This window comes from Candidatus Epulonipiscium viviparus (assembly GCF_000171335.1).
GTDB classification, from domain to species: Bacteria; Bacillota; Clostridia; order Lachnospirales; family Cellulosilyticaceae; genus Epulonipiscioides; species Epulonipiscioides viviparus.
On record NZ_ABEQ01000002.3, the window covers coordinates 1 to 50,000 of the forward strand.

The window sequence follows — 50,000 nt, forward strand, 5'->3', positions numbered from 1 at the left end:
AAGCGTGTGGTACCATTTTTTTCTTCTTCTTCATTATGCATTGGTATTTCAACCTTTTGAATCAACTCTTGCATATTACGATTTTTTATTGCTTTTTCAATATTTACTTTTACTTTATTTTCATACCCCGAATACGTATGCACTACGTACCATTTTGCTTCACTCATTTATAATCCTCCATCATTTTATATCCAGTTATGCAATAGCACTAAGCACTGCCCGAATAAAAAGTCGAAGATAGACAAAATGATCGCAACAAGGATCGAAAGTGTAATGACAGTAGAAGTCTTTGAAAAAAGCTCTTTTCGATTTGGCCAAACTATCCTTTTGCTTTCTGCAACAAAGTCCTTAAAAAAAACTCCCATAACTACCTCCCCGAACATACTTTTAGTTTGCACAAAGATTATTTTCTAGTCTCTTTATGCGGCGTATGTGTTTTACAAAATTTACAATACTTTTTTGTTTCCATTCGATCAGGATGCGTTTTTTTATTCTTGGTCATAGAATAATTTCTACGTTTACATTCCTCACAAGCTAGCGTAATTTGTACTCTCACTATTAGACACCTCCACATTTCTATAAATTTCCATAAAAAAAAAGACCTCATTTAGGCACGTGGTTAATATAGCACACTAAATTAGGCTCGTCAAGCAGTTTTGACAATTTAACTGAATTTTTTTAGTCCTCTGTATCAAAATTTATTACTTCAAAATCAGAYAACGCATCCAAAACTTCTCTTTGTCGCTCCTTACCTAACTCGATATTTGTCGTATATGCGGTCGGCGACTGCGTTACTCCCGCTATAAATGCCGCTTCTTCTAAATTTAAATCTATGGCATTCTTATTAAAATATTCTCTACTTGCCGCTTCAACTCCRTAATTTCCTTGCCCCAAATAGATTATATTACTATATAACTCCAAGATTTCTTTTTTACTAAAACTGCGCTCGATATCCATCGTCATTAACAACTCGGCAACYTTTCTAATTAATGTTTGCTGATTTGAAAAAAACAAATTTTTTGCCAGCTGCTGCGATATTGTACTTCCTCCTTGAACAATTTCTCCAGCTACCAAATTTGAAACCAATGCCCTCGCAATTCCAATTATATCAATTCCAGAATGCAACATAAATCTTCTATCTTCTATCGCCATTATTGCATTCAAAAAATATGGGCTTATTTCATCTATTTCTACATAATCTTCTCGGTTTCTAACAAGCGCTACTGTTTCTTCTAACGATCGACTTTGCTTTGCTTCGCTATAATAGCGATACCCATAGAAAAATACTATCAATCCACACCCAATCACAATAATCGTTATTATCTTCAAAATAAATTTAAATATATCAGTTTCCCCCCTATTCTTCTATACTACCAATTTCTATTCCTTGGTAGTAATGCTTAAGAATTTCATCATAGGTATATCCTCTATTTACCATGCCTCGCACACCCTCTTGACTCATCCCCACGCCATGTCCACTGCCGCCTCCATAAATATTTAAGCTTTTTATCGCACCGTCTTCGTATTCTATATCAAACGTACAAAATGCACTTGGCAACAATGCCAAATCTCTTATCTCTTGATCGTCCGCACGTTTAACGCTCACTTCTTTTGGCGACAAAATTGTTCTAATCAAGTTTTCTGTTTCCACTTCTATACTTTCATTTTCAGCTGTAATTAACATACTAATCAGGTTTCCCCCTTCACCTCTATTTAATACTTCTATATCTAAAATTTTTCCTATGTCATCTATTAATGCGTCTTGCTTTTTATTTCTATTTAAAAATGTTACCTTTTCCTTTTGGCTAGCTGTCAAATTCTGCAGCGCATTATTTATTGCTTCCGAAAGCTCTTCGGCATCAAATTCTGTTTCCCATCTAAACCAAGCAGCATGGTCGTCATAGGAACTGATATCGTCTGCTGACAATTTAAAAAATTCTTCGGCGTCTTCTTCATCTCTCAAATCATATATCTTTCCGGCATCCCAATACTGTGTTACAGCTGTTAAATAGCTAGGGGTTGCTGTGGGGAATATTTCGCTCGCCCAAACCTCTCCATAATTGGCGCTATGCCCTCCCGAGGTGCTATAAAAATTTGCYTTAACCAACCGTCCATTAAATGTCAACACCATTCCCGCTGTTGCTCTTGTTGCCTCCTTTGCGATTTCATCAACTGCCAAGTTGTTATATACCTGGCTATTTGTTGTATCATCTACGTTCGCTCCATATTTTAAGTATTTTGCTGTCGATCCTTCTTGTATTGCAAAACTCCTTGCGCAAATAGCTTGAACCTTGCATGCTTCCACTCCAAAATATGTTGGCATCTCACTATTTATCACTCTGGCTACATAATTTTCTAAATCTACTTCATTTATTAACAGGTACCCTTCCTCTTCTTTATAGATTTCTAAACTGCCCACATATTCTGGGTTAATCCCTCTTCTTGTGATGCTATTTATTTTATAGGCGCTATTATAACTTGGATKAATAACTATCTTTTCTCCTGAATATAATTTTAAACTATCGATGTCAATTATTTCACCTGCTGCATAACTAATTATCTGATTATTGTATGTAATTTGTACACTTTCTTTTGAAGTAATTTGTATATTTTTATGAAAATATTCTCCTTTTCCATCTTCCGTTATTACGACTCTCATATTTTGGGTTGGCAAATTATTAATTATAGACATCGCTGTAATTTGATTATTCTCTGTTGTACAGCTTACTGTTGTTCCTGCAGATAAATTTGTTGTGTCTACGCTCGTTCCTTCTTCTAAAAAGTGTTTTCCATTTTTTTCAAACTCTATATAGTTATCCGCTACTCTCAAAATTTTATCTGARAATTCTCGCGATTCTTTCGAAAATCCTTGCCGTATTTCTAATATCCCCACTATATCATTTCCAGATGCTATCACTTCTAAGTTGTTTCCTATTAATGGTTCTAATATAAGCCCATGATAGGCATAGACYCCGTTTGAGGTTTGCGTCGTCCAGGCCTGCAAGTTGTTGTCTTTTGTTGTCGTCTGCAATATGTCTAATCTTTTTATCTCTAGTTCTCCAGAGCGCCCCACTACATCTAGCGCCATTTTATATGCATTATAAAAATCTAACAACGAAATGCCTTGCTCCGCATCATTGGCATTTGCCAATAATTTAAATTCTTCTCCCAATATATTCTCCAATATTTTTGTCGTCTGTCCGTGCGTCATAATTTTGCTGGAATTTTTTATATCTAAAAAGTCAAATTTAGGATCCTGGCTTATCGTTCTATAATATCTGTCATACCAGCCATCGCCCTGCTCTTCTTTTGCCAGTTGATCAAACATTGTTATCGCCAAAATTTTTACTGCATTAACCTCCAAAAACGGCATCGCATATGTCTGAAYCATTTCCACTTGTACGCCATCCAAGCTACTGCTCTGGGCATTTGCTGTTGGCATTTCTGGCCAAGCATACTCTGCTGTCACATAACCTACTACTCCTGCTAACGTTAGTAATGTCAATACTTTCGGGATGTTYCTTTCGTTTTCAGACTTCCTTTTTCTCTCGTTTCTTCTCATTTTTATTTTATAGCGCTTTGGTTCATTCAAGTTATTTCCTCCCTATATATGAATTTTATCTATCCTATTCTATGCCAATATACAGTCTCTTAGTACACTAGAGCAAATAACTCCCTCTGCATACAAAACAAAAAACGTATCCCCCAACGGAATACGTTTTATTTATTTCAGCAGTCACATCTCTTTACTCTTCATCTACTATCTCATCATCTGCTGTTGCAATTGTATCTCCAGTCTCATCATCTGCTGGTGCACTTCTATCTCCTTCTTTATTATCTGCTGGCGCATCTCCTTTCTCTTTATCTGCTCTTGCATCCACATCTCTTTCCTCATCATCTGTTATTACATCTCCTTTTTTTTATTGGTGTATTACATCTTCTATCTCATCAAATTCTTCTATCTCATAAAATTCTTCTATTTCATCGAATTCCTCTATCTCCATTATCTCATCAAATTCCTCTATCTCTACAAATCCCCCTATCTCCATTGTCTCATCAAATTCCTCTATCTCCACAAATTCTTCTATCTCCATTATCTCATCAAATTCCTCTATCTCTGCAAATCCCCCTATCTCCATTATCTCATCAAATTCCTCTATCTCTGCTATCTCTGCTATCTCCGCTATCGGTGCTATCGATGCTCTCTTTACTATTGTTGTTATATCGTTTATTGTGATTGCATATCTATCAGCCTCATCCGCTATTGTCACCGAACGTTGCATTGACGGTCTCGACGTTTCCCTCTCCACTTGCTTTGATATTGTTAAGCTGTAGTTAATCGATCCGTTATCTGCTATATTAGGTTCTGTATAATTCAGATTTCCTACAACAACATCACCATCTTCGTCCGCTATTATATCTGATATAAGACTTTTTATTTGTGCCACCAAAATCTCGCCTACGTCATTTACGCCAGCATCTTCAGCTTCAAGAATTAACTCAAGCTCATCTTGCTTATGTTCAAAACGTTCCACTGCTGCCTCCACTGCTACTCTTGCATTGCTATCCCAGGTTGCTGGCTCGATTATTACACTCAACTCAGATATTTCGGCTCCATTTATTTTTGCTACAAAGGTGAATTTCCCTTCTTTCGAATTTCCCATATAATCTTGATCTTCTGCAGCTTCGTAGCTCCCCTCAGTAATTTCTATCTTATCAGCTTCGATGTATCCTTCAATTAGACCCGTTACGTATTCTATTAAATTTTGCTCGGCATCTTTATCGTTCCCTGCTTTCGCTACTGTCGATGGAACTTGAAGCTCTTCGTTGCCAAATGCTTCTTTAATTATTTGTTCAACTCTTTCCAATGGCGACTCCGCACTCTCTTTGTTTATCTCGCCAGTTGGCGCAGTTTTTAGTTTCCGCTTAGTATTTTTTACCTCTTCCACACTTCCATTTTCAGTGGTCACTCCTCCAGCAAATGTTGCGTATGCGTTATTTAATGTCGCCAACACGCTCGTATCATCTATGCCATTAGTTATGTTCGTCTCTCCGTTTGTTGAGCCCGCTGTCAGTTCGGTTGCTGTAATTCCTGGCTTATTCATCTTGCTAGCTGCCTCTAAAATTACCCAATTCATCAACTCGATATCACTCGATAACGCATAGTAGCGTCCAAATGGTACTTTCGAATTATCTGCATTTTTGAGCGCAATCGTTGCTGCTATTGTTTTGCGGATCTCTGCAATCCTAGTGTTTATCACGATTTTTGCCTCTGTCACTTCGTCTTTTTTACCATAGCCACCGTCGACTCCGGCTTCAATTATCTGAATAAATTTAGCGATCTGTTTTTCTAGTGTTGCCGCTGCCTCACTATAGTCTTCTTTTTTATTTGACATATATACTTCTCTTGCTTCGTCGTAGGCCTCTGAAATATACGCTATTGGTGTAATTTCTTCGTTATCAATTCTGATTTCTTCTACTGTTACCCATCTTATCGCACCTGCAACATCTGTTCCACTCAATGAGCTTTGTGCAACATTTTTTAATTGATACGCTTCGTTTAGCGCAGCCTCCAAAGCTGTTTTTGCCACTGTCATGTCGTCGGCATTTCCATTTTTGGCTTCTGCCTCGATCTCCTCTATCACTTTCATTAATTCATCTGCTTTAGAATCTAGCAATGCTGGCAACACCCTGCCTGTTCCCATCAAAACTTTAAACCCTTCCTGATCATATTCACCTTCTTTAAAACTACCATACGCGTTGCTCACTGTCATCTTTGCAGTATTGATCGCACTATCCAATTTTCTCTTCATATTTGTTGTGATCCATTGCTCTTCTGGTGCAACATCCATCCCATTAGTGCTCACAATATATTCGATCTCCTCAGCTTCGGCTGCTAAATTTTGAAGCTCCACCCTCTTGATTTCAAATGCTTCATTTGAGCCCTTGCCAGATTTGGTGGCAGATTTTACTATTACATCAGTGACATTTTGGAGCGTCGTCATTGCAGTCTCCAAACTTCTTGCTGTTGTCGCTGTAGTGAGCGCATTTTTGGCTTTCCATATTGCTTCGTTGTAGGTTTTATACACCAAAGTCGGTACAAAATTCATGGTCTCCGAAACTTCAATGCCAGTATTCGTGAGGCTGCGTCTAATCTCTGTAATTCCATTTGTGTTTTCTAGCTTCGCAAAGCCATCATCTGAAAAATCAGCGTAGTCGAATATGCCGCTCTCATCTTTTCCAATCAAGCTAAATGCTTCCGATACCGCAATATACAAATCTTCATAAGCGATAGATGCCGCATCAAACATTGTTTTTTCGTCTACTGCTGCCTCAAAAGTTTCTGCAGCTGCGTTCAGTGTATCTAAAGCTTCGTCTAATGCCGCTTTGGTGATATTTTTTGAACTGTTCACAACCCTCTGTGCCTGGCTTATGGCATCAACATAGTCCTCCACTGCTCCTGCATATATCCACTTGTTGCCCACGATCACATCCATTCCATTTTCTTTTGCAGTAACACGAACTCGCGATGCATCTCCATCGACCTCAACAATTTTGGCGTCTACTATCTCCACTTCAACTTTTTCATGAGTATACGCTTGACCCGCTGTTCCGTTGTATGCGGTATAAGTAGTCTCCAGAGGATTTGTACCCGGCATATACACCAAATCATTAACCGCCTCGACCGCTTTGGCGATTGTATTCTTTATCTGTACATCTGCAATACCCGATTGACCATAATGTATTTTCGACGCCATATCTACTATAGTATGGTCATTAATATCTACCGCATAGAATGTTTCGTAGGCATTTTTTAACTTGTCCCTCTCTATTTCGAGATCATTTATCGGCATTTTTACCAAATATATGTTCAAATTTACTGAATTTTCCAATATTTTTTCTGCAGTTAAAACGGCTGTTTCTATTTTATTGAAATCTGCCGCRGCAGCCCACAACTCCGTCAATGCTAGATCCATCCCTCCGTCATTGCTTATCTGAATATTTTCATATGCAACAACTGGCTCTCTATACTCTGCATTATGTCCTKCYGTACTTCCATCGTTTCTGTTRTTTCCATATTTGGAGTTGTCAATGTAAATTCGCATCTGTGCAACAACATCTTGGTAGGCTTCTTTGGTCCCATCTTGTAGAGTGGCTTCAAATGTTGTTGCGGCCGAATTCAATGCAGTGAGGGCAGCCTTCATCTTGGCCTCCGTTGCATAGCCAGATTCAAATTCTGCTTTTGCCTGAGTATATGCATTTGTGTATTCTGCCTTGGCAGCTGCAGTTGTCCATTTATTAGCAGCCTCGACGTCTGCGCCATACAAAKCGCTTATTGTAGTGTTAAGATCCGCTTCGGTTTTCTCCAGCTGAGTTCCCAACTTTCCTTTTGCCATAGCCAGAGCCGAAATTTCCTGAACTGTAGCCTTACCTATTTTAGGCTCAAACTTCATCGCTGCCTCGTTAGTTGCTATTTGGGCCACAATTGCTGTTTTCTCTACAGATTCTGTTAGATTGACATACGAAGACGCTATCGCTGCGGTCAATTTATCCATCACAGCTTTCGATACGTAAAAATTATATTCCGCAATATTCTCGCCATCCATATCGCTAACCTGAATGCGGGCATCGTTTTCATCCCAGAGCGCGCGGTTTGCCTCGATATAGCTATTGTATAATTTCACCTTTGCATTGTCGAGAGAGATATCCACCTTCTTATTCTGCTGCGCTTCAATCGCCTTCACAAGATCATGCAAATTCTCTTTATTCTTATCCTGTTCAAGCTCTGTAATTGCCTTCTCTGTRTTTGTTATTTCGTTTGTTGTTGCATATATAATATCGTCCATTAATTCTSGMTTTAGGTATYSAKTTATCTTYTCTTGATTAATCAATACATMTGCTGGTTTTTCTGTAAAGATGCCGTTTGCCTCTGGAATTACCGTACTGTCGACAATCGTATTTAACATCTCAAACGTCAACAAATCTAGCCCATCCACAACGTCGCTTTTTYGTGCCTCTKTAATTAAGCTTCTGGCTTCCTGGATTTTCGCATCTGCAATTTCGTCCACATTGGCTATTGTTTCAAAGCCAAATTTATCTGCTATTTTTATTAGCCCAGTTGCAGTCTCGAAATATYCGTTGCCATATTTTTCCACATATTTTAGTGGATACTTAATTTCTATATCAYTGACATTTTTGATATTTGCTGTTTCATTTAATATATGCAACGATTTTTGGAGCGCAGTTTCTAAGGCAGAAAGCTTAGCTTCGCTAACCCACTGGTCTCCTTCTTCTCCCTCCGTATCTAAACCTGTTCCATCGGCAGAAACAAAATATCCATCTGCAACTTCAAGATTTTCTAATGTATACTTTTTTTCATCCTCTACAGTCTCCACATTTACCGCAAAATTTAGCCCCTCATAATCTTCTACACCTGCAACAACCTCTGTCGTTTCAGGCAAAGCTACAATCTCACTTACTTTGACCGCAAGGCTGCGTATCTCTTGATCATAGGCCATTCTTAAAACATCTGCGGCATTACTCGCTGTTGCATTAAACTCCGCYACCGCAGTTTTCAATCGCTTGCTTGCATTGTCAAAATATCCTGGCACCATTTCGTTTGCTGCCAAATGCTCGGGCACTGTATTGTTTGCCATAAATCGATCCACTTCCACTAGCGCTTCTTTCAACTCCGCAAAGGCAGCATAAGATACGTACTGATGAATRCCTCCCCCTAACGGCTTTCCATTTTTATCGAGGATTCCGTTTTCTGATAGCTCAACTGCTACCGGCTTATAACTTACAACCGTTTTGTCCGCAACATTTTCGACCGCAACATTTTCGCCCGCAGCATTTAGCCCCACAACGCTATCATATTTTAATYCATCCACATCCTTTTTAAATTTRGTATACGCACTGTCCAAGCCATCTATAAATTTCTCATAGGCCACATTTAARGTTTTTAACCCCTCTACAAAGTCCTCTTCTTTGGCATATACCTTATTCTCAGATATTTGATATGGCTGTGCAGCTCGATTTAGGCATACGTCTCCAATTTTTCCATTTTTATCCACACTTCTTGTGTTTGCCAAGATATTTGTAGCTTCTAGTGCAACAGGATTTATGCTTTCTATCAATTCTTCCGCGGCATCAAGTGTAGTTTGCATTTCGATTATCGCACTTTCCTCGGCCTCTTCTTCAGCACCCGAATTCTTCCCTTTCACATTTTCCATATGCTTTGATATTTCCGTAACTTTTCTGATCAGATCTTCTGCTGCCACTTTATATGTATGCCCCGTACCCATTTCAAATTCTGCCTCCGCCAGAAACGCATCGTTTGCCGTTTTCAATCGCGCTACTGTCGCAGATATATCTGTCAATACATCCGGGTTTATTGACGATGCTCTACTCATTTCTGCGCCTCCAAACAACGACTGAACGGTCCCCTCTAGTTTTTTATACGCACTATCTGGGGTTGCATCTATGTATTTTTGATTCGGCCTACCTGCTGGTGCGGAACCTATTGCAACATTACTGCCGTTAAATTCGATTCCCCCAACTTCAGAATGATTCACTTGCAAATATCGAAGCGACCTCATTAGTTCCTCATCTAATGCGTATAGCGATTGAAATTCCTCTACACTCACAATTCCATTTTCATCGAATGAATCTTGCGTGGGTAGATGCGAGATGTCGCTATCATCTATTGCCGCAAATGTAGCTGTTGTAATCGCCGCAGTTGCCGTTGTTATTATTGCCATAGCTAGTAATTTTTGATATTTCCTCATCATAGACATAATTTTCTCCTTTATAGTTTGCTGCAACATATTTTACATGTTATATATCGCCATTTTTGCACTAAATATTAATTATTGCCTAAAAATCCCTGTACTTACCATTTATTGCAGCGTGTCCTTGACGCAGTTTCTGGATATCACTATAATATTTTTCGAAAGGGGAGAATTTTATGTATCCAAATGGAGCCACCAAAGCTGTTACATTTAGCTATGACGACGGTGTGACACAAGACAAACGCCTGGTAGAAATTTTTAATCACTATGGTCTCAAAGCCACATTTAATATCAATTCGGGGTTGACAGATGATCCGAACCGATTAACGGCGACACAAGTTCGCGAGCTCTACACAAACCACGAAATTGCTTGCCATGGGCGTGCTCACCTACGGCTTCCAGACTTAACTCTTGCAGATGCGACCGAAGAAATAGTAGAAGATAAACGCAACCTCGAGGCCCTGCTCAAGCGAGATGTTCGCGGTATGGCATACTCATTTGGACAAGTCAACGATGCCGCAATTGCCATTATGAAAGATGCCGGAATAGTCTATGGACGAGCAGTTAAAAGCACTTTTGACTTTGCGCTTCCGACAAACTGGTATCGTTGGTTGCCTACTACACACCACAAAAACGACGAACTCTTCGACCTAATCGATCAATACAAAAAGCTCAACAGCAAAGACCTCAGTCTCTTTTATATATGGGGCCACAGCTACGAATTTGACAACTGCTGGGACCGCATCGAAAAGTGTGCCGAGCTTCTTAGCAATCGCGACGATATCTGGTATTGCACTAACATCGAGCTATACGATTATATTCACCAAATATAAATTAAACCTCCCAATATAATATAGGGAGGCGAATTTTTAGTAGATTCTCAAATCACAAATTCTTGCATATGGATCTCCATAATTTTCTAACACAGTAATTTTTATTTTATCTGCAATCACATCTACATGATGCTTATTGACACGYTGATAATTGCCCTCRACTTCTGTTGAAGCCACTTTTTCGTTACCTTGAAAATACTCGATTACATAGCTTTTTACCAACTGATAGGGCATTTCCTCTACTTGCCTATCTCTATGACTTTCTGCGATACTTGTTGCAACCGTTCTATTAAAGTCTGGGTCAAATCTCAATACCAGTTCCTTTATCGGCATAAGCTTTTCAAATTCCACTTCTACAAATTGCCCATCTTCTTCTAATTTCTCAGATACCCATGCATTTTCGTCATCATAGATTCGTCGCGCAAAGTCTGAGTTTATCATTTTGGGCTCACAATTTTTCTGATAAGAAGACGCAGTAATTTTGCATGGATTGTTTGAGATCAGATCATCTTTATCTTCCGTCTTGATAGAAGGTAAATACGCATCATCTTTTATGAGTAGTTGCTGGAGCTCCTTGATATGCTCATTCACTTGTCTTGGCAATATATCGTATTTCGTCGCAATAGCAGCTGCAGTTCCTATTGCTTGCCCAATTACAGAGCAAGTGCCTATAACGCGAGTTGAGCTCATGGCCATATGCGATACGCTAAAGCAACGACCGCCAGCATAGAGGTTTTCGATGTTTCTACTATACAAGCTTCGATATGGTATTGTATAGACATCTCTTACCGGATGCCAAATCGAGCCACCTTCATCGTTTTTGTGGGCCTTTTCCCAAACCTTTGCTCGGATTCCGCCAACAATATGATCATCCATCGACCATCCACCATAGGCAACGGCATCTGCAAATCTTTCATGAGCTTGAATATCATTTTGATTTAACACATAATCTCCAATGATTCTTCTTGACTCACGCTTACCTGGAACTGCTCCAAACCAGTCTAGCATAAGGTTTTCTGCTTCTGGATATTCTCCCGAGTTTTTAATATAGTCAAAAATTCCATACGCATATTTAATAAGCTCGTCGCGGACTTCTTCGGCATCTTCAGTAGTCGAAAAGTCATCGTCTCCGCCAACTTCACACCACCAGTATCCGTTACTCAATTCATGAACCTTTCTTTTTCCAATATATTCCTTAGTCATCTTATATGCCCATTCTGGACAAGTAAATTTTACAGGTTTGCCAAGATCTCGAGTTGTAAATAGCAAAGTACTGCCCATCGTATGCTTAGTTGCTACTTCTGGAGCCAGCGATTCGTTATATGTCGAACGCGCTTCGTGACCTATAGTATAATCTGCTCCCGCCGCATATGCCAAGTTCGCGTCTCCRGTTGTGTCGCAAAACAGTTTTGCTGCCAATACAAATTCCTTTTGAGTTGTAACTTGAAATGCTGTGATAGATTTAATTTTATTGTCCTCTACAACACACCCAGTCATGCTTGTATTCAAATACAAATCGATATTCGGTTCATTCTTTATAAACTCCCAATTTATATGGTCTAATATATTAAACGAATGCCCCACATTAAACTTTTTATTTTTTAGTAAGATTTCTAAGATAATTCCGCTTTCCATTGCGTGCTGAAAATTTCCAATTCTTCCGGCTCCATTGATACTAACCTTCACTTCGCTACTAGCGTTTCCRCCCAAAACGGGTCTATTGTGTACCAATGCGGTTTTTACGCCATTTCTTGCTGCACTTATCGCAGCGCATACGCCAGACATTCCTCCGCCAACTACTATAAAATCATACTCTCTCACAATAGCATCTCCCTATCAATTTACCACTTTTTATTTTATACTTCTACACGCAATAATTGCCGCTCCATACGAAGCGTCTTTCTCGAGCGTTTTAATATTTGTTAATGTGTGTCTTTGCTTAAGTTTATTAGAGAATTTCAAATTTATTGCTTGATTCTTTACAATTACGCTTCCATCTATAACTACATCTACTGGCTTTTTCAAAAACGAYAGCTTCTTCATTGCGCTTTCCACACTAATATATAAACTATTTACTACATCGTCAACTATCATAATCGCAATAGGGTCATCGAGATCATATGCAACCTCTATCAGCTTTGCCAAATCCGCTATATGCTGTTTTGATATATTGGGCTTATAAATTTCATCTACAATATCTCTTTCGTTGTCTACCTTAAAATATTCTAATACCAATTTGGTTAAAACTGTCGCCATATCTCTTCCATCGTATGCTTTCATTACTGCATTCAATATTTTAATTGCAATATAATATGCGCTACCCTCGTCGTCAAATATGTGTCCCCAGCCACCAATTCTACAACTTTTGCCTGTACTATTTACTCCATAGCATATCGAGCCTGTTCCAGCGATCAAGAGAATACCTTCTTTTCCTCCAGTTCCTGCCATTAATGCCGTCTCCGCATCATTGGTTACGATCAGTTTTCCATCATATCCTATATCATTTTTCATAATCTTTGCAATAGCATCTTGTACAGAATGCCACGAGCCACTTGCAATTCCCATACACACCGCTCTACAATCTGATAATTTGTATCCTCTATCCAACACTCCCTCTTTTATTACTTGCACCAGCGATTCGCTTGCAACATCCACTCCACTCGCTAATACATTACTAGGCCCTGCCACCGCTTCTTCTATTACATTAATTACGCCACTATTAAATGTGCACATCGTCAGCTTCGTTTTTGTTCCACCGCCATCTATGCCTACTACATACTCCATATCTTACTTCCCTCCATACAAATTTGTATTATTTAGTAAATCTTGGTAAATATTTTTTATGCGCTTCAAACATTTCATCGAGAATTTTGATTGCATATTTCTGTGAGCTAACCAACGGATTTATCATCATTGCCAAAAGCGCTTTATTATATTCTCCTGTTATTGCCGCTTCGCAGGTTGCAACTTCAAATGACTTGATCTGATTTAGTAGACCCTTTACGCATTTTGGCATTTTGCCTACTGCAACTGGCACCGGCCCATTGCTTGTAATCATCGCACTAATCTCTACCACCTCATCATACTCAAACTCCGCCATTACTCCTCTATTTAGAGTGTTTACAATCTGAAGATCGCCTTTGTCATTATATATCGAACTAATTAAATTACAAGCCGCATCGCTGTAATATGCGCCACCACGTTGCTCTAACTGTTTTGGCTTTTCTGCAAGATCTATATCAGTGTATAGCTCAAATAATTCTGTTTCTAAACGCTTTACATTTTCGGCGCGTGTTCCGTGATTTTTAAATTTGTCCACTGCTTCTTCGAGGGATTCTTTTGCCATATAATAATATCGATGATACGGCGAAGGCAATACGCCAAGTTCTCGGACAAAAGCGTTCGACCACTCAGTTCCCGAAATGTTGTTCATGCTGTGAGTACCCCACTTGCTAATTACATATTCGGTAACATCTTTGCCATCGCACACAACTTTTGTAACGTAGCTCATGTGATTTAGTCCGCCCATAAAAATTCTTACATCAGACTTTGGACGATCCAAAATTTTTGCAATTGCAGTGTGCATATCAAACGGCACATTACAAAGCCCGATCACCTTATTTATATTGCTATACCTATTTACAGCTTCTGTTATTATTCCAGCTGGATTTGTAAAATTGATTAACCACGCATCTGGAGACAGCTCTTCTATATCTTTGCAAATATCTAATATTACAGGAATAGTTCGAAAGGCCTTAAACATTCCTCCGGCTCCGTTTGTTTCTTGGCCAAACAATCCATAACTAAGCGGAATTCGTTCATCCTTAATTCGCGCATCTAATAGCCCTACTCGCATCTGAGTTGTTACAAAGGTGGCATTTTTGAGGGCCTCTCGTCTATCTAATGTTAGATTTACTGCAATGGGTAGTCCCGACTTTTCTACCATTCGCTTTGCCAGATTTCCAACAATATCCAATTTCTCTTTGCCCTCTTCGCAATCTACTAGCCAAATCTCATCCACTGGCAGCTCTTGGTATCTCCTGATAAATCCTTCGATTAGCTCTGGGGTATAACTTGATCCCCCTCCTATTGTAACTATTTTTAACATATCGTATTCCCCCTTCGGCTTATTCTACAAAAAATATTTCTCCACCACGAAGCATTTTGGCAATCATTAAATTTAATGGGCCAAAGTAATAAAAGCTTTTTTGCACTTCATTTGGAACAGCTTCTGGCAAACTTAATGTTACGTCATACACTCGCAACGGCGCCGCTTTTTCTACCAATGGCATAAACAAACACAGCTCATTGTTCAACTGCATGAATTCATGCGTTATTGCTTGAGTTTCTTCTGGAGTCATTGCGGCAAAAAGCTCTTTTAGCATCTTCGTAACATTGTATTCTTTTTCTGTAGTAGGCGAAAATATTATACGATCCTCACCTTTAGGCACTTCCGGAAGCCCTATTCTAGGTGAGTTCAAAATATTACTAAACGCTTCCCACGGATGTGCATACGTTCCGGCACCTCCCAAAAATACGCCTCCAATGGTGTGATTTGGTCCGTTTAAATATGTCCAAACTGTACCGCTCTCCATTGGCGCATACTTAATTTTAAAGCCAAACTCTGACAACATCGTAGACATTGCTTCTGCAGTAAGCATAAAAGTTGGCCACGAGTTGATTGTTGCGATTTCTATCTCCACATGCTCGCCTTTTTCGTTTATCCATTTGCCCTTATCATCGCGGCTCCAGCCGATTGACGTTAGCATTGCCTCTGCCGCTGCTGGATTGTATGAATAATCGGTTAGCGTGCTTAAAAATTGGGGATCTGCATATGTTTCAATCATGCTTGGAGTTAGCCCTGTGTTGTACTGATCACTCAAAAAGCTTCCGGGCTCTGAAATTTGAATTAGGATATCTCTATTTGTTGCCATAGATATTGCTTTTCGTACTTCTGGAATATTCACAGGATATTTGGCCTCATTAAAGACGTAGCCAATTTGCGAAATCTCTGGTACATAAATTTTACGCAAAGTATCTCTAAATCGTTTATCCACTTGCCTCGACATATCTGGCGACAATCCTCCATTTTCGATAGTATACTGCCCTTCTAATATGGAGGTCGCAAATGCCTCTGCGCTCCCTGGACGCAGTCCTCGTATTTTGTCTATGGCAACATCAACTCTGTAATGCGGATTTTCTTCAAATATCACCTCCGCCGTTGTCGCATTAGTCATGATATATGGCCCAGACGCAATTACATCTCGAATGTTTGGTTTATATGCCAGCATCTTGTTATTTGCATCTGCAAGCAACGCGGCGCCCTCTGCCGTAAATTTGTAGTTTCCAGTTTCTGGATTTAACTCACGATAATTGAGTGCAATATCCTTATACGCTTCTGCATATTCTCCATAGACCGATGCTGGGGACATAATTGGCAAGGCAAAAGTAATATTAAGGAGCAAGGGGCTTTCAGTTACATAATCTACTTCTATAGTTCTATCATCAATTTTCTTTAGCTCCGTTGCGTAAGTCCAAAACGCGCTTCTGCCAACATTCAAATAATAGTTTGTCATCACGTCAGCTGCGGTAAGCGGAGATCCGTCACTCCATTTTAGATCTTCCTTTAATGTCATCGTYAAATGAGTCCCATCCAATTTGAAGCTCTCCAGCAAACTCGTTTTGAACATTCTCTCTGGAAATGGCGAAAATTCACAGAGATAATCATAGACTAATGGCTGAATCGACCAATTTATTCCTGCAGCATCATATGGGTTTCCATTAAAMGCTGGTGGGGGCTGAATATCTATCAATGTTGTTAACACTTTTTCCTTATTAATTGCGCCTGTTGATTCCAACTTAAACTGTGTATTTTCTAATACAACTACATCGTCTCTGTCGTCACTCGCAGCGCATCCTGATAAAATCATCATCATACTTATCAATAATGCTTTCACTTTTTTCATTTAATATCCTCCAGTTGTTTATAACTCATTGCGAATAATTCGTTTTTCTCGCTCTTGTATATTAAATGCTTCTGCGTATTTCTTTCTGGCATCAATTCCGCGAATGCGTTTCAAGTTAGAGTAATATTCTTTATATGGATATGACGGCGAATGAAGTGCAAACCAGTGGTGGTTTATTGCTTTTTCCCACAATTGATAGCCCTCTTCTGTCACTTCCACATATACATACGGCTTAAAATCGGTTGGGTCTTCCCAATTTTCTGCATAGTATGGCCCTGCCGCCCAATGTGGGGGCAACGCTCTTTCTATGGATGCTAACCCGGCATAAAACTGCGCCGCGTTTACAATTTGATGAGTTAGAGAATGATCTTTGTGCATACTATTTTTCCAATGCGTAATTAATACGTTGGGCTTATATTTACGAATCGYATCACACAGTTCCCAGCGCACTTCTTCATTATCTGGCAACTCGCCGTCGGTATATTTAAATATTACAGCTTCTCCACCCAACTCTTTTGCAAACTGATTTGCCTCTTCTATTTTTTGAGTTCTATATTCTGATACTGTTTTATCTGGCGGATTTCCTCTTTCTCCACCAGTTAAAGCCACTGTTACAATTTTGTCTCCTCTTACAGCCGCGCTAGCAAGTACGCCGCCTGCAGTTAGTTCCATATCACCAACATGTCCGCCAATAGCCATTATAGTTCTCATCGCATTTCCCTCTCTCGCATCTCTTTGCGCATTACTTGCCAATTTTTTACAATTTTAAATTCGGCCGATTCATAAATGTTTCTAGCAGGATTGTTATCGCCCGTAAACAATGACATAAACGTTGCACCTTCATCTTTTAGGCTTTTACACAACGAGCTAAACAAAACTTTTCCTGCGCCCATTTTTCTATAATCCGAGTGGATGCCGATGCCAATAAAAAATCCTCTTCCACTCATTTGAACTCTCAAAGGCCCTGCAAAGCCACAAACTTTATCTCCGTCTAAAATTACCAACACCGGATCGATCGCATTCATTATGCCTTCTCGCCACAATTCATTTTTGAGGTTATCAAAGAGTTCTTTGATCCCTTTATGTCGCTGCAGGTCTAGATACCCTATAGTAATTCCACGTTCATTTAGATCTTGAATGTTTTGTACAACCTCTGGAGCATATTCAAAATCTACCAAACTTTTAAGATATGTGTTTTGACAAATAACATCTCGATATCTCAAATTTTTAAAGAAAATATAAGCTTCCGTTGATACATCCACACCTTGTGTATTGGGATGGTCATACGCGGCATATCCCGGAATATTCCAATCCAAATTAATTGGGTTAAAGAAGCTGATTTCAAAGCGCTTAATTTCCTCTTCTACTTCGGCGGCTTCCAAATGCTCAACCATTGCCCTTCCGATCCCGGCGCGGCGATACTCTGGGTCCACCGCCACAAACGTTACGAAGCCTATCTCGTTTGCAACAATTCCATTTACAAATCCAATGCACTTTTCTTGATCCATTACTACATAGTTATATTTTTTGTATTGGGTTTCATCTACAAAATGTTCTTCAAAATCTGTTGTTGATAATATTTTATAAACCAATTTATCTTCCTTGATTATGTTATTATATAATTTAACTACTTTTTCCAAATTTTCATTAGTTAACTCTTCTATAATATATTCAAATTTTCCTATGTTCTTATTTCTCAATTTCATTTTATTCCTCCGTTTTATCAAGCAATCTTCTAAACCATCTTAAAAAAAGAAATCCTGCGACTATTACAACTAAATTTATTACAATAATAATACAATAGACTACAAAAGCCTCTTTATTTTCTAACATAATCACTACCCCAAATGCAGCAAATACGATAATTATAATCGCAAGGCTAATCAATCCATAAATGAGCTTTTCGATCTGGCTCTTAATATTTCTTTGGTGTGGTGGCATTTTACTTTTCCCTTCTCTTTTAGATCCTCTTCGCTATATTCTAACAACCGCGGTTCCTCCATTTCACATAATTTATCTGCATTTGGGCACCTAGGGTTAAATTTACAGCCAGTTGGCAAATTCAACAAGCTTGGCATATCTAGCGACTTTAGTGGTAAACTATCCGCAAAATTTGAACGCCTATCAGGATCCGCTTCTGGCACTGCGCTAACCAAGGCATATGTGTATGGATGCTTTGGATTTTCTATTGTTTCCTGAATTTGACCTATTTCCACCTGTCTTCCCAAATACATAACTACGATACGCCCATGTGATGCGATATATCTGGCGGTACCCAAGTCGTGCGTTATATATATAAATGAGATTTTATATTTTTGATTCATTCTCGTCATTAGATCTAGAAGCGAAATTCTAAGTGACACATCTACCATAGAGACCGGCTCATCTGCAACTATCAGCTTGGGCTTCATTGATAATGCCCTTGCAAGCAATATTCTCTGTCGCTGCCCACCACTAAGTTGATGCGGATATTTTTCCAAAAATTGTTCTGGGGGAGTTAACCCCACTTCAACTAAATACTCCATCAGCATCTGCGCGGCATCTTTACTGCCCTTCACAATCTTATGTTCGTATAGCGGAATCGAAAGCGAYTGAAAAATTGTTTTGTTGGGATTTAATGCCGCAAACGAATCTTGATGGACCATCTGAACTCCCAGTCTATAGTCCTTATAATTTGCGCCAGTTAATTTTGTTACGTCTTTACCCTTATATAAAATTTGTCCGCTAGTTGGTTTATGAACCCCTACAATCACTTTGCCTAACGTTGTCTTTCCGCTTCCGCTTTCTCCTATTACTGCAATGATTTCGCCTTCGTCTATCGTGAGATTTGCATCTACCACTGCCCCAATAACATTTTCTTTTTTGCCACTCGGGAAAATCATATTGACATTTTTCAGTTCCATTAATGACATAGCGTATTTACCTCTTCCCATTTATAGCATCTCGATATTTGCCCCGTGGGTGTCTCATACATAAAATCTGTCAGCTCCTTATTTCCACCGCATCCATCTTCTAAATACACTGGGCAACGTGGAGCAAACCTRCAGATGTTCGGCAACTTTAGCATATTGGGCGGATAGCCTGGTATYGCTCGCCGCTTGCTTATATCATCTTTTAGCGAGGGGATTGCGTGCATCAGTCCATAGGTATACGGATGTTTTGGTACCTTAAATACGTCTTCTACTTTCCCATATTCTACCAATTGCCCAGCATACATAACAGCAATTCGATCTACAATGGACCCAATGATAGATACGTCATGCGTCAAAAAGATCATTGTAATTTCTCGTTCGTGATGAATCTTTTTTAGAATATCGATGATATACCACTGAGTTATAACATCCAAGGCAGTGGTCGGCTCATCCAATATTATAATGTCTGGCTCCAGTAGCAAACTCAAAGCAATAATCGTTCGTTGCTTCATCCCGCCGCTAAGTTGATGCGGATAGCTATCCAATACGCGTTCTTCCAAACGAACTTGCGCTAAAATCGTTTTGGCTTTTGCCACAATCTCTCGCTCTTCTATCTTTGGATTGTGAGCCCAAGCTGTTTCTAAAAAATGTTCTCGAACTAACAAAGAGGGGTTAAGCACATTTTGCGCCGCTTGAAACACCGTTGCAATTTTACTCCATCTAAACTTTTGATAACCYTTAGCTCCTAATTGCAGCAAATCGACTACTTCACCATCTGGAGCATGATATAAAATTTTGCCATCTGCTATTTTTCCTGGAGGCTTAATAGTTTGGAGTATGCCTGCRGCCATAGTCGACTTACCACTGCCGCTTTCTCCGATTATGCCTACAATGTCGCCCTTATAAATATTTATGGTAACGCCATCGCARGCACGCAACAAACCACTGGGCGTTTTAAAATCAATACATAAATTTGTAATTTCTAAGATTGGTTCCATCTCATTTCCTCTTCATTAAATTTTTCTTAAATCAATTTCTCAATCTTGGATTTAACGCGTCATCTAGCCCCGTTGCAAACATATACGCCCCAAACTGAAATATCACTATACTGATAACCGGAGACAAAAAATAGATCATTGAACTCGACCCAAGMAGCGCACCCGTTTGAGATAGCGAAATCTGTATCATCATTCCCCAATGGTTTCCCTGAAACGGCACTAACCCCAAATACATAAGCCCCACACTTGCCAATATGGCGCCCTTCATAATTACGATAAAGTTTACCGCTATATACGATACTATGTTTGGCATTATGTCATTCGTTATGATTGTCCATTTGCTTAGGCCCATTATTTGACTTGCCTCTATAAAATCCTTATGCTTAATTAGCAACACCTGAGACCGAATTGCTTTTGCCAAACCTGCCCACGACCACAAGCTCAATACCAATCCAAACGTTAATTGATTTTGTATTTCTATTACCATCGACAAAATCATTGTTACCGGAAAACTGGGTATTGTTAACACTATGCTAGTAATCATCATCAAAAACGCATCTATTTTTCCGCCTAGCAACCCCGACAAAATTCCTATCGTACAAGCAAAGAATAGCGAAAACATTGCAGCATATGCAGCAACTAGCAAAACATCTCTCGCCCCCAAAATCAGCTGCTTTAGCGTATCCTTCCCTGCGAAGTCTGTACCCAACCAATGTTGCCACGACGGTGCTTGCAGTCGATTTAGATAATCAGATTTAGGTGGTGACAAAAAGATTGGTCCACATATCGCTATAAGCAAAAACACAGTTAAAATGATCAGTCCAATTCGCGACATCTTATTATTCCACATAATTCTAATGAAACTTTTAAAGCCATTTTCACGATGAAAATTCACTTGCCGAGCATTATCCAAATTTTCTTCCATAAATTATCTCCTTATTGCCCTCTTAACCTTGGATTTAAAATCGTATACAAAAATTCTGCAAGCAAACTAGAAACCACAACCATAACAATGATAACCAAAAACATTCCTTGCATTAGCGGAAAATCGCGCCTGCTGATCGCCACACTCAAATAAAATCCAACACCCGGATACAGAAACAAATTTTCGATTAAAGGAGATCCACCAAACATCAACCCGAATGATACGGCAAGACTTGTTACCATAGGCAAGATTGCGTTTCTCCCTAAATAATGAATGAGTATTCGCCTTTTGGGCAGCCCCCGAACTTCTGCATATGTGATATAGTCTTCACCTAATACCATCAACGCGTTTGCTTTCATAGCAACAATCCAGGTAGATACTGTTGTTACAAAATAGGCAAGCACTGGCAATACTGCATGTTGAAGAATATCCAAAATAAACGGTGCGTTAAAACCAACCACAACGTCTGAGCTGTATGCTCCTTTAGATGGCAGCCACCCGAGCGAGACTGCAAAGATAAATACTAAAATATATGCCACGATATAGTCTGGAATTGAACCAAAAATTGATTGATATACGGTTACAACCACATTCAAAGTCTTTTTGCGCTTCCAAGCGATATATATGCCTAGCAATATTCCGATTGTAAATGAAAATAGAAGTGATATACTTAATATTAACATAGTCCACGGCAATGCTCCTGCAACGATTTCGGTGACAGGCTTTTTATATGCCATCGAAATTCCCAAATTTCCCGTAAAAATTCCAACAATATAATCTATAAATCTTTCCCATATGGGCTCAGATGGATCATAATTTAATTGAGCAATAGCCCTTTCATATGCTAAATCGTATGGAAGCGCTTCTGTTCGAACCATTTCTTGTGCAAGAATATCTACCGGATCTCCAGGCATAAACTGAATCACAATGAACACAATAATCAACGATATCATCATTGTAAAAAGAGCCAATCCTATTTTTTTCATATAGATCTCTCCCATTCATCTACTCTTCTATCGCAGAYCGCACATATCCTCCAGAATTTTCCAACAACTCTACAGCTTTATCTCTATCACAGCTTAACATAATCATTACGATAGCAATCTTAACATGAAAGTTACATTGGCTTAGCGTGGACATCGCGATGCTCTGCTCGCAACCTGTTGTTTGCATCACCAGCCTCACTGCCCTATCTAATAATTTTTCGTTACTTGGCTTCATATCCACCATATAATTTTTATACACTTTTCCCAGTTTAATCATGCTTCCCGTTGTTAACATATTCAGTACCAGCTTTTGCGACGTTCCAGATTTCATTCTTGTGGAACCCTGAACTACTTCTGGGCCAACATCTGGTGCAATAGTAATTTTTGTTACCGAATGTAACTCCGAATTCGCATTGTTGCATACACCAACTGTTACGCATCCTAATTTGTTTGCAGCAGAAATTGCACCCAATACGTATTTTGTGCGCCCACTTGCAGTAATGCCTACAACTACATCCTTTTCGGTAATGGCCAGTTTTTCAACTATATTAACTCCATCGATAAAGCTGTCTTCGGCGCCTTCTACAGGATTTCTCAATGCGGCGTCTCCTCCAGCTATATAACCCTGAACCATTTCTGGATCGGTACCAAAAGTTGGCGTACATTCCGACGCATCCAACACGCCTAACCTTCCGCTGGTGCCCGCACCAAAATAAAATAACCTGCCACCTTTTTTAAACGCATCTGTAATATACTCAACTGCTGTCGCAATCTTATCGGCTTCTTTTCCTACAGCTTGCGCCACCAACCTATCTTGCGCATTAATCAGCTTCACTAGTTCTAGTGTTGAGACAGAATCGATATTTATCGTATCTTGATTGTTAGCTTCTGTTGTTAGCCCAGCCAAATTTAATTGTTTAATTTCCATAAATGCGCTCCATTTCTCTAATAATATTATCCCTTATGTGTTTGTTTAACGATTTTCCGCATTGCTCTTCTAGGGCCCACAAAATCGCTCCTATTCCGGGTGGTACAACTAAAGTTATATATTCGATTTTTATATTGGTTAATTTAGTTACATATCTCTTAAATGTGTCTCTTAGGACATCTGACTTTGGCCTAACCCACACAGACCCGGCCAAAATCACCTTTGCTCGATCTTCAAACTTCAATTTGCCAATGCATCCAGCTACCGAACAAGCAAGCTCATAAGCTATGTGATCTATCGCTTTTACCGCAGCAGCATCTCCCGCTTCTGCATACTCAAACATCAACTGAATAAATGGCAAGTGCACTATCGGCCTCTTATATAAATCTGAAATAGCATCTAGAAGCTCCAGCTTTTCATCACTACATTGCAGTAACTTAAGCACCCGTTGCGTAAACTCCGTCTTTTGCCCGCATCTAAACACACTGCTATATGCGCATCGTATTGCCAGACGTGTAATAAATGCTCCTCCTGCATCATCTCCTACGATGTCGCCAATGCCTCCTACTTGTAGTCTATTTCCTTGCGAATCAATTCCTACAGTTACCGTACCAGTTCCGTTAATAGAACAAACTCCTGTTCCATCATCGCTAGCGGCCTTTATTCCCAAAAAACCATCGTTATCAACAATTATTTTATTTATATTTAGCCTAGATAATTTTTCTTGAAGTGCCTCACGCTGACTTTTGGTATCAACTCCCGCCAATCCAAAAACTCCCACTTCTACTTCGCTATAATCCACACTAGATTGCTTAAGCAGGCGGTCTATATGCTCTCGTATAACTCTAAACGAACCATTAAAGCTATCAGCAAGTCTTTCGTGAGAACACGTGCCAGCTCTAATATGTGATACCAACTTTCCATCATTGGTGAACAAAAAATAATCCGTTTTGGTGTTTCCACCGTCTACCCCTAATACCACGTTGAGACCTCCTTTATAATTTATATATATATTGTGTTATGATATGGAAATGTGGCTTTCTTTATACAAAATTTAGGAAAAAATTATAAAAATTTTCCATAAAACGCAAAAAAAGCCCCAGTATTGCTAGTAATCTACTAGAATCTTGGGACTATTGATTATTGATATTAGATATTGCTAAATCTATATATAGTTGTGTGATTATACTCTTGGTCGCTCTTTAGGATGCTATCACATTTGTTGCAGTCATCTCTTCCGATTGGTAACTGCTGAGCTTCGAAACAAATACCATCGCGGGCTTCAAACGAATTGCCGCCTATTAGCTTTTTGTGATTTGGAAAATTAGACGTATAGATAACTACCGCATCATAGGTGGTATCCATTGTCATCTTTCTGCCACTTTCTTGACATGTCATAACAACGCAATCTTTTTTGAGACCCTCTCCCTTTTCTAAGATAAATGGATGATCGTATCCCGAAGCTAAAGCCAACGCTGGATCATCTATATCTTTTCCGATTTTTTTGGGTGTTCTAAAATCAAATGCTGCCACCTCATTTACATCTATCAAATTTCCCGTTGGGATCAAAAACTCATCGCCTTCTGCAACCAACTTGGACTTTAGCGTCAGTTCATGATTTAACACGTCTGTCTTTGCATCGCCAGATAAATTAAAATAGCTATGATTTGTAAGATTTAATAAAGTTTTTTTATCGGTTTGTCCGGTATACGTAATAGACAGTGAATTGTCTTCTGCCAATGTATAAATGACGCTAACATGAACTTCTCCCGGAAAGCCTTCTTCTCCATCTGGACTTACCAGACTCAATGTTACACTGTTGTTTTCTAGGTTTTCGATTGCCCAAATCTTTTTATCAAATCCGYAAATTCCTCCATGCAAACAGTTTCCATTATTATTTTCAGGCAATTTATATGTTATTCCATCTAGCACAAAATTTGCCCCACCAATTCTCCCACTGGTTCTGCCAATCAATGTTCCAAGATATCCTTGATTTTTTCCATATTCTTGGTAATCTTCATATCCTAGAACAACGTTTTCCAGTTTTCCATTTTTATCTGGCACCATAATTTTGGTTATAATTCCACCTAAGTTCAATATTTCTACACTCATATTGTTTTCATTAGTTAAGGTAATCACTTCAACCTCTTTATCATTTATCTTCATAGATATTCTCCTTATTTTTAATATTATTACCTCCATAAGTGCTTTTCAATTGCTAGTGTGGCAAATACTTTTGTAACCATTTTCATTTTATGCTTTTGCTTATTTATTGATTTATTGATTCTGCAAATTTTTTGAATGCATTTATACCTGAATCTGTCAATTTAAACACGCCTGCGTCTTCTAAYACTCGGCTAAATTTATCTCCTAGTGCTTTTATCACATATGCTTCTAGATCGGCATTGGCAGAGTATTGAACTTTTAGTTCTGTTGCCCATCCTTTRTGATATTCTGCAACTTCGGCAGCTTCTCCGGCAATATACGATTTTACTGCATCGAGCTCTTCTAGCAATCGACCCGGCAATACCGCAAGCCCCATCACTTCTATTAAGCCAATGTTTTCTTTTTTAATATGATGAACATCTTGATGCGGATGAAAAATTCCATCTGGAAACTCTGCAGTTTGCCTATTGTTACGCAACACCAGGTCCATTTCATAATTTTCTCCACGTCTGCGACAAATTGGGGTTATTGTGTTATGTGGTATATCTTCAGAATGCGAAAGTATGTCTTGAGTTGGGTCACTATATCCTCGCCATTCATTTAAAATTCTTGCGCACACTTTTACTAGCGTCGCTTTGTTTTTGCTTTGCAATCTAATGGTTGAAAGCGGCCAGTTTATTGCTTGTGCGGTCACGTCGACTTCTGCTATTTCAATATCAAACAGCTTGCTAGCGTTAGTCATCGGAAACACAAAATTTCCGCCTTGATAGTGTTCGTGTGATAATATTGACCCACCCACAATTGGCAAATCCGCATTAGATCCTATAAAATAGTGTGGAAGCTCTGTCGTAAAATCTAGAAGTGTCTTGAATGTCTCTTCGTTAATTTGCATCGGAATGTGGCTTGTAGATAAGACAATGCAATGTTCATTATAATATAAATATGGTGAGTATTGCATACACCATTCTCTGTTATTTAAGTTCATCCTTATCATTCTATGGTTTGCACGATCTGGGTGATTTATACGTCCTTCGTACCCTTCGTTTTCCGCACATAGCAAGCATTTAGGATATGATGAACTAGGAGCCAGCTTCTCCAATGCTATTTGTTTTGGATCTTTTTCTGGCTTTGACAGATTTATCGTTAAAACTAAATCTCCATATTTGGAACTGGCGCTGTATATTTTATTCTTCGCGATTCTATCAACTTTTATATAGTTACAACTTTTACTTTGATTGTAGAACCAATCTGTCGCTATCTTGCGATCTGTTGCATATAGACTCCAAAATTTGGCATTAACCACAGAAGGCTTGTCGAGAAATACGTTCATCACTACAGAAGCAAAGATGTCCCTCGCTGCAGCGTTGTCTTCTATTATTTTCGYMGCAACGGCTTCGTCACAAATTGCATCAAGTGTTTCGTATAAATTTAATATACATACTTCCTCTACAGCATCTGGCTCGTCTTTTTTTAGAATAGCYAACAGTCTATTTCTCACGTACATTATATCATCTGTTGTGATAAGTCCATTTTCTAAACTTATCGCAATTAGTCTCTCTATTAACATATCTTACTCCTTTTCATATCCATTTGGATGCGCCTTATGCCATGCCCACGCGGTTGATATAATTTCTTTTACATTTGTAGTTTTTGGTTCCCAGCCCAAGATTTCTTTTGCTTTGGCCGATGATGCGATCAACGATGCTGGATCTCCCGCTCGTCTTTCGCCGTAGACCAATGGAATTGGATGCCCCGTTACTTCTCTTGCGGCTTCTATCATTTCGTTTACAGAGTATCCCGTGCTACTGCCCAAATTGAAGATATTGTTTTCGCCACCAGCCATCAAATATTTCATTGCCAAAATATGGGCTGCAATCAAGTCTGTGATATAAATATAGTCTCGCACGCATGTGCCATCTGCAGTATCATAATCATCTCCAAATATCGTGATATACTCCCTTTGGTTGCGTGGCACTTGCAATATGATTGGTATTAGATGCGTTTCTGGATTGTGCGCCTCACCTATTCCACCTTCGGCATCTGCGCCTGCAACATTAAAATATCTCAAGCAAACGTAATTTAGATCGTGCGCTACGCTAGTCCACTTAAGCATTTTTTCTATTGCCAACTTGGTCTCGCCATAAGTGTTCGTTGGGGCTGTTGGCGTCTCTTCTGTAATTGGCATTATCTTAACATCGCCATATGTCGCTGCCGTTGAGCTAAATACAATATATTTTACACCAAATTTTATCATAGCAGACAATAAACTCTCGGCACCACCCACGTTATTGCTATAATATTTAAGCGGCTTTTCCATCGACTCTCCTACTAGTGAGTTTGCGGCAAAGTGCATCACCCCATCAACTTGTTCCTTTTCGAAGACTTCCTCTAGCGCTGCTGTATCTCGTATATCTACCTGATAAAAGGGTACTCCTTCTGGCACTGATGCTCTAAATCCTGTTTGCAAGCTATCAACAACTGCGACATCAAAACCTTCTCTCAATAAATTTCGCACTGCATGAGAACCAATGTATCCAGCTCCACCTACTACTAAAATTTTCATAAACTCCTCCATCAAATTATATTTTTTGTATCTTCTACTTTTGTTGGTCCATCACCAATTTTGGCAATATAAAAATCTGCCGCATATCCAATCTTGTCGAGGTATGCTTTCCCCACATTCTCTACAAACGCTTCTATTTTATCGTTTTCTACAATAGCAAGAGAGCATCCGCCAAACCCTGCCCCTGTCATTCGTGCGCCCAATGTGCCAGGCTGTTCTTGCGCTGCAGCAACCAAGGTATCAAGTTCTATTCCTGTTACTTCATAATCTTCTTTTAGTGATTTATGAGAAGCATTGAGCAATTTTCCGAATTCTACCAAATCATTATTTTTAAAGGCTTCTGCCGAGGCTTTTGTTCGAATGTTTTCTGTAATAGCATGACATGCTCKTTTATATTCATTTTCGGTAAGAAGATCTTTGTTTGCTTTTAARTCTGCCAAATCAATTTCACATAGGTTCTCTGCGTTAACTTTAGATTGGAGCTTCGCCAATGCGCTTTCACATTCTGCTCTTCGTTCGTTATATTTTGAGTCTGCAAGCTCACGGCGCTTATTTGTGTTCATAATTACGATTTTTGTGGTAGGCATATCTACTGGAATATATGTGAAATCCAGGGAGTTGCAATCTAGCAGAATAGCCTTATCTTTTTTGCCTAGAGAAATCGCAAACTGATCCATAATTCCACTATTTACACCAATATATTCATTTTCCACTTTTTTGCCTAGCAATGCTGCATCTACTTCTGTAATAGGCAAGTTAAATAACGATTTAAATATTTGGATAATTAGCAATTCTAGAGATGCTGATGAAGAAAGCCCCGAGCCGTTTGGAATATTTCCATAAACTACGGCATCAAATCCGCTATTAATTTTTGGGTACTTTTCYAATAAAAATTTGGCTACACCTTTAGCATAATTCGTCCAATTATCTTTTTTATCATAATCCAGGTGATCTAAATTAAATTCTATGATACCTAGGTCTTCAAAATTTTTCGAGTAGCATCTAACAGTTTTGTCGTCACGTCTTGCAACAGCAGCATAGGTCCCTAATGTAATTGGACACGGAAATACTAATCCACCATTATAGTCGATATGCTCACCTATCAAATTAATTCTTCCTGGCGAAAAATAAATTACTTCTGGCTCTTTATTAAATACCTCTACAAAACATTCTTGTAACACAATATTGCCCCCTTTTATCTAAAATTATATGCTTATTATATATTTTAAAATTAAATAAAACAAGTAGAATAATCTGATTTATTGATTTTTTTTAATCAGCTTTAATATTACTTATCGATTACAAATTATTTTTTTCGCATTAATAAATTTCAAAATAGTATTGTTCTTAACACAAGTTACATATATTAATATATTACATGGTATTAAATATTTTTTTGCGCCATGTACTTTGATAATTTAATGAGGTGATAATATGAATAAGAAATTTTTAGTTGTAGCACTAGCACTAGCAATGAGCTCTACCGTATTCGCAGCAGCTGGAAGTACTGCAGGATATATCAGCAAATCTCAAGCAAAATCCATTGCGTTGTCTAATGCCGGCGTAAATGCTTCCGATGCCACATTTGTTAAAACAGAAATTGACACCGAAAACGGCAAGCACGAAATCGACATCGAATTTTTCGTACAATCTACCGTAAGYGGAATACCTGTCTACAAAGAATATGACTATGATTTAAACGCTTTCACAGGCGAAATTATTTCTAGAGATGTGGACATAGAAGGGTTTAATGATTATACAGTTGATACGGACTGGGATGGTGTTGATGACAGATTCGATGACTATAATAATAACGCAAACACCAAGTACATCAGCGAATCAAACGCTAAACAAATCGCTCTTGCTCATGCACGCATAAATGCAGCAGATGCAACATTTGTCAAAACCGAACTTGATAGGGATGATGCAGAAATTGAAGTAGAATTTTTTGTCAAAACCACTATTAACGGTATACCAACATATAAGGAATACGACTATAACTTAAACGCTATCACTGGAGCCATTCTTTCTGCCGATATAGATATCGAAAATTTCAATGACAAAGATGATGATGACTGGGACGATGACGATCGATACGACTGGGACGATGACGACGATGATGACTGGGACGACCGATACGATGACGACGATGATGATTGGGACGACCGATACGATGACAACGATGACGACTGGGACGACCGATACGATGACGACGATGATGACTGGGATGACCGATACGATGACGATGATGACGACTGGGACGACTGGGATGATCGATACGATGACGACGATGATGACTGGGACGACCGATACGATGACGACGATGATGACTGGGACGACCGATACGATGACGATGATGACGACTGGGATGATCGATACGATGACGACGATGATGACTGGGACGACCGATACGATGACGACGATGATGACGACTGGGACGACCGATACGATGACGACGATGATGACGATGATGACTGGGACGACGACTGGGATGACTAGAAAATTATGCCTGCTACAATAGCAGGTATATCCATTAATATATAATTTGAAAACTTCGCGAGGTGATATATGAATAAGAAATTTTTAGTTGTAGCACTAGCACTAGCAATGAGCTCTACCGTAATGGCAGCAGCTGGAAGTACTGCAGGATATATCAGCAAATCTTTAGCAAAAGCAATCGTATTGTCTGATGCCGGCGTAAATGCTTCTGATGCCATTTTTGTTAAAACAGCCCTTGACATCGAAGACGGAAAACCCGAAATTGATGTAGAATTTTTTGTACCATCTATCATAAATGGGGTACCTGCTTATCAAGAGTATGACTATAATTTAAACGCTTTCACAGGTGCAATTCTCTCCAAAGATACAGACATAGAAGAGTTTAACAATCACATCAGTGATACAGATTGGGATGGTGTTGACGATAACTTCGATAGCTCTAACAATATCGCAGGCACCGAGTACATCAGCGAATCAACCGCTAAACAAATCGCTCTTGCCCATGCACGCGTAACTGCAGCAGATGCAACATTTGTTAAAACCGAACTTGATAGGGATGATGCAGAAATTGAAGTAGAATTTTTTGTAGCAACGACAATCAAAGGTCTACCAACATATAAAGAATATGATTATACATTAAACGCTTTTACTGGAGACATTATTTCCGTCGATGCAGATATCGAAAATTTTAATGATGATAAAAACTGGGACGACATCTTGGATCAGGCCTTGGATAAGTGGGAATATGCTTTAGATGATACATTGGATGACTGGGAAAATAATTGGAACGACTGGGAAGATGCCTGGGGAGATGCTTTGGACGACTTGGAAAGCAATTGGGATAACACTTGGGATACCTGGGAAGACAACTGGGACGATTCTTTGGATGATACATTAGATGAATGGGAAGATACCTGGGAAGATAATTTGGATGACTGGGAAGATATTTGGGATGACTGGGAAGATAATTGGGACGACACCTTGGATAGCTGGGAAGATTCTTGGGACAGCTTAGAAGATAATTGGGACGACACCTTGGATAGCTGGGAAGATGCTTGGGATGACTTAGAAGATGTTTGGGATTGATCTTCAGACTAACATTTAATGCAAAATTTCTTTAAAAAAAATGGTTGAATTTAATTTTCAGCAATAGTTAATATAGTAACTGCTGGACTTAATCTAGATCACTAATGACATTAACTTTATATCGGAGTGATAATTATGAAAAAAATGTTTCTTATTGCAGTAATGTGTTTAACAACAACGCTGAGCACCCTGGCCGCTACTCCCTCTAATCGTATCATTTCTGCCGAAACTGCAAAGACAATCAGTGCAGCATATGTAAAAACAGATATATCAGAACTGTCTTTCTCCAAAGTAGAATTAAATCCAAACACTCTAGAAATAGACATAGAATTTTTTGCTCCCATTATCAATACTGACATTTCTTCATTGGCCTTATACCAATTTTATAGGTGTACATTAGATGCACAAACCGGCGCCGTCATTTCTAGTAACATGAATTTAGATGGCCACGCAATTCTCACCAAAAAACCCATCACTCCTGTAATTCCAGCAATTACTGAAGATTTTATATACACCAATAATTGGGACACTGCCGAAAATGATTTAAATACTGATGATACCTATAGTGTCAGTACATATAATCCAAACTTAGAAGCATTAGAAGATGATGATGATATTTGGAATCTGGCTGAAGATGGCTGGGACACTGCTTGGGAAGCTTTTAAAACAGAATGGAAATCCGATTGGGAAGCTTTTAAAATTTCATGGGAAAATCTTAAAAATGAATGGACTATATTTTTTGACAATCTCGAATGGTAACACACTTTGATCACAAAAAAATTATTTTAATACTATACTATAAATAAGTATTATTATTTACGGAGGATTAACATGAGTTTACATTTTTTAAAAATAATCTCTATAATTTTTATAGTAACTTTTGCTGGATTATCCATATTTGGCTTTAATACTTTTTTGAACGAAGACACCGCTAATCACATCAACTTAATAGCATTAGGAATATTAAATTTTGTTATTGCCAAAGGTGTCTTCAATAAGTCTCAATTTATAATTGGAATTTTTAATATATTAGTCGGAACTTTAGCTTTTATCACAGCATTTTTTTCTATAGTTTTTTAAATTTGTGTAACAAAAAGCCGAATTGAATACTATAATATATCAGAATCATATTAACACTGGAGTGGAGGTCTCTATATGGAACTCAAATTTACCGCTACTTTACTAGGACTTATTTCAGTATTTTATTCGACTTTAACTTTAATTACTAGTGATCMATCTGTTTTGTTGCAACGTTTGTCTTTTRCAAATCATGTCAATTTAATATGCCTAGGAATACTCGGTTTATTAATAGCTATCGATAACTTGGCTAATAAGCACAAATTGCTTGCTATCATAAGCACTATACTTAGTGGTGTAATTTTTATCATAGAATTATTTTTAATATTATATTAATAATTTTATCGCAGACCAACCAGCTGCGAATTTTGTTTTTGAACAAGTCTACACTTCACTTAATATATTTAAAATTTGTGTAATAGTTTTACGTCCAAAATAAACTTCTTTATCATCAATTACCATGCAAGGAACACTCATTACATTATATTTATTTTTTAGATCGTTGAAATGTGCAATATCAATAATCTGAGTTTTTATATATGGATTTAATGTGGCAATTTTTCCTACTGCCATAACAACATCTGGACACATGGTACAATGCAGTGAAATCAACACTTTTATGTTGGTTTTTGACTTTAAGGATTTTGCCTTGGCTTCATCTTCCGCTGAAATTGTTTTTCCTGGCCCTGCAATATTATATAAGCTGATTATAAATGAATTAAACTCATGTCCACCTGGCATTGAATAAAATTTAATWCCACTAGGAGTCCCATCGGCATACAATAACTCTAAATATGGTGCCATTTCTTCTTTATTTGCCTGACTTTTTGTTGCAACYAATTTATCGGAAAGRTGGTCTATTTCATCCATTAAACTTGACATCTCTAGTGCCAAAGAGCTTTCGTTTAACACAGCATTTATAATAACCTTATTTTCAAATTTTTCAAAAACAGGAACCAATTGATCAATCATTTCTTGACTCAAAAATGCATCATCCATCTGTGTTATTGCTGGATTTAAGACTTTTTTGGATCTCGTTGTTGTTAAAGTAAATGCCGGGATACCCAGTTTTTCATGCATCGCGGTTATATATTTTTCCGCAGCTACAGCAGCAGTTGCTCCATTTGATACTGCTGTTACCACTTGGCGCAATTCTTTTATACATACATCTCCTGCAGCATACACACCTGCCAYATTCGTTTCTTGCTGCATATTGGTTATAATATAACCTTCATCTTTTTCGATGCTTTTATCTAGCCATTCGGTATTTGGTGCGTACCCAGCAAACACAAAGACCCCTATGCCTCCATTATTTTTTTCTACTCTTTCTTCACCTGTTTTATTGTTAATCAGTCGAATTGCTTTTAGGATATTATCTCCCCAAATTTCTTTTACTTCTGTATTAAAGTGAACTTTGATTTTTGGATTTTTCAATACTTCGTCACTAATTATTTTGGGCACATTAAATTCAGATTTTCTAACGATTATTTGTACATTATTTGAATATTTGGTTAAAAAGGCACCTTCTTGAACTGATGCTAGACCTCCTCCTATAACATATATAGGCATGTCGGTAAAAAATTCTCCATCGCAAGTCGCGCAATATGCAACTCCTCTTCCTTTATATTCCTTTTCACCCTTAAATCCTATTTGTCGYGGATAAGCACCCAGTGCCAAAATTATTCCAAAAGTTCTATACTCTCTAATATTGGTCTTAACAATTTTTATATCTCCAGACATATCTAATCCAATAACTTCTTCTAACTTAAACTCTGTCCCAAAAGACTCAGCTTGTTTTTGCATATCTTGAGTTAATTTAGTTCCACTTGTAGAAAGTACCCCAGGATAATTCACTATTTCGGATGTGATTACAATTTGACCACCAAACTTCTCTTTTTCAAGAACTAAAGTTTTATACTTTGCTCTAGACATATATATCGCTGCACTGAGCCCCGCAGGCCCTCCTCCTACAATTATCATGTCATACATATCGTCATAATTTTTTTCCATTCTAGTTATCCTTTCTAAAAAAAATACACTTAGCCCCAAAGCTAAATGTACTTTATTTGCTTATAACAATCCCACTAAATCAAGGCTGGGTTTTAGAGTTTTACTTCCAACCTCCCATTTAGCTGGACAAACTTCGTCTCCATGCTTATAAACATATTGCAGAGCCTGAACACGTCTTAAGAGTTCGTCAGAATTTCTACCTATATTACCAGCCAAAATTTCATACGCTACAATTTTTCCTTGTGGATTTACGATAAAAGTTCCACGCTCTGCCATCCCATCCTCTTCAATATAAACATCGAAGCTACGAGCTAAATACCCTGTTGGGTCGGCAAGCATTGGATATTCAATTTTTTTAATAGTTGGCGAAGCTGAATGCCATGCTTTATGAACAAAATGCGTATCACAAGATACGGAGTATATTTCGCAACCTATTGATCTAAACTCTGGATATTTATTAGCAAGATCTTCTAGTTCTGTAGGACATATAAATGTAAAATCTGCAGGATAAAAAAAGAATACGTTCCATTTACCTAACGTATCTAGTTTTTCAATATCTTTAAATTGATTTTGATAATATGCTTTTGCACTAAATTCTACAATCTCTTTTCCAATTAATGACATAAAAACCCTCCTAAATTAATACAAAATATTCATAAAAAAATAATCGTTTGCTAAAATTCAGTATARCAATCCAATTTTTATTTGTCAAGGCGGCTTGACTATTACCTATAATGAATGATAAGTTATAGATAGGTATAAAATTTTATAAAACTTGGAGCACATTATGAAAAAAATCTTAATTAAGGAAATCAACTTAGAAGTACCAGAAATTGCTTTAGGCTGTATGAGAATTAATCGCTTATCTCAATCTGATGCGCAAAGGTTAATACAAACAGCATTGGATGAAGGCATCAATTTTTTTGATCATGCTGATATATATGGTGCCGGTGAAGCAGAAAAATTTTTTTCCCAAGCAATCGAAATGAATAGTTCTATCAGAGAAAAAATGATATTACAAAGCAAATGTTGTATAAAAAAAGGACTATATGAAGCTTCAAAAGAGCATATAATTTATTCTGTTGACAATAGTCTTAAAAACCTCCAAACTGATTATTTAGACATATTATTGCTCCATCGTCCTGATGCATTAATCGAACCAGAAGAAGTTGCCGAAACTTTTGATGAGCTCAAAAAATCTGGCAAGGTAAAATATTTTGGTGTTAGCAACTTTAATGCTTATCAAATCCAACTCTTAAACCAATATTGTAGTCAAAAAATGGCTATAAATCAGCTGCAGCTGAGTATTCCTGAATGTAAGATAATTGATTCTGGTTTAAATGTAAATACAAGCTTTGATGCCGGAATTAATAGAGATGGAAGCATCCTAGACTATTGCAGATTAAATAATATTACCATTCAAGCATGGTCACCATTTCAAAAAGGTTTTATTAGTGGCACTTTCCTTGATAATCCGGAATATGGTCTACTAAATTCTGTAATTTATGAACTAACGCAAAAATATTCTGTTTCTAATAGTGCGATCGCTGTTGCCTGGATTTTAAGACATCCTGCAAAGATTCAAACCATTGTTGGGACCACAAATTTCGAACGACTCCAAAACATTGCTAAAGCTTCTCAGATTACTCTTACTCGAGAAGAATGGTATAGGCTATACACAGCTGCGGGCAAACACTTACCATAAGTTAATTTTACACCTCTCCATTTGTGAGGGGTATACTTTGATTCATTGCAATTTTTTCGCTTGTCAAATATACCCCTATAATTTTAGAAATATATATTAGCGTATTAATCATTTTTTGATTCCACTCATGATTTTTAGTACACCTGTCATATCCAGCAATCAATTGAACTTTGTCCATTTTTTCGATTGCACAATTTAGCATTGATATAATATTATCGTCTATACATACCTCCACTAAACATTCTGGAGCTTCTTGAGTATTAGAAAAAATACCTATACCTTGTTCGCCATACAATGCTACTAGCTCCTTAATATAACTTTCGTCCACAGTATCAAATTTAGATTTTTCTATTCCTTCATTACACCATTGATAGGTGTGCTTATACACTTGTAATTCCTCATCATATTTCATAATATAGCATCGATCCATATGAAATAGCTTTCCTATATATTCAAATATTCTTAAAATCACCTTTTCTTTTAACTCACTTTCACATAACATTTTAAAAACTTCGAAACATACAGCCGCATCAATAAACTGCGCACTATTTCTTTTGATTGAATCAATGCCTGTATTTTGTAAATCAGTATTTTTCGCTTTCATATTTTCTTTGTATATACAATATTGATTTTTGCCACCTTGCTTTGCATTATACATGGCTATGTCTGCTTTATTAAATAACGTTGCAAAATTATTTCCATCTCGACTATACGACGATACTCCTATACTGCTAGAAATTTCATATTTATTAACTCCATCAAAATATACATTATTAAATGCATGTAAAATTGCATTCAGCCGTTCTTTTAAGACTTGTTCGTCTTTAAGATTTTTCAAAAACACCATAAATTCATCGCCGCCAATTCGTGCAATAACATCTCCGCTTCTAAAAATATTTTTCAATCGCTCTGCCAAAGATGTCAGTACTATGTCTCCATAAGAATGCCCCATATTGTCATTAATTGCCTTAAAATTATCGATATCAATTATTATTAAATAGCACGTTCCCTTTGCATAATCATTTTTCAAGATATATTCTACTAACTCTATACTTGTCACTTTATTATAGCAACCAGTTAGCAAATCTCGTTCCGAGTTAAATTTATATCTAACCTCTGCATCGATATCTTTAATTACACCAAAAATTTTTGTAGGCTTTCCATTTTCGAACTCTATATCATACGCTATACTAATCCACGGCATAGTATTACTATTAGTTTTCAGTCTAAACTCATAAATTGACTGTTCTCCTCTTTTCATACTTTTAATAAATTCGCTAAAAATTTCTACATCTTTCTCTACCAATCCTTTAGTATAAAATTCTACTAAGGGGATAGTTTTGTATGCATTATGCATTAAAAAATCGCGATAAAAAACAAATTCATTCTTTGCAATATCAAACGTAAAAAATGCATTTTCATTTAAAGTAAACATAACATTAGTCATAGAATAACTAACTTTCTTTTTAGTCTTCGATGAGCCTATTACCACAAAATCTTCATTTAAATGATCTACACAATAAACGTATATTTCCTGTTTAGGAATAAAATATAAAGTTATCAAAAATTTTTCATCATTTTTTAATACATTAAAATTTAATTTCTTTTCACTTAAATATCCTAAATTCGTTTTTAAATGCAGTGTTTTATTGCTAGATACACTATTGTCTTGAGCAATAAGAAATGTATCCAATTTACCTATTGGTGGCATCTTAACAAAATATTCTATTTTATCAATCAAAATTTTGTAATGACCTTTTTTTTCATCTAAAATAGCAATGGCGTCATGAATATGCAGAAATAATTCATCTCCTTTTAAGTCATCAAACACCTACGCATCACCTCTTTCTAAAAAGAATTTCAAATTTCCAAGTCCCAACAAATACACTCCTACTGTTTTGGCCAAAAAAACCAGAGTATTAATACTTTTTTGGGTCCATTGAATCTGTGGTGTATATCTATCAAATCCTATTGTTAACATAAAATTTTCATCTATATTTACTGAACAATGTAGCATAGATTTAATGTCTCTATATGGCATTCCCGCCCAAAACTCTTCTCCAAATTCCATAGAAGAATCAAAATAGAAAATTCCTCCTTCGTCATATAAATTTAAAATTGGTTGAATTAGAGATAACGGTATCTCTCTRGGAAGAGCTGGCATGTCATCAGATTTTCCATTGACCCATTCATACTTAAACATACTTTTTCCTAATGCTTTATTAACTTTAAAAATATATACTCTGTCAATATCATATTGATTTCCCAATATATTCATTATTTTATCTAAACATTCAATAGGATTTTTTTCACCATAAAAAACATTAAATAGGTTAAAGCAAATATCAATATCTATAAAATGTGAAGAAATTCTTTTCATAGAGTTAAAATGCGTTCCCTCTATTATCAGACTATCATCATACTCCATCTCATCATAAATTACATACCGATTTTTACCTGCATTTTTTGCCTGATACATAGCAATATCTACCTTATTTGCAAGTTCACCAAAAGTCACTCCATCTTTTCCAAATCGACTTACTCCTATACTACTTGATATTTCATGCTCCATATATCCATCTAAATATTTCTGATTAAAAGCCTTGCAAATTTTTTCAAGTATCGTACACAAACTGTCTGTAGATTCAACATGCTTTGTATATACTAAAAATTCGTCGCCTCCAATCCTCCCTATTATATCAATTTGGTGAAAAATATCTCTTAGACTATCAGCTAAATTAATTAATACTGCATCTCCAAAAATATGTCCTAAATTATCATTTATAGCTTTAAAATTATCCACATCTATCATGATCAAATAACTATTTGCCGTACTATAATTGAGAGCTTTTTCAACAAGTCTTTCTGTTGTTAGCTTGTTATATAATCCTGTTAGCAAATCACGTTCTGATTTATACTTATATTTTATTTCAGCGTCAATTACCTTTAATACTCCGAAAACACTTATAACTTCATTATCATTAAATTCTATATCATAATACATTCTAAACCAATTATAACTATCTCCTCTAAATTTTAAGCGAAATTCTGCATTATCTTTTTTTAATTTAGTAAATCCTTGAATAAATTTTTCAAAATTTTCTACGTCATCATAGTGTATAAAATTTGACCTTAATATTTCTTCATATGAAATCACCAAAATAACTTTACTAAACAAAATATCTTCATAAAACATAAATACTCTTTCCACAGCCTCATATTTGAAAAAAATATTTTTAAAAAATTGAGTTATCATATTGCTTAATTGTTGCCTCATATTAGCTTTTTCAAATGTTTTTTCCACACTGCTTTCTTCTAAATTATAATTTTCATGTATGCAACAAAGATATTTTTCTTTTTGAGGAAGATATAAGAATAAATGTATATACGAACTAATTTCATTCTCAAAATTTACTTGAAATTTTTTTTGTTCACTAAATACTCTATCTAAGATTTCTTTAATGTCCATATCTGGAAATTTTCTTTCTTCAGATACTCTTAATTTACTTAGTTTGCCTTCTTTTTTAAACGTGGCATCAAAATAATTTTTTGTATCCATTAAAATCTGATAACTATCATTTATACAATCTATTAATATAATAACATCATGCTCTAATTGCAATAATTTTAAATTTTCCATGTTTTTTCTTTTAGACACCCCTTTTTGCATGTATTTAAAATATTTTATCATAATGTTATATTTTTGGCAAACTAGGATAAACGGATTTAATTAGACAAAATCATCTGTATGTGACATAATCTGTATATTATATTAAAATGGAGGAATATCTTATGACCGCTATACTATTCTTTATAATTTTACTTTTTATTAGTAATCAAAATATTGACATGTTTTTTGATCAATATAAGCATGCAAAACATGAAAATGTCTCTATAAAAGAAACCAACCAAAATATAGAAAAATTATTTGCTGAAAATTTTATAAATAAGCAATATTATATCAACTTAAATGCAGATATTGCTAACCTTTTTAATCACAAAGAACTAAATCGAGTTATCAAACTTTCTAAYGGGCATCTTACAGAAGCTGTTCCCAAACTTGATACTAAAGATTACGCCACCAATACACTAAAATTTAATGAATATCTCGATAATTTAAATATACCATTTATATATATACAAGCACCTCATAAATTACCTAATGATTTTGAACTACCTCTTGGTTATGAAACTTTTGCTAATCGCAATGCTGATAATCTAATTTCTCAACTTGATGATATCTCTGTACTAGATCTACGACAATTAATTATGGCTGAAGGATTATCCCATTATAATTTATTTTACAAAACTGATCATCATTATAAAATTGAAACAGCTTTTTGGGCCACTTCCAAGATTACCGACTTTATATCACCAATTTTATCTGTAATTCCTAATTCATATCTTCAAGATATTAACAACTATCATTGTGATACCTACGAAAACATCTTTTTAGGTTCCCGAGGCTCTAGAACAAGTGAATCATTTGCGGGTAGTGATGATTTTACTGTAATTTATCCAAAATTTGATACATACCTTACGATAGATATTCCCACTAAGAATATCCACAAAACGGGTTCTTTCTCTGAAACTCTTATGCATACACAAGCAAATATAGCGTTAAATGTCCCTCATCAGACTAATATTTATGAAATATATTTAGGTTGGGATGTTGATTATCTTAAAATCACCAATCATTTTTCTGTAAATGACAAAAAAATATTTATAATACGAGATTCTTTTGCACGACCTCTAGGTCCTTTCTTATCTCTGCAATATGGCGAGGTTCATATGGTAGATCTTAGAAAAAATACACCCGATGGATTATTAACACATATTAATGAAGTCAATCCAGATATAGTTATTTTAATGCTTTGTCCGCAGACCTTTGAAGATAAAATGTTTACGTTTTTACCTACAAATATAGATAAAAAATAATAACTTTGGGAATGATAACTATAAATTTAATTTTAAAGGAGGGTATCTGATATGTGCACTGCTATTACTTTAAAGACTAGCCAAGATACTTATTTATTTGGTAGAACACTCGATCTTGAATATTCTTTTAATCAAGAAATCATTTTTGTTCCCAGAAATTTTAGATTTAATAAACCTCCTCTTGTGGCAGAGCCCAAATATGCAATTTTGGGAATGGCAACAAAATTTAATGGATTTCCACTCTTTGCAGATGCTTTTAATGAAGAAGGGCTTGGAGTTGCTGGACTCAATTTTCCCAAATATGCTGTATATTCAAAAAAAAATCTCCCCAACAAAAATAACGTAGATATTTTTAACTTTCCATTATGGCTTCTAAGTAACTTTAAAACTATTCAAGAGGCAAGAACATCTCTCACAAATATTAACTTAGTAGACACACAACTCGATGAAAGTTTTCCTAATTCACCTCTTCATTTTATAATTACTGATAAAACTGGAGAAACCATAGTCCTAGAACAAACTAAAGGAAATTCTAGAATTTTTGATAATCCCTATGGAGTTTTGACTAATTCACCTGATTTTTTATGGCAAAGAATAAATTTGAGTCAATATGTTAATCTCATACCAAAGCAAATTTTAAATCTCCAAGGCACCGCCATAAATGCTCTTAGTAATGGCACTGGTCTTTTGGGGCTTCCTGGAGATTTCACTGCACCTTCTCGCTTTGTACGTGCCGCTTTATTTAGGGAATTTGCCCAAAAGAATAGTGTAGATATAAACGAAGCAACATTTTTTCAAATATTAGCCAATGTATCTATTCCCAAAGGCGCTCTTATTACTTCTCAAGGAGATATTGACTACACACAATATACAAGTTGTATGGATTTAAATCGTGGCATTTATTATTATAAAACCTATAACTCTCAAGCTGTATATCAAGTCAATTTACATGCTCAAAATAAAAATGAGACAAGAATAGTTTCGTTCCCATACAACAATGAATTTATTACAATAAAGCTATGATTATTAAGGGTTCTACTAAATCTGGAACCCTATTTAATTGTTATTTTATGAACACACTCAAATTGCTTCTGCGACATTAATTTTAATGCTGTCGATTTATTTATCAACTCTTTGCTATCATGAACAAAGTCTGCATGACCGTACCAAGGTTCAAAACAAATAAACGGCGCATCTGGAGACCATAATGCTACATATGGAAAATTTGTTATATCAAAAATTACTTCATGTTTATTTTTATTCGAATGCAACGTCATTTTACTACTTTTTAATCCTTCAAAAATAATTACTCTCTCATGTAACAATTGATGAGAGAGATGTATAGTAGTCCCTTTAAAAAATCTTTTGATTACATCAGCATAACCATTTTTTGAACATCCAAATGTTGTAGTACTTTCTTCGGAATCAAATGTGATTTTATAATCATCAAATTGCTCATYTTCTAGTAATGGGCATCTAATTGCTGGATGAGCTCCAATTTTAAATGCCATTTTTTTACTATCCATATTTTTCACTACATATTTAATATCTAGCGTATCTTCATTTAATGTATATATTATATTCAATACAAATTCAAATGGATAGATTCTTTTCGTTTCTTCAGAAGCCCTTAGCTCAAAAGTTACACTTGTTTCAGTTTGCTCTATTACGTCAAATGTTTGATGCCTTGCGAAACCATGAGATGGCATCGGATATGTTGTTCTTTCATAAATATATTCATCGTCTACAATTCTACCTACAATTGGAAATAAAATAGGTGCTTGATATTCCCAATAAGTTTTGTCTCCACACCAAATATACTCAATTCCTTCATTATTTACTAAAGATGTAAGTTCTGCACCTTTTAGCTTAAATTTCGCTGTTAACTTATTATTTTGTAAAACAACCATATGTTCATTTATCCTTTCGTATATAGTGAAGGGGCATATTGCCCCCAAATATTATTATTTTGCAACAATATTTATAAGTCTACCCGGTACATAAATTTCTTTCATAATATTCTTATTTTCAAGTCTTGCTTTTACAATTTCTTTAGCCTTAGATATAATTTCTGTTTCTGTTTCATTTTTTGCTACTTTCAATTTACCTGCCATTTTTCCAGATATTTGAATAACAATTTCGATTTCTGCATCTTCCATTTTCTTTTTATCATATTTAGGCCACTTTTCATCAAATATAGATGTAGAATGCCCCAACATTTCAAATAATTCACTTGCAATATGAGGAGTAATTGGAGATAGAAGAATTACTAAGGTTTCAAGAGTTTTTTTATCAACTCCGCCAAATTGCTTTTGAAGATTTAGCAAATTATTAGTATGCTCCATAAATCCACTCACTACAGTATTTAAACTAAAGCCTTCCATACGGGTAGTAATGTCATAAATAAGCTTATGGCGTTCTCTTTCTAAATCAGTATTTTGTTTAATCTCTTTGTTAGTACTCACAAGTCTCCATATTTTATTTAGGAACCTATAAACACCTTCAATACCTCTGTCATCCCATTCACTATCTAGCTCTGGAGGTCCAATAAACAATTCATACATACGAAGCGAATCACAACCATAATTTTTTACTAAATCATCTGGAGAAACCACATTTCCTTTAGATTTGCTCATCTTAATACCATTTTTAGTAACCATACCTTGATTAAATAATCTTGTAAATGGTTCTTTAAAATCTACCACTCCAATATCTTGCAAAAATTTTGTATAAAATCTTGCATATAATAAATGCAATACTGCATGCTCAATTCCACCAACATACATATCAACAGGCAACCAATCTTTCATTGCTTTTTTGCTAATAAGCTCTTTTTTATTATGAGGATCTGTATATCTTAAAAAATACCATGAAGACCCTGCCCATTGAGGCATAGTATTAGTTTCGCGTTTTGCGGGTCCTCCACACTTAGGACAAGTAGTATTAACCCACTCTGTTATAGCCGCTAACGGCGATTCACCCGTTCCAGTCGGTTCATAACTTTCAACATCAGGCAACATTACAGGAAGGTCACTTTCTTTAACCCCAACAACACCACATTTATCACAATGCACAATTGGAATAGGCTCTCCCCAATATCTTTGTCTCGAAAATACCCAATCACGTAACTTATAATTTGTAGTTTTCTTTCCAATATTCTCTTTTTCTAGATAATCTGCAATAACATTTTTAGCTTCACTAGATTTCATTCCATTAAACTGTTCAGAGTTTATCATAACCCCTTCTTCTGTATATGCTTCTAATAATTCTATTTCTACTCCATCTTTTGAAATTACAGGAGTTATTGGCAGATCAAATTTTTGCGCAAATTCAAAATCACGGGCATCATGAGCAGGTACACACATTATTGCACCTGTACCATAATCTACAAGCACATAGTCGGAAATCCAAATCGGTACTCGTTTTCCGTTTAGCGGATTTATAGCATATCTCCCTAAAAATACTCCAGTTTTTTCTTTGTCGGTCATTCTATCTATAGAAGATTTTGTACTACTAGCAAACACATATTTTTCAACCTCTTCTTTTTTATCATTAGTTGCTAATTTACTTACCAATGCATTTTCTGGTGCTAATACCATAAAGGTTGCTCCAAAAAGTGTATCTGGTCTAGTAGTAAAAACTTTAATTTTATCATCTAGACCTTCAACTTCAAAGTCAATTTCAGCACCATAACTTTTTCCAATCCAATCTGCTTGCATTTTCTTAACTTTTTCAGGCCAATCTAAATTTTCTAAATCTTCCAGCAGTCTACTAGCATATGCTGTAATTTTCAGCATCCACTGCCTAAGATTTTTCTTTGTCACAACACTACTGCACCTTTCACAAAGCCCCTCTTTAACTTCTTCATTTGCAAGCCCTGTTTTACAAGATGGACACCAATTAATAGGCATTTCTTTTTCATATGCTAACCCATTTTCAAACATTTTTAAAAAAATCCATTGTGTCCATTTATAAAATTCTGGATCGGTTGTATTAACCTCTTTTTCCCAATCATATATAGCTCCAATTTCTTCTAACTGCCTTTTGAAATTTTTCACATTCTCTGCTGTCGCTATTGCCGGATGCATCTTCTTTGCAATTGCATAATTTTCAGCTGGTAATCCAAACGCATCCCATCCCATTGGATGCAGTATATATTTATTATTCAAAATTTGATATCTAGACCATACATCCGATAACACATATCCTCTCCAATGCCCAACATGTAGTCCATTTCCTGAAGGATAAGGAAACATATCTAAACAATAATAATTTTCTTTGCTAGGTGTTTTTTTGTTGATAGGATTTTCCTCCCATTTTTTGCGCCATTTTTTTTCTATTAAGCTATAGTTATAATTCATAAAATCTCCTTTTATATTTTTTTTAAATATATCATGTAATTTGGCAAAAATCAACCTCATCTGTAAGAGTATTACATTCATTCCTTAAAATTAATATACTAATTCATCTATTTTACCAAATCAATGCTYAATCAGTGCTAAAGCATACAATTGCAGAATATAATACAATCGTATAAAAAAGAAAGGAGGGTACGTACATGGCAGTTATAAAAAATTATTTACCAACTTTGATCAAACTAGGTATTGCAGGATTATTAGTCGTAATTTTTGATAAATTAATTATTGGTATATTATTTGCCAAATGGATTAGAACTTTTACATTTATGGCACTATTAATTTACCTCGTAATTAACCATAAATTGATAATTGAGAAAATAAATACTATTTTTACTCATTTCACATCTACACACAGTTCTTATAAATCGTATACTGTTAAAACTGCTATTGCTTTGCCAATCATCATTATTGATGCAGCAGTTCTTGGTCATGGATTAGAAGTCTACGCTGGCTTAGCCTCATTACACAAGATAGCATATGTCATGCCAGATTTCATTTTGTTTTCAGTCTGTGCATATACCTTATACAATAAAGAAAAAATTATTGCAACCGCTAAGAAAATCATTACTGTTATTACCAAATACGTACTACCCAAAATATTAATTATTGTTGCTGCTTATATTGTTATTACTCTTGGAAACATAACTTCTAACACAAATTCTGTAGTAGCAAATGAACAGTCCAGTCTCACATCCTCACAATTAATGATATCTAACAACAATACTTCAGCAGTAGAACAGTCTCTAATTTCAACATCTCAGCAACCTTCTATTGAACTGCAATATCAATCATCTCTTGCTTATACAGAACAATACTTTAATTTTTCATCATTTAATTCAATTGATTTAGTTTTCTTCTATGTCATGGCAATTACTTTTATAATAGCATCGCCATTATTAATGAAAAAAATTCACAAAAATATTTAATAAATATCCCAACCATGGAGAAATTTAAACTTCATGGTTTAATTAACAATATTTGATATAAAAACTTTTTTTTTAAAGTAATAATTAAAATTTTTATTTTTGAACATACTAATGTATAGTAATTCAATATTTATTATTTAAAGGAGTCTCCAACAATGTATATCCTAAGTTGTAATATGCAAGGTAATGGTAATGAAAAATTTTCCGTCCTAACTACCAAAATGCAAGATCTAAACATTAGTCCTGATGTTTTTATGCTTCAAGAAGTAGGTAGCCGTAGTAATCCTGGCTTTATACTAGAAGAAGAATATGAAAACTATATCTGCATATTAACTAAGCCTAATCCTACTGCTACCAATTTACACTGTCATATCTGTATTTTGGTAAAACAAGAATTGAAACGCGATTTTAAATTTGAAGAACTCATTAAAAATATGGATAGCCCTGTACTTGTAATGTATGATGAAGATATTGCTATCGCAACTATGCGTGCTATTACTAATACTTCTGAATCAACAGCTCACGTAAAGTCAATGCTTAAAACTTTTGAAGATTGGACAGAAAATAAAAAAATTAATAGTTGGATTTTAATTGGTGAATTTAACTCAGAAATCATTAATTATAATTCTGATAAAGAATTTAATTATGAATTTAACCATATAATCCCATATAGTGGATTACGTGTTAGAGGTGGTAGGTTTGAGTGTGATCTAGTTTGTTCCAAAAATCTTTCGTTAAATCCAAGTGGTAATGAAGTTGTTTCTTTAGATTTTGCATTTAGCCGCAATATTAGTTATTCTGCACCATTAAATACTTCTATTATTAGTAATATCGATATTGGTCAAGGCAATCAAAATCCCAAAATTATTAATATCAAATCTTCATAAACAAAAAAGGGTCAAGTACTATTTAATAGTATCGACCCTTTTCTTTAATAAAATTTAATAAAATCAACAGTATCTACACCTTGTAGTTCTTTAGCAGGTTCTTCAATGTCTTTTATTGGATATACATAATACGCTGTATCTAACCATTCATCAAACTTATAACCTATTTTTTCCATTGTAGCCACTAAAGTAAAGCCTAATTTTTCATGAAATTTCATACTTTTTTTATTAGAAGACGTAATAATAGCATAAGCAGTATAAAAACCTTGTACTTTTAGCAATGCTAGTAATGCTTTATATAAATACTCTCCTATTCCTTGTTCAACAAAGCTCGGATCTAGATATATAGAAGTTGTAACAGAATATTTATACCCTTCTCTATCCATAAATTTAGTCGCATACGCAAAACCAATAATATCTCCTTCTAATTCATATACTATATATGAATGAGTTTTAGCAATGGTATTCACACGATTTTTAAACTCTTCCAAACTAGGTAATTCTATTTCAAGACTCGCTCCCGTATATGTTACATAATAACTATAAATTTTATAAATTCTTTCAATATCTGTGTCTTTTACAAATCTAATCACTTTCAAAATCCTTTCAAAATCTTATTGCTTTTTATATTTTAAATCTACAATTCCATTATAACTTCTAGTAGCTAGTAATTTTAGGTTAACTGCTATATTTTTTGCATTAAAAAGACGTAGTCCGTTTCCTAATATAATCGGTATGATGGTTATCCAATATTCATCTATCAAATTTTCATTATGAAATTGACTAATAATATTCGCTCCACCACAAATCCAAATATTTTTATTATTTTTCTTTTTTATATTATCAATTAACATTCCGATATTTTGATTTGTAAATATTATTTCTTCCCTCGAATTATATTCTTTATTGGTAAGAACATACGTTTGCTTACCTTTATATGCCCATTCTTTTGGTGACAATTCATTTACAATTTGATCATACGTTGTTGAACCTAAAATTACAGTATCTACAGTTTCTATAAATTCTAAAAAACTACCAATATTTTCAATATCACTTCCATCACCATGAAGCCAATTTACTCCTCCATTTTCATCTGCAATATATCCATCTAAACTCATTGCAATATATACTATTACCTTGGGCATGTCCCTCCTCCAATTCGATAATCATATGATATAAGAATTTTATTTTATTAATTTACATTAATTATTAAATATATGTTTTTTATAAACACATACATAAAATTTATTCAATAAAAATTCTTCAAAATAGAACATATAATTTAAATAGCTACTTCCTTAGTAATGTAGTCATTATCTATCATAACACAGGTTACATATTCCTGTCCACTTTTTTATATATGTAAAAGTTATTTTTCTCATTCTTTTTACTTTTTTCTGCAATAAAAAAGAGAAGATACAAAATCCTCTCCCTATTAACTACAAAAAATAAAAAGGCGACAACCAGATTTGAACTGGTGGTGAAGGTGTTGCAGACCTCTGCCTTACCACTTGGCTATGCCGCCCTAACTTGGCAACCACTTAATGAGAACAAATGTTTCCTAAAAGCAAATTATTACCAAAATGACCCATGGGAGAATCGAACTCCCGTTACCGCCGTGAAAGGGCGGTGTCTTGACCGCTTGACCAATGGGCCTAAATTTTACAGCTCCCCGAGTAGGGTTCGAACCTACGACCCTTCGGTTAACAGCCGAATGCTCTGCCGCTGAGCTATCGAGGAATATTGTACTTTCAAAACTGAACACAATGAAGAAAAGAATATACTACACAAAACCCATTTTAAATTAGGTCAAACCCTCGAACCATTAGTATTGGTCAGCTCGAATGTTACCACTCTTACACCTCCAACCTATCTACCTTGTAATCTGCAAGGGATCTTACTTCTTACGAATGGGAAATCTTATCTTGAGGTCTGTTTCACGCTTAGATGCCTTCAGCGTTTATCATATCCAGACTTGGCTACTCTGCTATAGACTTGGTAGTCTAACAGATGCACCAGCGGTCCGTCCAACCCGGTCCTCTCGTACTAAGGTCAGCTCCTCTCAAATTTCCTACGCCCACGACGGATAGGGACCGAACTGTCTCACGACGTTCTGAACCCAGCTCGCGTACCGCTTTAATGGGCGAACAGCCCAACCCTTGGAACCTGCTACAGCTCCAGGATGCGATGAGCCGACATCGAGGTGCCAAACCTCCCCGTCGATGTGAACTCTTGGGGGAGATAAGCCTGTTATCCCCGGGGTAGCTTTTATCCGTTGAGCGATGGCAATCCCACTTTCATACCACCGGATCACTAAGTCCTACTTTCGTACCTGCTTCATCCGTCGATGTCACAGTCAAGCAACCTTATGCCTTTGCACTCTTCG

The 50,000-nt window shown here is 36.2% G+C and carries 41 protein-coding genes, 3 tRNA genes and 1 rRNA gene (1 of these 45 running past the window's edge); 10 read left to right on the forward strand and 35 right to left on the reverse strand.

Annotation, left to right across the window (positions count from 1 at the left end):
* The 7 genes from EPU_RS10940 to EPU_RS00390 form a co-directional block, all read right to left on the reverse strand.
* On the reverse strand, nt 1–167 hold a 167-nt coding region (locus EPU_RS10940), incomplete at its 3' end, for a transcription termination/antitermination NusG family protein (RefSeq protein WP_010165727.1).
* An 18-nt stretch (nt 168–185) separates the two neighbouring features.
* Nucleotides 186–383, reverse strand: a complete 198-nt coding sequence (gene secE, locus EPU_RS14505) for a preprotein translocase subunit SecE (RefSeq protein WP_029487709.1) — start codon at nt 381–383, stop codon at nt 186–188.
* A 20-nt stretch (nt 384–403) separates the two neighbouring features.
* Nucleotides 404–556, reverse strand: a complete 153-nt coding sequence (gene rpmG / locus EPU_RS12935; protein WP_010165729.1) for a 50S ribosomal protein L33 — start codon at nt 554–556, stop codon at nt 404–406.
* A 122-nt stretch (nt 557–678) separates the two neighbouring features.
* Nucleotides 679–1,308: a transglycosylase domain-containing protein gene (locus EPU_RS10945; RefSeq protein WP_198006378.1), complete on the reverse strand. Its 630-nt coding sequence runs from the start codon at nt 1,306–1,308 to the stop codon at nt 679–681.
* Nucleotides 1,309–1,357: 49 nt separating this feature from the next.
* Nucleotides 1,358–3,592 carry a SpoIID/LytB domain-containing protein gene (locus EPU_RS00380; protein ID WP_029487710.1) on the reverse strand — a complete coding sequence of 745 codons (2,235 nt, stop codon included), beginning with the start codon at nt 3,590–3,592 and terminating at the stop codon, nt 1,358–1,360.
* A 154-nt stretch (nt 3,593–3,746) separates the two neighbouring features.
* Nucleotides 3,747–3,881 carry a hypothetical protein gene (locus EPU_RS14235; RefSeq protein WP_010165732.1) on the reverse strand — a complete coding sequence of 45 codons (135 nt, stop codon included), beginning with the start codon at nt 3,879–3,881 and terminating at the stop codon, nt 3,747–3,749.
* A 39-nt stretch (nt 3,882–3,920) separates the two neighbouring features.
* Nucleotides 3,921–9,797, reverse strand: a complete 5,877-nt coding sequence (locus EPU_RS00390; RefSeq protein ID WP_029487711.1) for a hypothetical protein — start codon at nt 9,795–9,797, stop codon at nt 3,921–3,923.
* A 170-nt stretch (nt 9,798–9,967) separates the two neighbouring features.
* On the opposite strand from EPU_RS00390, the gene EPU_RS10950 reads away from it, so the two are divergent.
* A complete protein-coding gene (locus tag EPU_RS10950; protein WP_010165734.1) occupies nt 9,968–10,624 on the forward strand; it encodes a polysaccharide deacetylase family protein in 657 nt (218 codons plus the stop codon).
* 36 nt (nt 10,625–10,660) lie between these two features.
* On the opposite strand, the gene EPU_RS00400 is transcribed toward EPU_RS10950, so the two are convergent.
* The 16 genes from EPU_RS00400 to EPU_RS00480 all read right to left on the reverse strand — a co-directional run bounded on the left by EPU_RS00400 (nt 10,661) and on the right by EPU_RS00480 (nt 29,249).
* Nucleotides 10,661–12,445 carry an FAD-dependent oxidoreductase gene (locus tag EPU_RS00400; protein WP_029487713.1) on the reverse strand — a complete coding sequence of 595 codons (1,785 nt, stop codon included), beginning with the start codon at nt 12,443–12,445 and terminating at the stop codon, nt 10,661–10,663.
* A 30-nt stretch (nt 12,446–12,475) separates the two neighbouring features.
* Nucleotides 12,476–13,408, reverse strand: a complete 933-nt coding sequence (locus tag EPU_RS00405) for a BadF/BadG/BcrA/BcrD ATPase family protein (protein ID WP_010165736.1) — start codon at nt 13,406–13,408, stop codon at nt 12,476–12,478.
* Between the two features lie 28 nt (nt 13,409–13,436).
* Nucleotides 13,437–14,732 (reverse strand): 6-phospho-beta-glucosidase, encoded by a 1,296-nt coding sequence (locus EPU_RS00410; protein ID WP_010165737.1) that lies wholly within the window; start codon nt 14,730–14,732, stop codon nt 13,437–13,439.
* Nucleotides 14,733–14,751: 19 nt separating this feature from the next.
* Nucleotides 14,752–16,590, reverse strand: coding sequence for an ABC transporter substrate-binding protein (locus tag EPU_RS00415; RefSeq protein ID WP_029487714.1), 1,839 nt, complete (start codon nt 16,588–16,590; stop codon nt 14,752–14,754).
* Nucleotides 16,591–16,608: 18 nt separating this feature from the next.
* Nucleotides 16,609–17,301 carry a PIG-L deacetylase family protein gene (locus tag EPU_RS00420; RefSeq protein WP_010165739.1) on the reverse strand — a complete coding sequence of 231 codons (693 nt, stop codon included), beginning with the start codon at nt 17,299–17,301 and terminating at the stop codon, nt 16,609–16,611.
* Nucleotides 17,298–18,296 carry a GNAT family N-acetyltransferase gene (locus tag EPU_RS00425; RefSeq protein ID WP_010165740.1) on the reverse strand — a complete coding sequence of 333 codons (999 nt, stop codon included), beginning with the start codon at nt 18,294–18,296 and terminating at the stop codon, nt 17,298–17,300. Before EPU_RS00425 ends, EPU_RS00420 begins: the two co-directional genes overlap by 4 nt.
* Before the next feature lie 177 nt (nt 18,297–18,473).
* Entirely contained in the window at nt 18,474–19,502 is a 1,029-nt protein-coding gene (locus EPU_RS00435; RefSeq protein ID WP_029487715.1) for an ABC transporter ATP-binding protein, read from the reverse strand.
* Nucleotides 19,493–20,500: an ABC transporter ATP-binding protein gene (locus EPU_RS00440; protein ID WP_029487716.1), complete on the reverse strand. Its 1,008-nt coding sequence runs from the start codon at nt 20,498–20,500 to the stop codon at nt 19,493–19,495. Before EPU_RS00440 ends, EPU_RS00435 begins: the two co-directional genes overlap by 10 nt.
* 31 nt (nt 20,501–20,531) lie before the next feature.
* A complete protein-coding gene (locus EPU_RS00445; RefSeq protein ID WP_010165744.1) occupies nt 20,532–21,425 on the reverse strand; it encodes an ABC transporter permease in 894 nt (297 codons plus the stop codon).
* Nucleotides 21,426–21,436: 11 nt separating this feature from the next.
* Entirely contained in the window at nt 21,437–22,411 is a 975-nt protein-coding gene (locus tag EPU_RS00450) for an ABC transporter permease (RefSeq protein WP_010165745.1), read from the reverse strand.
* Nucleotides 22,412–22,430: 19 nt separating this feature from the next.
* Nucleotides 22,431–23,339, reverse strand: a complete 909-nt coding sequence (gene murQ / locus EPU_RS00455) for an N-acetylmuramic acid 6-phosphate etherase (protein ID WP_010165746.1) — start codon at nt 23,337–23,339, stop codon at nt 22,431–22,433.
* On the reverse strand, nt 23,329–24,321 hold the full coding sequence (locus EPU_RS10955) for an N-acetylglucosamine kinase (RefSeq protein WP_010165748.1): 993 nt from the start codon (nt 24,319–24,321) through the stop codon (nt 23,329–23,331). The genes murQ and EPU_RS10955 overlap by 11 nt, the downstream gene beginning before the upstream one ends.
* 167 nt (nt 24,322–24,488) lie before the next feature.
* On the reverse strand, nt 24,489–25,505 hold the full coding sequence (locus tag EPU_RS00465) for an aldose epimerase family protein (RefSeq protein WP_010165749.1): 1,017 nt from the start codon (nt 25,503–25,505) through the stop codon (nt 24,489–24,491).
* 103 nt (nt 25,506–25,608) lie between these two features.
* Nucleotides 25,609–27,072, reverse strand: coding sequence for a UDP-glucose--hexose-1-phosphate uridylyltransferase (locus EPU_RS00470; protein WP_029487718.1), 1,464 nt, complete (start codon nt 27,070–27,072; stop codon nt 25,609–25,611).
* 3 nt (nt 27,073–27,075) lie between these two features.
* The gene (gene galE, locus EPU_RS00475; protein WP_010165751.1) at nt 27,076–28,068 is read right to left on the reverse strand and encodes a UDP-glucose 4-epimerase GalE; all 993 of its coding nucleotides are present in this window, start codon (nt 28,066–28,068) and stop codon (nt 27,076–27,078) included.
* Between the two features lie 11 nt (nt 28,069–28,079).
* A complete protein-coding gene (locus tag EPU_RS00480) occupies nt 28,080–29,249 on the reverse strand; it encodes a galactokinase (protein WP_029487719.1) in 1,170 nt (389 codons plus the stop codon).
* Between the two features lie 253 nt (nt 29,250–29,502).
* Here EPU_RS00480 and EPU_RS12940 point away from each other — a divergent pair, with 253 nt between their 5' ends.
* The 4 genes from EPU_RS12940 (at nt 29,503) to EPU_RS00500 (ending at nt 32,733) form a co-directional block, all read left to right on the forward strand.
* Complete coding sequence (locus tag EPU_RS12940; protein ID WP_083792504.1) at nt 29,503–30,567, forward strand: PepSY domain-containing protein; 1,065 nt, start codon at nt 29,503–29,505, stop codon at nt 30,565–30,567.
* 69 nt (nt 30,568–30,636) lie between these two features.
* On the forward strand, nt 30,637–31,653 hold the full coding sequence (locus tag EPU_RS12470; RefSeq protein ID WP_010165756.1) for a PepSY domain-containing protein: 1,017 nt from the start codon (nt 30,637–30,639) through the stop codon (nt 31,651–31,653).
* Between the two features lie 135 nt (nt 31,654–31,788).
* Nucleotides 31,789–32,412, forward strand: coding sequence for a hypothetical protein (locus EPU_RS00495; protein WP_010165758.1), 624 nt, complete (start codon nt 31,789–31,791; stop codon nt 32,410–32,412).
* A 72-nt stretch (nt 32,413–32,484) separates the two neighbouring features.
* Nucleotides 32,485–32,733 (forward strand): hypothetical protein, encoded by a 249-nt coding sequence (locus EPU_RS00500; RefSeq protein ID WP_010165760.1) that lies wholly within the window; start codon nt 32,485–32,487, stop codon nt 32,731–32,733.
* Between the two features lie 381 nt (nt 32,734–33,114).
* Here EPU_RS00500 and EPU_RS00510 read toward each other — a convergent pair whose 3' ends face one another.
* Together EPU_RS00510 and ahpC are read right to left on the reverse strand one after the other, a co-directional pair.
* On the reverse strand, nt 33,115–34,740 hold the full coding sequence (locus tag EPU_RS00510; RefSeq protein ID WP_029487720.1) for an FAD-dependent oxidoreductase: 1,626 nt from the start codon (nt 34,738–34,740) through the stop codon (nt 33,115–33,117).
* Between the two features lie 60 nt (nt 34,741–34,800).
* The gene (gene ahpC, locus EPU_RS00515; RefSeq protein WP_010165765.1) at nt 34,801–35,364 is read right to left on the reverse strand and encodes an alkyl hydroperoxide reductase subunit C; all 564 of its coding nucleotides are present in this window, start codon (nt 35,362–35,364) and stop codon (nt 34,801–34,803) included.
* A 163-nt stretch (nt 35,365–35,527) separates the two neighbouring features.
* Here ahpC and EPU_RS00520 point away from each other — a divergent pair, with 163 nt between their 5' ends.
* The gene (locus EPU_RS00520) at nt 35,528–36,445 is read left to right on the forward strand and encodes an aldo/keto reductase (protein WP_010165767.1); all 918 of its coding nucleotides are present in this window, start codon (nt 35,528–35,530) and stop codon (nt 36,443–36,445) included.
* 7 nt (nt 36,446–36,452) lie between these two features.
* On the opposite strand, the gene EPU_RS00525 is transcribed toward EPU_RS00520, so the two are convergent.
* Both EPU_RS00525 and EPU_RS00530 read right to left on the reverse strand, forming a co-directional pair.
* Nucleotides 36,453–38,276 (reverse strand): GGDEF domain-containing protein, encoded by a 1,824-nt coding sequence (locus EPU_RS00525; protein WP_010165769.1) that lies wholly within the window; start codon nt 38,274–38,276, stop codon nt 36,453–36,455.
* Complete coding sequence (locus EPU_RS00530; protein WP_010165770.1) at nt 38,277–40,085, reverse strand: GGDEF domain-containing protein; 1,809 nt, start codon at nt 40,083–40,085, stop codon at nt 38,277–38,279.
* Between the two features lie 152 nt (nt 40,086–40,237).
* On the opposite strand from EPU_RS00530, the gene EPU_RS00535 reads away from it, so the two are divergent.
* Nucleotides 40,238–41,383 carry an alginate O-acetyltransferase AlgX-related protein gene (locus EPU_RS00535; RefSeq protein WP_029487721.1) on the forward strand — a complete coding sequence of 382 codons (1,146 nt, stop codon included), beginning with the start codon at nt 40,238–40,240 and terminating at the stop codon, nt 41,381–41,383.
* Nucleotides 41,384–41,434: 51 nt separating this feature from the next.
* A complete protein-coding gene (gene bsh / locus EPU_RS00540; protein ID WP_010165775.1) occupies nt 41,435–42,406 on the forward strand; it encodes a choloylglycine hydrolase in 972 nt (323 codons plus the stop codon).
* 29 nt (nt 42,407–42,435) lie between these two features.
* On the opposite strand, the gene EPU_RS00545 is transcribed toward bsh, so the two are convergent.
* Both EPU_RS00545 and leuS read right to left on the reverse strand, forming a co-directional pair.
* Nucleotides 42,436–43,293 (reverse strand): aldose 1-epimerase family protein, encoded by an 858-nt coding sequence (locus EPU_RS00545; RefSeq protein WP_029487722.1) that lies wholly within the window; start codon nt 43,291–43,293, stop codon nt 42,436–42,438.
* A 54-nt stretch (nt 43,294–43,347) separates the two neighbouring features.
* Nucleotides 43,348–45,744, reverse strand: coding sequence for a leucine--tRNA ligase (gene leuS, locus EPU_RS00550; RefSeq protein WP_010165779.1), 2,397 nt, complete (start codon nt 45,742–45,744; stop codon nt 43,348–43,350).
* A gap of 197 nt (nt 45,745–45,941) precedes the next feature.
* Between leuS and EPU_RS00555 the strand changes: the two genes are divergently transcribed.
* Together EPU_RS00555 and EPU_RS00560 are read left to right on the forward strand one after the other, a co-directional pair.
* Nucleotides 45,942–46,727 (forward strand): hypothetical protein, encoded by a 786-nt coding sequence (locus tag EPU_RS00555; RefSeq protein WP_010165781.1) that lies wholly within the window; start codon nt 45,942–45,944, stop codon nt 46,725–46,727.
* Nucleotides 46,728–46,882: 155 nt separating this feature from the next.
* Nucleotides 46,883–47,614, forward strand: coding sequence for a hypothetical protein (locus EPU_RS00560; protein ID WP_010165783.1), 732 nt, complete (start codon nt 46,883–46,885; stop codon nt 47,612–47,614).
* Between the two features lie 44 nt (nt 47,615–47,658).
* On the opposite strand, the gene EPU_RS10970 is transcribed toward EPU_RS00560, so the two are convergent.
* The 6 genes from EPU_RS10970 to EPU_RS00590 form a co-directional block, all read right to left on the reverse strand.
* A complete protein-coding gene (locus EPU_RS10970) occupies nt 47,659–48,207 on the reverse strand; it encodes a GNAT family N-acetyltransferase (RefSeq protein WP_010165785.1) in 549 nt (182 codons plus the stop codon).
* A gap of 21 nt (nt 48,208–48,228) precedes the next feature.
* Entirely contained in the window at nt 48,229–48,759 is a 531-nt protein-coding gene (locus EPU_RS00570) for a dihydrofolate reductase family protein (protein ID WP_010165786.1), read from the reverse strand.
* Nucleotides 48,760–49,068: 309 nt separating this feature from the next.
* Nucleotides 49,069–49,139: transfer RNA gene (locus tag EPU_RS00575), tRNA-Cys, on the reverse strand.
* Between the two features lie 59 nt (nt 49,140–49,198).
* Nucleotides 49,199–49,270, reverse strand: a tRNA-Glu gene (locus EPU_RS00580).
* A gap of 12 nt (nt 49,271–49,282) precedes the next feature.
* Nucleotides 49,283–49,354, reverse strand: a tRNA-Asn gene (locus EPU_RS00585).
* Nucleotides 49,355–49,419: 65 nt separating this feature from the next.
* Nucleotides 49,420–50,000, reverse strand: a 23S ribosomal RNA gene (locus EPU_RS00590) (it continues 2,314 nt past the right edge of the window).

What these genes read in the sequence shown, in the direction of transcription:
- EPU_RS10950 (WP_010165734.1), top strand. Translation starts at nt 9,968, where the DNA reads ATGTATCCAAATGGAGCCACCAAAGCTGTTACATTTAGCTATGACGAC.
- EPU_RS00500 (WP_010165760.1), top strand. Translation starts at nt 32,485, where the DNA reads ATGAGTTTACATTTTTTAAAAATAATCTCTATAATTTTTATAGTAACT.
- galE (WP_010165751.1), bottom strand. Translation starts at nt 28,068, where the DNA reads ATGAAAATTTTAGTAGTAGGTGGAGCTGGATACATTGGTTCTCATGCA.
- bsh (WP_010165775.1), top strand. Translation starts at nt 41,435, where the DNA reads ATGTGCACTGCTATTACTTTAAAGACTAGCCAAGATACTTATTTATTT.
- EPU_RS00410 (WP_010165737.1), bottom strand. Translation starts at nt 14,732, where the DNA reads ATGTTAAAAATAGTTACAATAGGAGGGGGATCAAGTTATACCCCAGAG.
- EPU_RS00560 (WP_010165783.1), top strand. Translation starts at nt 46,883, where the DNA reads ATGTATATCCTAAGTTGTAATATGCAAGGTAATGGTAATGAAAAATTT.
- EPU_RS00520 (WP_010165767.1), top strand. Translation starts at nt 35,528, where the DNA reads ATGAAAAAAATCTTAATTAAGGAAATCAACTTAGAAGTACCAGAAATT.
- ahpC (WP_010165765.1), bottom strand. Translation starts at nt 35,364, where the DNA reads ATGTCATTAATTGGAAAAGAGATTGTAGAATTTAGTGCAAAAGCATAT.
- EPU_RS00555 (WP_010165781.1), top strand. Translation starts at nt 45,942, where the DNA reads ATGGCAGTTATAAAAAATTATTTACCAACTTTGATCAAACTAGGTATT.
- leuS (WP_010165779.1), bottom strand. Translation starts at nt 45,744, where the DNA reads ATGAATTATAACTATAGCTTAATAGAAAAAAAATGGCGCAAAAAATGG.
- EPU_RS12470 (WP_010165756.1), top strand. Translation starts at nt 30,637, where the DNA reads ATGAATAAGAAATTTTTAGTTGTAGCACTAGCACTAGCAATGAGCTCT.
- EPU_RS00450 (WP_010165745.1), bottom strand. Translation starts at nt 22,411, where the DNA reads ATGAAAAAAATAGGATTGGCTCTTTTTACAATGATGATATCGTTGATT.
- EPU_RS00570 (WP_010165786.1), bottom strand. Translation starts at nt 48,759, where the DNA reads ATGCCCAAGGTAATAGTATATATTGCAATGAGTTTAGATGGATATATT.
- EPU_RS00425 (WP_010165740.1), bottom strand. Translation starts at nt 18,296, where the DNA reads ATGAAATTGAGAAATAAGAACATAGGAAAATTTGAATATATTATAGAA.
- EPU_RS00495 (WP_010165758.1), top strand. Translation starts at nt 31,789, where the DNA reads ATGAAAAAAATGTTTCTTATTGCAGTAATGTGTTTAACAACAACGCTG.
- secE (WP_029487709.1), bottom strand. Translation starts at nt 383, where the DNA reads ATGTTCGGGGAGGTAGTTATGGGAGTTTTTTTTAAGGACTTTGTTGCA.